Raw genomic sequence first — 57671 nt, forward strand, 5'->3', positions numbered from 1 at the left:
GGCGGCTTGGTTTTTTCAATCGGCGTGATTATGGTCGTGGTGTGCGGTTCCGAATTATTCACCTCTTCAACCATGACCTTAGTGGCGCGCGCCAGTGGACGAATTAATACCTTTCAGATGCTGCGCAATTGGGTCGTTGTGTATTGCGGTAACTTTGTGGGGGCTACGGTAATTGTCCTGCTGGTATGGTTTGCGGGGCAAACGATGGCGGCTGACGGTCAATGGGGACTGACCATTTTGAACACCGCGCAGCACAAAATCCACCATACTTGGCTTGAAGCCTTCTGTTTAGGCATTCTGTGTAATATCATGGTGTGTATCGCTATTTGGATGGCGTATGCGGGCAAGACCTTAACCGATAAAGCCTTTATTATGATTTTGCCGATCGGATTGTTTGTGGCGTCCGGCTTTGAGCATAGCGTGGCGAATATGTTTATGATTCCGATGGGAATATTCACTGCGCATTGCAGTCCGGCGGAATTCTGGCAGGCGATTGACATGGATCCGGCGCAGTTTGCGGATCTGGACGTTTATCATTTTGTTGTAAAAAATCTCATTCCCGTTACCTTGGGCAATATCGTCGGTGGCGGAGTTTGTATCGCATTGTTGCAGTGGTTTACTAATAAACCGCATGCACATTAGTTTAGGGGTAAGAGCGGTTGATTTTTGCGCCGTTTTTACATTGTTGAAATTTATCTACTAGAGAAGGAAGTTATAGCAATGACTCAATTAACAGAAGCTCAACAGAAAGCGTGGGAAGGGTTTGTTCCGGGAGACTGGCAGACCGAAGTAAACGTACGTGATTTTATCCAAAAAAACTATACGCCTTATGAGGGTGATGAATCATTCCTTGCGGACGCCACCGAAGCGACCACCGCATTGTGGAATGATGTTATGGAAAAAATTAAAGTTGAGAACCAAACACACGAACCGTATGACATTGATACCGACACACCATCAACCATTACTTCACACAAACCGGGTTATATCAATAAAGCATTGGAAAAAATCGTCGGTTTGCAGACTGATGCTCCGTTAAAACGCGCAATTATGCCGTTCGGCGGTATTAAAATGGTGAAAGGCTCATGTCAGGTTTATCGTCGCGAGCTGAAACCTGAAATCGAACATATCTTTACCGAATATCGCAAAACTCACAACCAAGGGGTATTTGACGTTTATACACCAGATATTCTGCGCTGCCGTAAATCCGGCGTGATTACCGGTCTTCCTGATGCTTATGGCCGTGGTCGTATTATCGGTGACTATCGTCGTTTGGCGGTATATGGTGTAGATTTCTTAATGAAAGATAAATTCAAACAATTTACTTCATTACAGTCTCGTCTGGAAAGCGGCGAAGATATTCAGGCAACTATTCAGCTGCGTGAAGAAATTGCTGAACAGCATCGTGCATTAGGCAAAATCAAAGAAATGGCAGCGTCTTACGGTTGTGATATTTCCAATCCAGCAACTAACGCGCAGGAAGCGGTACAATGGACTTATTTTGCTTATCTTGCGGCGGTTAAATCGCAAAACGGTGCGGCGATGTCATTCGGTCGTGTATCCAGCTTCTTGGATATTTATATCGAACGTGACTTGAAAGCCGGTAAAATCACTGAACAGCAAGCGCAGGAATTAATCGACCATTTAGTCATGAAATTGCGTATGGTACGTTTCTTGCGTACACCTGAATACGATCAATTATTCTCCGGCGACCCGATGTGGGCAACCGAAACCTTAGCTGGTATGGGCTTAGACGGTCGTACGCTGGTGACTAAAAACAGCTTCCGTATGCTGCACACCCTGTACACAATGGGACCGTCACCTGAACCGAACTTGACTATTCTGTGGTCGGAACAGCTGCCTGAAGCGTTCAAACGTTTCTGTGCCAAAGTTTCTATTGATACCTCATCTGTACAATATGAAAACGATGATTTAATGCGTCCTGATTTCAATAACGACGACTATGCGATTGCTTGCTGCGTAAGCCCGATGGTTGTGGGTAAACAAATGCAGTTCTTCGGCGCCCGTGCAAACTTGGCGAAAACGTTGCTATATGCAATCAACGGCGGTATTGATGAAAAATCCGGCGTGCAAGTTGGTCCGAAAACAGCACCTATCACTGATGAAGTGCTGAATTTCGATACCGTTATGGATCGGATGGATCACTTTATGGATTGGTTGGCAACTCAGTATGTGACCGCACTGAACATCATTCACTTTATGCACGATAAATATGCCTATGAAGCGGCGTTAATGGCGTTCCATGATCGTGATGTATTCCGTACCATGGCTTGTGGTATTGCCGGACTTTCCGTAGCGGCCGACTCACTGGCGGCAATCAAATACGCTAAAGTGAAACCAGTTCGCGGCGATATTAAAGATAAAGACGGTAATGTTGTTGCGTCCAATGTAGCGGTTGACTTTGAAATTGAAGGCGAATATCCGCAATTCGGTAACAACGACAGCCGGGTGGATGATTTAGCGGTTGATTTGGTCGAACGTTTCATGAAGAAAATTCAGACTCACAAAACATACCGCAATGCGACTCCGACACAATCTGTGCTGACAATCACCTCTAACGTGGTGTATGGTAAGAAAACCGGTAATACTCCGGACGGTCGTCGTGCCGGCGCACCATTCGGACCGGGCGCAAACCCAATGCACGGACGTGACCAGAAAGGTGCGGTAGCATCCCTGACCTCTGTGGCCAAACTGCCGTTTGCTTATGCGAAAGATGGTATTTCTTATACCTTCTCTATCGTTCCAAACGCATTAGGTAAAGATATTGATGCGCAAAAACGCAATCTTGCTGGCTTAATGGACGGTTACTTCCATCACGAAGCGACAGTAGAAGGCGGTCAGCACCTGAACGTGAACGTATTAAATCGTGAAACCTTACTGGATGCGATCGATCATCCTGAGAAATATCCTCAGCTGACAATCCGTGTTTCCGGTTATGCTGTGCGTTTCAACTCCTTGACCAGAGAACAACAGCAAGACGTCATTACCCGTACATTTACTCAGTCAATGTAATCGGTTGATGATAAGGTGATGAGTGTTAATTATGTAAGGCGGTTTTATCATAATGACTTGTGCTGAGGCGGTATATTCGGCACTGCTCATCACCGAATAAGATAATTTATTGCTAAGGGAACATATATGAAATATATTGTTCCCTTACATTTATGTAAGTTGTAAACGTTGTATTCAGTTGTCCATTTATTATTCATCACACTAATATCCCACTAATGTAAGGAGACATCGAATGAAAAACATCAAGATTAAATTCACCGTACTGGCTATGGCATCCGCGTTTGCATTAGCCGCCTGTAGCAATAAGATTGAAGGCGATGCGCAATTGCAGGAGCAAGCCGTATTGGGGCTGAACTGGGTCCAGCAGTCCGGTGAATATCAGGCATTGGCGTACCAGGCATTCAATATTGCAAAAGTTGCTTTTGATAATGCCAAAGTCAGCAAAGGAAAGAAAAAAGCGGTTGTCGTCGATCTTGATGAAACCATGGTGGATAACAGCGCTTATGCCGGTTGGCAGGTTAAAAACGGTAAAGCCTTTGACGGCGCAGACTGGACGCGCTGGGTTGAGGCACGTCAAACCGGAGCGATTGCCGGTGCGGTTGAATTCAATAATTATGTTAATGCGCACGGCGGCAAAATGTTCTATGTTTCTAACCGCAAAGATGAAAGCGAAAAAGCCGGCACCGTGGATGATATGAAAAAATTAGGGTTTACCGGCGTGAGTGATGAAACCCTATATCTGAAAAAAGATAAATCCAATAAATCCGTTCGTTTTGCCGAAATCGAACAGCAAGGCTATGAAATCGTCTTATATATCGGTGATAATCTAAACGATTTCGGCGATGCGACTTATCGCAAATCCAATGCAGAACGCCGCGCTTTCGTTGATCAAAACAGTAAAGCGTTCGGGAAAAAATTTATTGTGCTGCCGAACCCGAATTACGGCGACTGGGAAGGTGGGCTGGCGAAAGATTATTATAAAAACGACGCGCAAGGTCGTGTCAAAATTCGCCATGATGCCATTAAAGCGTGGGACGGTAAATAATATCAGCGAGTTTTAGCCCGCATTACCTTGAAAATTCCCCTTTATTCCAACAGAGGGGAATTTTCCCGTATTATGCTATCGATTTTTACTTTATTTTCTACTCAGCTATTTATTAATAAGGAACATTATGTCTGTTGTGGCTCGTTATCATTCTTATGAATCCTGCGGAACCGTTGATGGTCCGGGAATTCGTTTTATCCTGTTTTTACAAGGCTGTCTGATGCGTTGTAAATATTGCCATAATCGCGACACTTGGGATTTACACGGCGGCAAAGAAATTACCGTCGAAGAACTTATGAAAGAAGTGGTGACCTATCGCCATTTTATGAACGCGTCGGGCGGTGGCGTTACCGCCTCCGGTGGCGAGGCGATTTTGCAGGCGGAATTCGTACGCGACTGGTTCAGAGCCTGTAAGGCGAACGGAATTCATACCTGCCTGGATACCAACGGGTTTGTGCGTCATTATGATCATGTCATTGATGAATTACTGGATGTGACCGATCTGGTTTTGCTGGATTTAAAAGAATTAAATGACAAAATTCATCAAAACCTGATTGGCGTACCGAATAAACGCACATTGGAATTTGCCAAATATCTGCAAAAACGCAATCAAAAAGTTTGGATCCGCTATGTTGTGGTACCCGGCTGGACGGACAACGATCACGATGTAAATATGCTGGGGCAGTTTATTCAAGGCATGACAAATATCGAAAAAGTCGAATTGCTGCCGTATCATCGTCTGGGCGCACATAAATGGGAAGCTATGGGCGAAAAATATGAGCTGGAAGATGTCAAACCGCCGACAAAAGAATCCCTTGAGCATATCAAGCAAATTCTGGAAGGTTACGGCCATATTGTAAAATATTAAGTCGGCCCTCGCCGATAGAAGCCGATAGAAAAAGTGCGGTGGATATTGCGCCGGTTTTGTTCAGTTAATGCGGATAGCGGACAAAAACATGATAAAAAACGACCGCACTTTTTTGCTTTTATTTCTTCTGAGCGCAAACTCGCCGCCACCGCTTGTCGGCGCGTTTACTAACCAAGCACTGCGTAGTAAACAAGGTCAGGGAGGGATTGTCGCTTTCGCTTAAACCTGATATTTCGTCTTATCACCAATGTCAAAATGCAGTGGCATGCGCCATTTCTGTATCGCCAGTAGTAAGAATAAAACAGCGCTGATTAAAGCCAGCAGTTGTGCAGCCAAGGTCAACTCAAATAGCGCACAAAACCACAATAATGCCAGAAATACCGGTTGCAGGTTCAGGCAGAATACCTTAAAACAAAAATATTCTTTGTATGCCAGCCCGCCCAGCGTTACGAATGCTGCGCCCAGCGCCAGTTCATGCAAGCCGAATAAGTGGCACAACAGGGCACTCCATGTGGCGAATTGTAACAATAAACGAAAGTGTTTCAGATAAATGTGTAGGGATGAGGCACATAGCATGGCGGCGATTAACAGTCCCGGATAGGCGAATTCGGTGTAATAGGGCAAAAGTGCGGTGCTAATCGCAGCTAAAACGAAGCCGCTGCGGTATAACATCACGGTAAGATAATCCCAGAAATCCATCGGGGATTTAATATGCGGATCTGCCATTATGTTCTCCTTTTTAATTTAATGTTCGTTGATAAAGTGCAAATCGTGCGCGCAAACCTCCAAAACGGAGTTGGTTTCGCCCCAATCGCCCAGTACGATGCGGGTAAAGTGCGGTTCGATTTTATGGATATTTTGCCGGTGCGTATGCCCGTGGATCATTTGGCAGACATTAAACTGTCGGAAAATGTGTAGCACAAAATCCGCGCTGACATCCATAATCTGCTCGGCTTTTTGTTTTTTATCCGCCTGGCTTTTGGCACGAATTTTTTCCGCGATTTTCAACCGCACTTTTAACGGTAGGTGCAAAAACAGCCACTGACGCCATTTTTGCTGCACTTTCTTACGATATTGTTGATAGGCGGTATCTTCCGTACAAAGTGTGTCGCCATGACAAAGCAATGTCGGCGTGCCGTATAAATCAATGAGCTGATAGGTCGGCAGCAGTTGTAAACCGCAGCTGCGGGCAAAGCGTTCGCCGAGCAGAAAATCTCGATTGCCATGAATAAAATAACATGCAACGCCGCTATCCGTCAGTTGTTTGATATGATGTTTGACCAGTTCGATCAGTGTCGATTGTTCGTCATCGCCGATCCAAAAATCAAATAAGTCGCCTAAAATATACAGCTTTTCTGCCTGCGGCGCTTTTTGCTGCATAAAATCGGTAAACAGACGGGTTAAGTGCGGTCGGTTTTCGCTGAGATGTAAATCCGCAATAAAATAGGTTTTTTTCATAAATATCGGTGATCTGATTTTTTTCCGTAGAGTATCATTTTTTCTCCTGATTTCTACACATATTTAGCTATTTTCGCTATACTTGAGCAAATTTTTTTCGAGTGCTGAATTATGCTAAAAATTCTCAGAATTATTGTCATTACTTTTTGTTGTATTTTAATTTGCCTATTAGGTACGGTTTATTCTTTTATCCGCTTTAAAAATCCGAGCAATGTTGGGGTGGTGGCTCGCTGGTTCGGGCGTTTATACCCGTTGTTCGGGCTGGAAGTGGAACATCGTTTCCCGTCGGATGCTGACAATGTCGGTCCCTGCATTTATATCGGTAATCATCAGAATAACTATGATATGGTGACGATTTCCTATATGGTGATGCCGCGCACTGTGAGTGTCGGAAAAAAGAGCCTGATTTGGGTGCCGTTTTTCGGCATTTTATATTGGGCGACCGGCAATATTTTTCTGGATCGCGATAACCGCGCCAAAGCGCACAGTACAATGACCGAACTGGCACGTCGCATTCATGCCGACAATTTATCCATTTGGATGTTTCCGGAAGGCACCCGTAGCCGCGGGCGCGGATTACTGCCGTTTAAAACCGGCGCCTTTTATGCCGCTATCGCCGCCGGCGTGCCGATTGTGCCGGTCGTGTGTTCCACTACCCATAATCAGGTGGATCTTAACCGTCTGCATAACGGCAAAGTGATTTGTGAGATTTTAGCGCCGGTTGATACCTCAGGTTATACCAAAGAAAATGTGCGCGAGTTGGCGGAACATTGTTATCAGATTATGCAGCGTCGTATCGCCGAGCTGGATGCGGAACTGGCGCAGTCCAAGCCGCAGGTTTAATTCTCACAGGTGTAGCGCATGATGCATTATTCCCGTCGTCAGCTTTTGAAAACCGCACTGCTAGCCGGCGCATTCTCTGCGATTCCGGCACCGTTGCTGGCGGCTGAACGCCGACCTTTGCCTATTCCGGGATTAATTGAAATCCGCCGCGGCAAACCCCTGTTTCTCGGCATGGAAAGCACACAAACCCAGCTTATTCCCGGAAAATATACCGAAGTGTGGGGATTTAACGGCGCTTATCTGGGACCAACGGTAAAGATTCGTCGCGGTGATTTTGCCAAATTAAATTATCGTAATAATCTAGCGCAGATCGTAGCGCTCAATATTCAGGGATTGCAAGCAAGTGCCGAGTTATTCGGCGGGGTGGCGCGCGCCTTTAAACCGAATGAAATCTGGGCGCCGATTGTGCCGATAAACCAACCCGCCGCAACCTGCTGGTATCATGCCTGTACGCTGGCTAGTTCGGCTTATCAGACTTATCGCGGATTAGCAGGGCTTTGGATTATTGAAGATGAAGACAGTCGCAAGCTGTCTTTGCCGCACAAATACGGGATAGACGATATTCCGCTGATTTTGCAGGATATGCGGCTTAACGCGGAAGGTATTCAATTATTTCATCAAAATCAACCGCACTTTTTCGGCGAGCGCCTGTTTGTAAACGGACAGGAAGCACCTTATATGACGGTGACGCGCGGCTGGATTCGTTTGCGTTTGGTGAATGCCTCCTTATCAAGACGCTATGATTTACGTTTTGATGATGAACGGGACTTTCAGATTATCGCGCAGGATCAGGGTTTTCTGCCGCAGGCTAAAACCGTGAATGCGGTAATGCTGGCGCCGGGCGAACGTATTGAGTTACTGGTAGATTTGAACGAGGGCGGCAACGCCACGCTGATTACCGGCAAAAAACGAAATTTTATCAATAAAATCAGTCAGTTTTTTAGCACTGATGACGAATTGATTGATAATACGGTACTTGAACTGCGACCGGAAGGGCTGGCTGCCGCCTTTAACGGCAAACCGGTTGCACAATTTACTACCGATGCACCGGCATTGCTGAATCAGCACATCGCCGATGAACGGACATTTCATATTGATGCCGCAAATGCCTTGCTTAATCAACAGCGTTTTGACCCCCGCAGAGTGGATGTCAACGCCGTGCTGGGTTCCACTGAGCGCTGGACGCTGACGGCGTCGTCGCCTGTGGGATTTAAAGTGCAGGGCGCTAAATTCATTATTGAAAGTATTGACGGACAGCCGCTGGCACAGCATGAAATCGGCTGGAAAGATACTGTTCTAGTTGAAGGAAAAGTGCAGATCTTGATTAAATTTGACAATCTATCGTCGAATAATTATCCGTTTATTTTCGGCGCATCAGATTTAATGCTGGCAGACAAAGGCTGCCTCGGCGTAATCGTGGTACAGTAACATATCGCTATATTGGCATGCTCCTTTCTTCATTAGATAAAAACGAAATGATATAAAGTGCGGTAAGAAGCACTTTATTTTGATCTTGAAACTGACTGATAGCCAGCCGAATGAAACATACGATAATAAATACAAAAAATAAAATAATTTTAAGATTATTTGAAAGTGAACTTCAGCAAAGTAACAGAATTGTTTATAAAATGAATGGCGGTGAGAAGGGGATTCGAACCCCTGATGCACTTTCGCACATACACGCTTTCCAGGCGTGCTCCTTCAACCACTCGGACATCTCACCGGTTCCGGACAGGGCGAAAATATAAAGATTTCGTGACCTTTCGTCAAGTATTTTTTGTTTTTATTGCGCTAAAACATCATTTTTTGATTAATTTTAAGCTAAAATATGCACTCTTTTTTTCTGCTCAGGCTGTTAGGATAGTTATGTTAAAAAAATGGTTTTTAACAAAAAATGTGTTTCTTGCAGTAAAACCCTTCAGTGCGCTACAAGATAGTTTTCGCGCCGGTTACGGCAAACAATATTTAATCAGAGACATTATCGCCGGGTTAACCGTCGGTGTAATAGCCATTCCGTTATCTATGGCGTTGGCGATTGCCAGTGGGGTACCGCCGCAGCACGGTTTGTACACTGCGATTATTGCCGGAGCGCTAATTGCGTTAACTGGCGGCTCGCGTTTTAATATTTCCGGTCCGACGGCAGCTTTTGTAGTGATCCTATATCCGATCACACAGCAGTTTGGCTTAAGCGGGTTGCTAATGGCGACGTTGCTGTCGGGCGTTATTTTGGTACTGATGGCGCTATTTCGTCTGGGGCGTTTGATCGAATATATTCCTCTGCCGGTAACGCTCGGTTTCACGTGCGGTATCGGTATTGTTATTGCCACACTGCAAATTAAAGATTTCTTTGGTTTGACGATCGCCGACATGCCGGCACATTATATCGGTAAAGTGCAGACAATTTTTGCTGCGCTGCCGAGTATTCAGTGGGCGGATACCTTGGTCGGCGTGGTAACCTTATTGACGCTGACGCAATGGCATAAATTGCGTTTACCGGTGCCGGGGCATCTGCCGGCGGTGATTATCGGCACATTGCTTGCGCTGCTTCTACTGCATTTTGATGTTCATATCACCACGATCGGTTCAGCGTTTACTTATACTTTATCCGACGGCACGACCGGATACGGTATTCCCAACGTGCTGCCGGAACTGGTGTTGCCGTGGAATATTCCTAATGCGCAGGGCGAGCTGCTCAACTGGAATTTCGAAACGTTGCAGGCATTATTGCCCGCCGCGTTTTCCATGGCGGTGTTGGGCGCGATTGAATCCTTGCTGTGTGCGGTAGTGCTGGATAATATGACCGGCACTAAACATCATTCCAACAATGAACTGCTAGCACAAGGGCTGGGCAATATCGCGTCACCGTTTTTGGGCGGGATTACAGCAACTGCGGCAATCGCCCGTTCCGCCGCCAATGTTAAGGCCGGCGCAGTGTCGCCGATAGCCGCCATTGTGCATGCGTTATTGGTATTGTTCGCCCTGTTATTTTTTGCCAAGGCCTTGTCCTATCTGCCGTTGTCCTCAATGGCGGCGTTATTGCTGGTGGTGGCTTGGAATATGGCGAACGTATCGCAGATTATTCAACTGGTGCGCCGTTCCGGACGCAATGAAATCGCCGTATTACTGACCTGTTTAATCTTAACCGTTATTTTCGACATGGTGATTGCCATTACCGTTGGCGTCTTACTGGCAAGTCTGCTGTTTATCCGCACCGTGGCGGAGATGACGAAATCGGTGGAAATGGCGCATCCGGAGGATCTGGACGATATTCTGGTTTATCGTATCAGCGGTCCGTTATTCTTCGCTGCGGCGGATAATTTATTTGCCGATTTGCATGACAAAACCGTGCATACGGATCACGAAATCAAACATATTGTTTTGCAATGCGACGCCGTGACCGTGCTGGATGCGGGGGGGATCCATGCGCTGACCCGTTTCGTGCAGAATATGCTGCCGCATCAGCAACTTTATATGTGCAATATGCAGTTTCAGCCACTGCGTATGATTGTCAAATCTACCGGTGTGAAAGAAATCAAAAAAATTATTTTTAGTGCCAATCTGGATGTGACTTACCGCAAGATCCGCGCATTCGAAGCACAATAGCGAATGACAACAAATCGAAATACCTGTGTATAAAAACAGGTATTTCTTTGCAAGTTTTTTAATTTCCGTTACACTATCACTCATTTGAATTTGCAGCAATGCTGAAAAAAACGACCGCACTTTTATGACGTATTTTAATCTTGATATTCCGACTCGCCCCAATGATCACAAAATTCTTGCCAACGTTCTTGCCGACAGCGACGCCCTTGCGATTGCCCAAATTGCGCAGCAGTATAACGGCATGACCGTGGTGGTTACGCCGGATACCCGAAGTGCGGTGCGTTTGGCGAAAATTTTGCGTGAACTCAGTGCGCAACAGGTCACTTTTTTCCCTGACTGGGAAACCTTGCCGTATGACAATTTTTCACCGCATCAGGAAATTATTTCCGCCCGCTTAAGCGCCTTGTTCCACTTGCAGAACAGTAAACGAGGCATCTTTATTCTGCCGGTCGCAACGCTGATGCAGCGGTTGTGTCCGCCGGAGTTTTTACATCACAACGTGCTGTTGATTAAAAAAGGCGACCGATTGGTGATCGATCATCTGCGCCTACAGTTGGAAAATGCGGGCTATCGTGCGGTGGAACAGGTGCTGGAACACGGTGAATATGCGGTGCGCGGCGCCTTATTGGATTTATTTCCAATGGGAAGTGCGGTGCCGTTTCGGCTGGATTTTTTTGATGATGAAATCGACAGTATCCGTACATTTGATGTCGATACTCAACGTACCGCACAGGAAATTGACGCGGTGAATTTATTGCCGGCGCAGGAATTCCCGAGCGACAGCCGGGGCATTGAATTTTTTCGCAGCCGTTTTCGCGAAACTTTCGGCGAAATCCGGCGTGATCCCGAACATATTTATCAACAAGTCAGCAAAGGCACCATGGTGTCAGGTATTGAATACTGGCAGCCGCTGTTTTTCAGCGCCATGGCGACATTATTTGATTATGTGCCGGCTGACTGCTTATTTGTGGAGATGGCGCATAATCAGGCGCAAGCGGAACGTTTCTATCAGGATATTCAAAGCCGTTATGAAAGCCGTCGGGTTGATCCTATGCGTCCGTTGTTGCCGCCGGCGCAGCTATGGATGCCGACTGATGAAATCAACCGACGAATTAGATCCTATCCGCGCATCAGCCTGAACAGCGATAAAGTCGCTCACGCATCGGTCAGACAGAAAAATCTGCCGATACGGGCGTTGCCGCCGCTTACCATTCAAGCGCAACAAAAAGAACCGTTGCAGGCGTTGCGCCGGTTTACCGAACAGTTTAGCGGACAGATTATTTTTGCGGTAGAAAGCGAGGGGCGACGGGAAACGCTGCTGGATTTGCTTGCGCCGCTGAAGTTGAGACCGCAGCAAATCAAGCACTTGGATGCGCATAAAAGCGCACAAAGCCTGTTGATCAGCAGTTTGCAACACGGCTTTATTGTTCAGTGTGAACAGGGCGAACTGGCGATTATCTGCGAGGCAGATTTGCTTGGCGAACGGGTACAGCAGCGCAGTCGCGACAAACGAAAATCCGTTAATCCGGATGCATTAATCCGTAATCTGGCGGAGCTGAAAATCGGGCAGCCGGTGGTGCATCTGGAACACGGTGTCGGGCGCTATACCGGGCTGGTCACGTTGGAAAACGGCGGCATTAAGGCGGAATTTTTATTATTGGAATACGCCGGCGAGTCCAAACTTTATGTGCCGGTCACGTCGCTGCATTTAATCAGCCGTTATGTGGGCGGCAGCGATGAAACTGCGCCGCTACATAAACTGGGCGGTGAGGCGTGGGCGCGTGCGCGTCAAAAGGCGGCGGAGAAAATCCGTGATGTGGCGGCGGAATTGCTGGATGTTTATGCCCGGCGTGAAGCGCAGAAAGGCTTTGCTTTTCGTTATGATCGCGACGAATTTATGCAGTTTGCCGCCACCTTCCCTTTTGAGGAAACCTTTGATCAGAAAACTGCGATTAACGCGGTGATTGCCGATATGTGCCAAGCAAAAGCTATGGACCGCTTGGTATGCGGCGATGTGGGCTTCGGTAAAACCGAAGTGGCGATGCGCGCGGCATTTCTGGCGGTGATGAATCACAAGCAGGTTGCCGTATTGGTGCCGACCACCTTGCTGGCGCAGCAGCATTATGACAATTTTAAGGATCGTTTTGCCAATCTGCCGGTTAATGTGGAAATGCTGTCGCGTTTCCGCACGGCGAAAGAACAAAAGCAGATTTTGGACAATCTGGCGCAGGGCAAGGTGGATATTCTGATCGGCACGCATAAACTGATTCAGTCCGAAGTGAAATTTCATGATCTGGGATTATTGATTATTGACGAAGAACACCGTTTCGGCGTGCGCCAGAAAGAGAAAATTAAGCGATTACGCGCCAATGTGGATATTTTGACGCTGACGGCGACACCGATTCCGCGCACCTTGAATATGGCGATGAACGGCATTCGTGATCTGTCGATTATTTCGACTCCGCCGGCGCGCCGCTTGAGTATTCGCACCTTTGTACGTCAGGCGGATGATACAATTATCCGCGAAGCGATTCTGCGTGAAATTTTGCGCGGCGGGCAGGTTTATTACCTGCATAACGATGTGGCGAGCATTGAAAATTGTGCGCAAAAACTGACCGCACTTGTGCCGGAGGCACGGATTGTGATCGGGCACGGACAAATGCGTGAGCGCGAATTGGAACGAGTGATGTCAGATTTTTACCATCAGCGTTTCAATGTACTGGTCTGTTCTACCATTATCGAAACCGGCATTGATGTGCCGACGGCAAATACTATTATTATTGAACGGGCGGATCATTTCGGCTTGGCGCAGCTGCATCAGCTACGCGGGCGGGTTGGGCGTTCTCATCATCAGGCGTATGCGTATTTGCTGACGCCGCATCCGAAAATGATGACTAAAGACGCGGTAAAACGTCTGGAAGCGCTGGAAAGTCTGGATAATCTTGGTGCCGGTTTTGTACTGGCGACGCACGATTTGGAAATTCGCGGCGCCGGTGAATTGCTGGGCGATGAACAAAGCGGACAAATTGAAAGTATCGGTTTTTCGTTATATATGGAATTGCTGGAAAGTGCGGTAAACGCGTTAAAAGAAGGACGCGAACCATCGCTGGACGAACTGACTCAGCAACAGGTGGATATTGATTTGCGCCTGCCGGCGCTGTTGCCGGAGGACTACCTCGGCGATGTGAATATGCGCCTGTCGTTTTATAAGCGCATTGCCGGTGCGCACAACATACAAGAGCTTGACGAGCTGAAAGTCGAGCTGATTGATCGTTTCGGTCTGCTGCCCGAGGCGACCAAAAACCTGCTGCGCATCGCGGTATTACGCCAACAGGCAAAAGCGCTGAAAATCAGCCGCATTGATGCGGCATCACAGGGCGGCTTTATTGAATTTTTCCCGACGGCAGACATTGATCCAGTCAAATTCTTAACGCTGATTAAAGCGCAACCGACGGTTTATCGCTTTGACGGACCGACTCGATTTCGGTTCACTGCGGATCTGAGCGACAACAAAGTGCGGTTAACATTTTTGACGGATCTGGTGCAATCTTTAATGGCTTAAGCAAGCGGAATAGTTTAGAATTATTCGCATTTCCAATCTGAAAAAAGTGATATTAAGGAGACAAACAATGTACTTAGAACAAATTAAAGCCGAACTGGAGGAAGCGCGCGATGTGCTGGATCAGTTTATTGCGGACGAAAACAATGTTCGACTGATAAAACAAGCCGCGTTATTGATTGCGGACAGTTTTAAACAAGGCGGTAAAGTGCTTTCCTGCGGTAACGGCGGTTCGCATTGCGATGCGATGCACTTTGCCGAAGAGTTGACCGGTCGTTACCGTGAAAACCGCCCGGGTTATCCGGCCATCGCCATTTCCGATGTCAGTCATTTAAGTTGTGTGAGCAATGACTTCGGCTATGAGTATGTGTTTTCTCGCTATGTTGAAGCGGTCGGCAAACAAGGCGACGTGCTGTTTGGCTTATCCACCTCGGGAAATTCGAAAAACGTGCTGAATGCGATCAAAGCGGCAAAAGAAAAAGGCATGAAAGTCATCGCCATGACCGGCAAAGACGGCGGACAAATGGCAGGGTTAGCAGATGTGGAAATTCGTGTACCGCATTTCCGTTATGCCGACCGCATTCAGGAAATTCATATTAAGGTTATTCATATTTTAATGATGATTATTGAATTTGAAATGGCGCAAGCTGAATAATTCTTTTCTTGTCAGACATTCTCTTTATCTCGAAAGTGCGGTGGAAAAAAGAAAATTTCCACCGCACTTTTTTGTTGTCGGATAAAATCTTATTGCATATTTATGCAAAAAACATTAATATTCTTTCAGTTTTGCAAAAGACAGAGATAGCTTATTAAAGATGACAATCAGTGTTAAGAATTTGAACTTTTTCTATGGTGCTTCGCAGGCGTTATTCAATATTAATTTGACCGCCGAAGACGGTGATACCGTGGTATTGTTAGGTCCCAGCGGGGCGGGCAAAAGCACGTTGATCCGCACCTTAAATTTACTGGAAGTGCCGAAATCGGGCGAATTGAGTATCGCTAACAATAAATTTGATTTATCCGCCGCGACGGCAAATCCGAAGCAAATGCGCCATTTGCGGCAGGATGTGGGCATGGTGTTTCAGCAGTATAATCTGTGGCCGCATTTAAGCGTAATAGAAAATCTGATCGAGGCGCCGGTTAAGGTATTGGGGCTGGACAAAGAAACGGCGCAACAACAGGCGATGGAATTGCTGCGACGTTTGCGTTTGGACGAATTCGGCGCGCGCTTCCCCCTGCATTTATCTGGCGGACAGCAGCAGCGCGTGGCAATTGCCCGTGCCTTGATGATGAAACCACAGGTCTTGCTGTTTGATGAACCCACCGCCGCGCTGGATCCGGAAATTACGGCACAGATCGTGTCGATTATCCGGGAATTGCAGGAAACGGGCATTACACAGGTTATTGTCACTCACGAGGTGGCGGTGGCAAGAAAGGTAGCCACTAAAGTGGTTTATATGGAACGCGGTCATATTGTAGAAATCGGCGATGCCGGTTGTTTTGATCATCCGCAAACAGAACGGTTTAAACAGTATTTGTCTCATTCAAATTAAGGAATTGATTATGAAGAAATTATTATTAGCAGCCATATTAGCCGGCTCAGCGTTGAGCGCCAGCGCCCAGAACATTACTTTTGCGATGGAACCCAGCTATCCGCCGTTTGAGTCAACAGATGAAAAAGGCGACATTGTCGGCTTTGATGTGGATATTGCCAATGCAATTTGCCAAGCCATTGAAGCGAATTGTCAGTTTAAAGCGCAAGCTTTTGACGCTTTGATTCCAAGCCTTATCAAAGGACGCGGTTTTGATGCAGCGATTTCCGCCATCGACATTACCGAAGCGCGCGCCAAACAAGTGGCGTTTTCTGATCCTTATTATGAAAGTTCCGCCAGCTTTATTGCGGTAAAAGGCAAGGGCGATTTAGCCAGTGCGAAAATCGTTGGCGTACAGAACGGAACGACCTATCAGCAATATGTGAATGCTCAAGCCAAACAATATAATACAAAATCTTATGCCAGCGTGCAGGATGCTATTCTCGACTTGAAAAACGGACGTATTGATCTGCTGTTCGGCGATACCGACGTATTAAGAGATATGCTTGATAAAAATGCGGAACTGGGTTTTGTCGGCGAACGGGTAACGGATAAACGCTATTTCAATAACGGCTTGGGTATTGCGGTCAACAAATCCAATACTGCACTGCTGGAGAGCCTGAATAAAGGCATTTCCGCCATTAAAGCCAGCGGCGAATATCAAAAAATTTATGATAAATGGATGACGAAATAATCAGTATGTTTTTTGATTATCTGCCTTTAATGTACACCGCAACCCTGATGACGCTAGGGTTAGCGGTGTGTTCGTTATTATTGGGACTGCTGCTGTCGGTACTGTTTGTGGTACTGGAAACCGGTAAATGGGCGTGTGTGCGTAAGCCGACATCTGTACTGGTGACCTTATTGCGCGGACTGCCGGAAATTCTCGTGGTCTTTTTAATTTATTTCGGGGCGCCGGAAGTGGTCGAGCTTATTACCGGCAGCTATGTGGAATTCGGCGCCTTCGGCTGTGGGGTGGTGGCATTATCGATTATCTTTGCCGCCTATGCGTCACAAACCTTGCGTGGCGCGATTCAGGCAATTCCGCTGGGACAGTGGGAATCCGGCGCAGCATTAGGGCTTAGCCGCGGTTATACTTTCGTCAATATCATCATGCCGCAGGTATGGCGCCATGCCTTGCCCGGTTTGAGCAATCAATGGCTGGTGCTTCTGAAAGATACGGCGTTGGTTTCACTAATTGGCGTGCAGGATTTAATGCGTCAGGCGGAATTAATCAATACCAACACGCACCAACCCTTTACTTGGTACGGTTTTACCGCATTGATTTATTTAGCGGTCACGCTGGTCAGCCAATTTATCATCCGCAAGCTGGAATTGCGGTTTACCCGTTTTGAGCGAGGATAAACAATGATTCACGATTATTTTGTTACCATCGCACAAGGGATTCCGACCAGTTTATTGTTAACTGTGGTGGCACTGGCGATTGCGTTTGTACTGGCGGTCGGCCTGACATTTTTGCTGTCCATGGAAAACCGCGTGGTGAAAAGTGCGGTCAATATTTATCTGACTTTATTTACTGGTACACCGTTATTGGTGCAGTTTTTTCTGATTTATTACGGTCCGGGGCAGTTTCAGTGGATTGTTGCCAGTCCGTTCTGGTCTTTGTTATCTAACGCTTGGTTTTGCGCTATGCTGACGCTGGCATTAAACAGTGCGGCCTATTCAGCACAATTATTTCACGGCGCGGTGAAAGCCATCGCCAAAGGGCAGTGGGAAAGCTGTGCGGCATTGGGATTAAGCCGCTGGCAAACCCTGAAAATTCTCATTCCTTATGCCTTAAAACGTGCGTTGCCTTCATACAGCAATGAAATCATTCTGGTATTTAAGGGCACGTCGCTGGCATCGACCATTACTATTTTGGATATTATGGGCTATGCCAGACAACTATACGGAACGGAATACGATGCGTTGACCATTTATGGTATCGCCGGTGCGATTTACTTACTGATTACCGGCATTGCGACGTTGTTGCTGCGTAAGTTAGAGCGCCGTGTATTAGCGTTTGAACGGCTGGAAGTGGATAAAAATTAAGCGTTTACCTGTGCCAAGTAACGAAAAGATTTCCTCTGATTTTAGTGGAAATCTTTTTTTATGCCTCAAAATATTATTGCTGATTTCAGAACTTTTATTCCGTTTATTCGTCTAAGCCGGTGCCTAATAACAATTATACAGGACACCTTCATGCATTCGTTTAAAAAATCTTTCGGACCGCTGTATCCGATTCTTGTTTTTTTCTTCTTTAATCTGATTATTCTTTCTTTCAGCCGGCTTGCTTTATCGCTCTGGCAGTCAGCTCGAGTTGATGCAGTAAACGGCTGGGGACAGTTGTTTTTACAGGGCGTGCGGATTGATGTCGCCGGTTTGTGCTGGCTGTTCTCGGTCGCAATTATTGTTGCTTGCCTGTTTTCTGGGACGGGGAAAACCGGGCGCATCGCCACCTTTTTCCTCCGTTTCTGGCTGACCTTATGCAGCGTGTTTATTCTATTTATGGAACTTTCCACGCCGGCGTTTATCGACACTTACGACTTCCGCCCGAACCGATTGTTCGTAGAATATCTGGTTAGCCCGAAAGAAGTGTTCACTATGTTGGCGAATGGTCATCCGACCGCATTAATTTTAACCCCGATTCTGACCGCACTTTTTGCGCTGCTGTGCTGGAAATTGTCAGGCAAAGTCACTCAAAATCTGGTTTATCCGAAATGGCGCTGGCGTCCGCTGTTATTTGTTGTGGCGGCGGCATTGACTTTTATCGGTGCGCGTTCAAGTTTTCAACATCGCGGTATTAACCCTGCCATGGTGGCGTTTTCTTCTGATCCACTGGTGAATTCGCTGGTGTTGAATTCCGGTTATTCAGTGATTTTTGCGCTTCAGCAAATGAAAGACGAAGATAAATCATCGGAAATTTATGGCAAAATGGCGCTGTCCGAGGTGGTGGATACCTTAAAACAGGCGCGCGGACGCCCGCAAAGCGATTATCTTTCCGATACGTTGCCGACCTTAACCCGAAATGAGGCGACTTATCAGGGCAAACCGAAAAATTTGGTCATTATTCTGGAAGAAAGTCTGGGCGCGCAGTTCGTCGGCACGCTGGGCGGTTTACCGTTATCGCCTAATTTCGATCAACTGGCGCAACAGGGCTGGTTGTTTGAAAACCTGTATGCCACCGGCACTCGTTCAGTGCGCGGTATTGAAGCGGTCACCGCCGGTTTCACGCCTACCCCGGCACGCTCTGTGGTGAAATTGTCCGGCAGTCAGAACGGCTTTTTTACCATTGCCGATTTATTGACAAAACGCGGTTATCATACTTCGTTTATTTACGGCGGTGAAAAACATTTCGATAATATGGCGAGTTTTTTCTACGGCAACGGCTTTCAGCAGATTATTGATGAAAAAGATTATACGAACCCGAAATTCGTCGCGACTTGGGGCGTAAGCGATGAAGATCTGTTTGATAAAGCCGATGCGACTTTTCACCGATTGTATCAGGAGGGAAAGCCGTTTTTCAGTTTAGTATTTACCTCCAGCAATCACGATCCGTTTGAATTTCCCGAGGGCAAAATCAAGCTGTACGAACAGCCGAAAGCCACTCGCAATAATGCGGCGAAATATGCGGATTATGCGTTAGGTTATTTTTTCAATTTGGCTAAACAGGCCAATTATTGGAAGGATACCGTCTTTTTAGTGATCGCCGACCATGATTCGCGGGTTTACGGCAACAGCCTTGTACCGATTTCACATTTTCATATCCCGGCGCTGATTTTAGGCGAGGGCATTGAGGCAAAACGCGATCCGCGCTTGGTCAGCCAAATTGATATGCCGACCACGCTGCTGTCTTTAATCGGCATCAGCGCTGATTACCCGATGATCGGCTATGATCTCACCCGAGCCGCCGATCCGAACCGCGCGTTAATGCAGTTTGATAAAACCTTAGCTTACATGCGCGGCAATCAAGTTGCAATTTTACAGCAGGAACAACCAGCGCAAGGCTTTACTTACGATAACCGCAGCGGTGAATTGAGCAGCGCGAATATTTCTGCACAAATCAAGAAAGAAGCCTTAGCCTATGCGTTATGGGGCAGTTACGCCTATAAACAGAAACTGCATAAAACGGAAGATATGCAAAAATAAGGCATATAAAAGTGCGGTGAAAAATCGTTAAAATTTTACCGCACTTAGTGTTTTTCAGTTCTGCCACCAGGCGGCTATGCCGATGACCAGTGAGAAAATAATCAGCCAGAAAAGCTGGAGTTTTACGCTTTTGCGGTTGATTTCTTGATTATGTAGGCGGCGCTGTTCTAATTTTTGGCGGTAAAGCGCTAAGTCCTCTTCTTTAAATGAAAAACCACAGTGCGGGCAGAGGACGGCGCTTTCGCTGATTTTTCGGCGGCATTCGGGGCAGCACTGTAAAGCCATAAATTTCCCTTAAATATGAAATGATTGTGAGAATGATAGATCTTCTTTCTTACCATTGGTGATGGTCAGTTGAAAAGAGCATTTATCGGCGCGAGTGATGGTATCGGTAAACTCCATAATGGTGCCGTCTTCCAAATGGTAGGTAAGCTGGATGTTAAACCCCGCTGCGCCTTTTTTAGATTCCAAAAGTTTAGCGGTTTGTGGATGATCGATTAAAATGGCGTTAATGCTGGAATTGGCATATTTCGGTGTCAATTGATAGATCTTTTCCTGTACATTGAATAAAGAGCGGTGCTCAAAATTAATTTTTTCAATACCTTGACAGAGATAATAAGGCATGTAGGCAATGTCCAGCGACACCGGGATATTATCGGCTTTTCTGACCCGTGTGAGCTTGAACACCTTTTGCGTGTGATCGCTCAATTTCAGTTTATCCATAATCTCTTCCGTCGGTTCGATAACCTCACAGCCGATAACCGCAGAAGACGGTTCTAAACCCAGTGCCATAATACTTGGGGTAAAATAGAACAAGTTATTGATATTAAATTGAATTTTTTCTTTTGCTACAAATGTGCCTTTGCCCCGAATGCGTACAATCACACCTTTTTCGTATAATCCGTTCATTGCCTGACGCACCGTAGTCCGGCTGATGTCGAATAGCTGACAAATCTCATTTTCGGAAATCATTTTGTCGCCTTCTTTAAAAGTGCCGATTCTGATCTGCGCCACAATGTAATTTTCAAGCTGTTTATACAGCGGTACGTCGCTCGTATAGTTCAGAATAAAATGATGTTTAAAATGTTGATAAATATCTGCCATGGTTTATTTTTTGCGTTCAGGATGTTGAAAGATATCAGTTATTCTATCCCGTTATCCCAAATAAATCATCCGCAATGCTTAAAATAAATAGCTTATTTGTTTATAGTTTTGCACGCTGATCGCATTTTTTGGCGGCAGCAGATCGTTATTTTTATCGATCACAATCAATGCCGTTGGTTTTTTAAAGTGCGGTTCGTCTATTGTGAAGTGATAAGTAAACAAATAACGATTGGCTGCATAGGAATGGTTGATATAGTGTTCAAGATCGCGATCTGTATGCAATACCGCGATTTTGTCGCTGATATTCAATTCGGCCAGGCGGGCTTCAATGGCAGGCAGTTGTGCAATATTACTCGGCGGTACAAGTATTTTGATGTTGTCACGCCCGATTTTAGCCAGAAATTCTGGAAAGCCGATAACGAATGGATTAGTTGTACTGTTGATGTCGTTATGCTGGATAATGGCATTGATGTCAAATAGATATAATGTGTTAGTTTTCATAGTAGCCTCTTTATGATATGGGTTGTTTAAGTTGTATCATACAATTAAAATAATATCGTTCTAAAATAAAAATGCAAGTGAAAAATAAAAAATTTTTATCCACCGTGGTAATAGCGGTGTTTGACAAGAAGATAATGGGTTTGTTGATAATTTAATTTATTGAAATAAAATGGATTTTAACGATGTGAATGAAGAAAAGGTCGAACAGCTTGGCTCAACCTATAGATACAAGACTTATGCAATATAAAGTGCGGTCGTTTTTTCGTCAGTTTTTAACAATACAAATACAACGCCTGATAAGGCTTTAAGGTGATTGTCCTGTTGAACTGACCTTGGTCGTCGTAATTATTCATTAGCGTTTGCCAGTTTTCCTGGCGCAAATTTTCAGGCAAGGTAAAAGCGTTTTGCTGTGCGCTTAAGTTTGCCAATACCAATAATTTATGCCCTTTTGTCTGCCGCAAATAACACCAGCGGGACGGGTGGGCCGGATCCAGATCCTGATAATCGCCGTCGGTGAAAATAGCGTATTCTTTACGTAGACGAATGAGTTTTTGATAGCAATAGAAAATGGAATCGGGATCGTTTAAGGCGTTTTCGGCATTAATGTGCAGGTAATTTTCCGCTACATTGATCCACGGTGTTGTCGTGCTGAAACCGGCTTGAGCTGCGGCCGACCATTGCATCGGGGTGCGGCTGTTATCGCGCGATTTCTGCGCCAGAATGTTCAAAATATCGGCTTCATCAAAGCCTTTTTCCTTTAATTCATGGTAAGCATTCAGACTTTCTACATCGCGGTATTGCTCGATAGCCGTAAAGTTCGGATTAGTCATGCCGATTTCTTCACCCTGATAAATATAAGGCGTGCCTTGCATACCGTGCAACAGCATCGCCAGCATTTTAGCGGACGGATTGCGCAGCGCGCCTTCATCGCCAAAGCGGGAAACAATACGCGGTTGATCGTGGTTGCACCAAAACAGCGCATTCCAGGCGCGGTTGTGCATGCCTTGCTGCCAATAATTGAAAATGGCTTTTAGTTGTATGTAATCGGGTTTGGCGTACGTCCATTTTTCTCCGTTCGGGTAATCCACTTTCAGGTGATGAAAATTAAAGGTCATGGACAGTTCCGTGCCTGCCAAATTGGCATATTGCTGGCAGTGCGCCAGTTTGGTCGAGGACATTTCACCTACCGACATTAAGCCATAAGGTTTCAGTGCGTTTTTATTCAGTTCCTGCAAATATTGATGAATATTTGGACCGTCCGTATAAAAACGGCGACCGTCGCCGTCGTAATCATCTTCATACACCGCCGGCTTGGAAATAAGATTGATGACATCCAAGCGCAAACCGTCCACGCCTTTTTGCGCCCAGAAATGGCAAATGTCATACAGTTCCTGACGTAGTTTCGGATTTTCCCAGTTGAGATCTGCCTGTTCCGGGGCAAATAAATGCAGATAATATTGTTGAGCTTTGTCTGACCATTGCCAAGCGCTGCCGCCGAACTTAGAGTTCCAGTTTGTAGGCTGTTCGCGCCAGAGATAATAATCATGATATTCGCTGTGCGGGTCTTCGCCCTGCTTAAACCACTGATGTGAGGTTGAACTGTGATTAAACACCATATCCATGATGATGCGAATATTGCGTTGGTGGGCGGCGGCAATAAGCTGTTCAAAATCCGTCATGCTGCCGTAACTCGGGTCAATATTGCGGTAATCGGCAATGTCATAGCCGTTATCAATTTGCGGGGAAACATACATCGGTGTCAGCCAGATGCCGTCAACGCCGAGCTGTTGCAGATAATCCAGACGCCGAATGATACCCTGAATATCGCCGGTTCCGGTGCCGTTGCTGTCTTGAAAAGATTTCGGATAAATCTGATAGATGACCCCGTTTTTCCACCAGTTTGTGTGCATATTGTGTTCCTTAAAAAGTTGATGGTCAGTAAAAAGTGCGGTGCTTTTTTCTCGCGTTTTTGCACCGCACTTGGCGGAAATACGCCGCTTATTCGATTTCGCCTTTCACCGCTTTACGTTTATATACCGTCATAGTCAGAATCAGCGGAACAATAATGGCGATCAGCATTGCTATAGCGAAAACGCTCCAGTATTGATGCTGGATAGACAGAATGCCCGGTAATCCACCGACACCGATACTACCAGCCAGAACGCCCGCCAACCCGCACACCAGCGCCGCGCAGGCAGAACCTGTCATCGCACACAGCATCGGAAAACGGTATTTTAAGTTAATTCCATACATCGCCGGTTCGGTTACGCCCAAATATGCCGACAGCGCGGCTGGCAAGGCGATTTCGCGCACGCTGGCTTTTTTTGTCATAATCAGCACCGCAACAACGGCTGAAGCTTGCGCGATATTGGACAGCGCGATTAGCGGCCAGACCGGTGTGCCGCCCATATTCTGAATCATCTGCATATCAATGGCCAAAGAGGTTTGATGTACGCCGGTGACGACTAACGGCGCATACAGAAAACCAAATAAGGCGGCGCCGATCGGCGCAAAGCTGCCGGTCATTGCGTGTCGCACCACAAAAGCAACGCCGTTCCCGATTTCACGACCGATTGGACCGATAAGCGTATGCGCCAGAAATACCGCAAGAATAATAGACACTACCGGTACAATAATCAGATTTAGGAAATCCGGTATGATTTTATTCATAAAACGTTCAATGTAAGACAGCGCCAAGCCCGCCATAATTGCCGGGATCACTTGCGCCTGATAGCCGACTTTCTCAATGGCGAACCAGCCAAAGTTCCAGCTTTCTGGCAGCTGCAAGCCCAAGGCATAAGAATTCATTAATTGCGGTGAAACCAGCGTAATACCCAGTACGATACCGAGAATCGGCGAAGTGCCCATTTTGCGCGCGATAGACCAGCAAATGCCTACCGGCAAAAAGTGAAAAATGGCCTCGCCGATAAGCCACAGAAAACTGTGCATACTGGCCCAGAACGGACTGACTTCAGTCAGCGTTTTGCCGTCGATCAGCGCAATATCACCGATAACATTGCGAAAGCCTAAAATCAGACCGCCGCTAATCAGCGCCGGTAACAGCGGAATAAAAATATCCGCCATGTGAGAAATCAGACTTTCATACCATTTTTGATTACGACGAGCCGCGGCTTTAACCTGCTCTTTATCAACACTGGCTAAACCGGTCTTTTCCAGCAGAATGTTGTAGTAATCGCCCACTTCCTGACCGATAACCACCTGATATTGTCCGCCGGTGGAAAAATTCGCTTTTACCATCGGCAAGGTTTCGATTGCCTTGCTATTGATTTTGCTTTCGTCATTGAGCACAAAGCGTAAACGAGTGATGCAATGAGTGACCGTTGCAATATTTTCGCGTCCGCCGATATATTCAATAAGTTTATCCACGTTCTGCGGATTGATTGGTTGTTTCGCCATGGAGGAGCCTCGGTGCTGGGTGATAAAAATTAGTCAAATTATAAAAGGTTCTGATTTTTTATCAATGGGAACGTTCCCAAAATATCATTATTTAATGTGATGGTGATCACATTTCTTTGAAATAATTTGAACTGTAAAGCGAATAACATGGTGAAATGCACGCTGCAGTGGGTCAAGTATGGTCGTTTTCACCCAGTTTAATGATTGTTTAATCGTGTCGGTTTGGTTAGACTGAGTTCCGATTAATCACAAAGGAAGGAATATGAATATCAGTCAGGCAGCGGAGAGAACCGGTTTATCGGCAAAACAGATCCGCGATTATGAAAAAGCGGGCTTATTGCCGAACACCCGGCGCACGGCAACGGGCTATCGCGCTTACTCGGAACAGGATCTCGCGCGGTTATCCTTTATCAGCAATGCGCGTAAGGTCGGTTTTTCCTTAAATCAAATCGCGCAATTGTTGAAACTTAACGATGATCCGCACCGCACTAGCCGCGAAGTAAAAGCACTCACCGAACAACATATTCTTGAACTTAAAGAAAAAATTGCCGATTTACAGGGTATGCTCGCATTATTGCAACGCTGGCATTGCTCCTGCAAAGGCAACGACAGTCCGGATTGTTCCATTTTAATGGGACTGGGCGAGCACGCGGCGGAATAAAAACGGGGATTTCTTGCAAAAATAGCTTTCGCATGTATTGGCAAATTAGAAAATCCCCGTTTTGCATTGTTCTATGAGGTGGTTGATTGGAATTATGTTATTGGCATAACTCCAGAGCCTGTTTAACAATATCTTCTGCGCGGAGTTCATACTCTTTCATCAGAAAATCCAGCGTTCCCACTTGACCGTAGCGCTCTTTGATACCGATTCGGCGCATTGGTCGCGGGCAATGTTCAACCAGCACTTCTGCAACGGCAGAACCCAAGCCGTTATGGATACTGTGGTTTTCGCAGGTAATGATTTTTCCCGTTTGGTGCGCGCATTCGATAATGCAGTCTTTATCAAGCGGTTTAAGGGTGAACATATCTACAACGGTAGCTTGAATACCTTGTAAATTCAGAAGTTCTGCCGCTTTCAGCGCTTCGGCAACCATAATGCCGTTGGCGATCAAGGTGATATCCTTACCTTTACGCAGAATTTTTGCTTTGCCGATAGTAAAGGTTTCATTGTCGGGATAGATCTTTACTGCTTTTTTGCGAATCGTTCTGACCCAATAAAATCCTTTTAACGCAACCAGTTGTGTAATGATATTTTTCATCATTGTACCGTCGGTTATTTCCAAAACATTGGCATTCGCCAGTCCGCGGATGATTCCCATATCTTCAAACGACATGTGAGTCCCGCCGTTGTGTACGGCGGTAATACCGGCATCCGAGGCGATCACTTTTACGTTATTTCCCTGATAATCAATGGACATGAAGAGTTGATCAAGGCAGCGGCGACTGGCAAAAGCCGTAAAGGTATGAAAAAAGGGAATGTGTCCGGCAATAGATAAACCTGCCGCCATTCCGGCAACATTCGCTTCCATGATGCCACAGTTAATCACCTGATTGGGCAATTCCCGTTGCACTTTATCCATTGTCATACAGCTCATTAAATCGGCGTCCAGCTCAATAATAAGCGGGTTTTTCCGCATACATTCTGCTAATGTGTCGGCATAAATTTTTCGCATTTCCAGTGTATCTTGTTGCAGCATTTAATTTGCCTCCAATTTCGCGATAGCCTGTTCGATGGCTGTTTTGCTATCAGCGTTCAAGCGTATATGATGACAATTCGGCAGGCTTTCAATGTAAGGCACGCCTTTGCCTTTTATGCTGTCTAGAATGATAACCGGAGGTTTATCATACTTGGCATTAAAGGCTTGATATAAACCGGCGATATCATCCCCTTTGACGGTTTGCACCGCGAATCCGAAGCTGTCGAATTTAGTCTCTAAGTTAAACGGATTAATGATATCGGTGAGTTTGCCGTCGAGCTGTTGTTTGTTGTAATCGATCACGATATATAGATTCGTCAGTTTCCGGTGTGCGATAAACTGAAAGGCTTCCCAGCATTGTCCTTCATTTAACTCGCCGTCACCCATAAGACAAAAAGTGCGGTTGGAAACATGCCGTAATTGGTGGGATAAGGCGATGCCTGCGGCAATGGAGATACCTTGTCCCAGCGAGCCGGTAGTGGCATCAACACCGGGCGTTTTCAGTCGATCCGGATGGCTGGGTAGTCTGGTTCCGTTCATATTTAAGGTGAATAATTGCGACAAAGGGAAGAAGCCTTTTAGTGCCAATGTGGCATACAGCGCCGGGCCGGCATGTCCTTTGGACAGCACAAAATAATCCCGTTCAGCCCAGAGCGGATTGTTCGGATCTATTTTCATAACCCCGCCATATAATACGGCGAGGGTTTCAATAACGGATAGGCTGCCGCCGAAATGTCCAAATCCTAAATTGACCAGCGATTTTAAGGTCTGGATTCTGATTGTGTCGGCGAATTTCTGGATTTCAGCAATAGTCATATTATTCACCTTTGGACAGCGGTCTTTTCGCTATATAGTTATATGCCACCAGTGCCGCAAAAATAGCGAAGATAACAAGCATAATCATATTCGGCGATAAGTGTTTCGCCATATATCCCAACACCAATCCGACACCCCCGAAATCCGCATCGGAGAATGTGGTATTGGCAAAGCCAAGCGAGCCTAACACAGGTAGCAGAAAGACCGGTAAGAATGTGATTAACAGACCATGAGCGAATGCGCCTAAAATCGCACCGCGTCGACCGCCGGTGGCGTTACCGAATACACCGGCGGTGGCGCCACAGAAAAAGTGCGGTACGACGCCGGGCAGAATCAATACCCAATTTAATTGTCCCAATAGAATTAAACCGACGATTCCGCCGACGAAGCTGGATAAAAACCCGAGTAATACTGCATTAGGGGCATAAGGAAAAACAATCGGGCAGTCCAGCGCGGGCTTGGCGTCCGGAACCAGTTTTTCGGAAAAACCGGTAAACGCAGGTACGATTTCGGCTAAGATTAAACGCACACCTTGCAGAATAATAAATACGCCGGCGGCAAAAGTAATCGCCTGAATTGCGGCATATACCAAATAATGCTGACCGCCGCTCAGGTTGTTTGTCACATAATCGCTGCCAGAGGCGATGGCGAGGATGAAGTAGATCACCATCATGGTTAATGAGATCGAAATTGAGCTGTCACGCAGAAAACTGAGATTTTTCGGCAAATTCATCTCTTCAGTTGATTTTGAACCTTTGCCTACGGCTTGACCGATAGCGCCGGATAACACGTAACCCAATGTGCCGAAATGTCCGAAGCCGACATCATTGCTGCCGGTGATTTTTTTCATATAAAAGTGAGCCAGTGCCGGGAAAAACGCCATGACCAAGCCCAGTGTTAAGGAACCGACTAAAATAAGTTGTACACCTTCAAAACCGATGACAGTCAAAATGATACCGATCATACAGGCCATATAGAATGTATGATGACCGGTCAGAAAGATAAATTTCAAACGGGTAAAGCGAGCAACAATAATATTGGCAACCATACCGAATGCCATAATCAACGCCGTTGCCGTGCCGTATTTTTCCACTGCCATGGAGACGATTGCTTCATTGTTCGGAATGATACCTTGGACATTAAACGCATGTTCAAACATCCCGCCGAGCGGTTGTAATGAGCTGACTAATACCGTCGCACCGCCGCCTAATACAATGAAACCTAAAATGGTTTTAATTGTTCCTTTTATCACATCGGGGAATGCTTTTTTCTGCGTAATTAAACCGACTAATGCAATCAGACCGACTAATACAGAGGGAACTTTTAAAATATCCAGAATAAAGAAAAGCAAGCCGTCCATAATGTATCTCCTAGCGGTTAAAATACGCGCTCAGTTTTTCTTCGAACTCAGCGACACTAACGATATTTTTAACCACAATAATTCGCTCTGCCGGAATTCCGCTGCTGTCGGCGATATCACTTGCCATCACGAAGAGATCCGCGTCGTTTAAGGTGACGGAAGCCAGATCGGTATGATTGACTTCCGCGTCTTTACCTAGATTTTTCAATGCTTTTTTGATGTTCATTTCCATCATAAAGCTGCTGCCTAACCCGGAACCGCATACTGCCATAATTTTCATCATTGTGTTCTCCTTATTGTGAAGGTGGATTAATAACGATATATGATGTCTGCAATATCCGATATTGCAGATGTCTGAATGAGTTTTTCAACGCTTTCGTCATCGGATAACAGTGCTGCAATCTGAGCGAGCATGTCCAAATGAGAGTGGTTATCTTTAGCCGCCAGCATCAAGATAGGATTTAAGCATAAAAATTTTTCCCGTAAGGTTATTCAGCGCTAGTCTAAGTGAGAAATGATAGCGCTATCAATTAGGTTTTACCGGAAATGTGAGCGAGCTAACACTTTTTATAAAGAGCTATCTAAACCGTACTTTTTTTGGTATAACGTAATGCAGTTTGATTATTGAGGGGTAATGCCATGGAGTGCTATGCGGGTTCGTCGTTCTACAGGTAAAACCACATTGGCCGATGTGGCTAAAATGGCTGGTGTCGGACAAATGACGATTTCCCGCGCTATTCGCACACCGCACTTGGTGTCGGAACCGTTACGTGAAAAAATTCAGCAAGCTATTCGACAATTAGGTTATGTACCAAATGTTGCGGCCCGTCATTTAGCCTCGGTGTCTGCCGGGAATATTGTGATTGTTACCTCATCAATCGTTTCAACAGAAAACGCGCTTATCCTGTCTGCGTTGCAAAAAGAATTACAATGTTTGGATATGCAACTGATTATTCTGCTAGCCTCGCATAAGGATTGGCTGAAAGAATTGATTAATCACTCGCCGGCAGCCATTATTTTATTGAATTTCAACTGTCCGCCATCAGAAGCGGAGTGGATCAGACACAGCGGAATTGTTTGTGTTGAAATCGGTGCTAAACAAAACAAGCCGCTTGGCATAAACGTGTGTGTAAACAGTAAAAGTGCGGTGCAAAATATGCTGCGTTTTTTAATTCAGCGCGGGCATCGAGAAATCGGGTTGTTATGTGCCAATCAGGAATTGGCTATTTTTCAACAATATCTCGAAAGTTGGCATACTACGTTGCTGGCGCATTATATGGATCCGCATTTGATTTTGCATCACGCTGAGCCTATTTCTTTTTCAACCGGTGCGAAATTATTAAATGATGCGTTGCTGATGTGGGGAAAGGTAGACGCGCTGGTTTTTTTATCTGACGAGCTGGCATGCGGTGCTTTGTTTGAAGCCATACGCAAGCATTTATCCGTGCCGAATGATGTGTCTATTGTCGGGCTGGGCGGTTTGGATGTTAGTGCGGTATCTTATCCCCGTTTGACGACAATCGCGATTCCTTACGAAAAATTGGGAACTGTCGCTGGTCAAAAACTGGTCGAGCTATTACAACATGATGTCAACGAAACAGGGGCGGTAATTGAGTTGCCGACAGTGTTGATCGACAGAGACAGTGTGTAAAACTTACAAAAAATATACCGCACTTTAAGCGTGCGGTATGTTTAGCGTTGGTAAGATAGGTTTTAAATTATTTCAATACCTTCCATGCTCTGTAGCCGTAGGCGGCGATGACGACGAAACAGATTAGCGGGAGAATGAAAGAGAAGTTCACCGCTGGCATGCCCAGTACTTCGCCTTGATCAATGATGATGCCTTGTAGCGGCGGCATTAAGGCGCCGCCGACAATCGCCATCACCAATCCCGCCGCGCCTAGCGTGGATTCTTCTTTTAAGCCGTACAGCGCAATGCCGTAAATGGTCGGGAACATCAGTGACATAAAGCCGGAAGTTAAAATCAGGCAATATAATCCGCCGATACCGTCGATAAAAATAACGCCCAGAATACTGCAAAAACCGCCCAATGCGAATAAATAAAGCATCAGTTCCGCTTTGAGGAATTTCATGATGCTGGTGCTGATAAAACGGCTGACGATGAAAATCGCCATGGCGATGATATTGTAATTTTGCGCCTCCGCTTTGGTAAAGCCCAGTCGTTCCGCATACTGAATAATAAATGTCCAGCACATAATCTGCACACCTACATAAAATACCTGCGCAATGACGCCTTCACGATATTTAGCATTAGCGTATAAGCGGCGGAAAGATTCTTTAAAAGCCAGTGGCGCACTTTCTTCCACTTTAGTTTTCGGCATTTTATATAAAGCGATGATCAGCATGACGAGCAGCACCACGACACCGGCGACCAGATAAGGATTGCGGATGATTTCCAGATCGTGGGTACGCACAACAGCTTTTTCCGCTGCGGATAGGGTGGTGAAGATCAAATTGCCTGCTGCGTCGCGTTTGTCGGATTCCAGACTGGTCAGCACAATTTGAGAGGCGACAAACATCCCGGTGATCGAACCGAGCGGGTTAAATGATTGTGCCAGATTCAGGCGGCGGGTAGCGGTTTGCGGATCGCCCATGGAAAGAATATACGGATTGGCGGTAGTTTCCAGAAAAGCCAATCCGAAAGTCAGGATATATAAAGAAAGCAGAAAATAGGTGAATTCTTCATATAGTGCGGCGGGGTAAAATAAAAACGCGCCTACCGCATACAACGCAAGACCGAGCAGCACGCCCGATTTATAACTGTAACGGCTGACAAAAAGTGCGGCGGGAATTGCCATGGTTCCGTATCCGCCGTAGAACGCAAACTGAACGAGTGCGGCTTCGGAGGCGGGAATTTCCATAACAGTCTGAAACACCGCAACCATTGGGTTGGTGATATCGTTTGCAAATCCCCACAGGGCGAACAAACTGGTAATTAAAATAAAAGGGATGACAAACTTCTTTTCAAGCACTTTGACGGTCATAAAATGTTCCTTCTTAAATAAAGTGATCGGAAATCATGTTTAGCATGACATTATTTTTCCTCAATTCTCAGTCCGTAGGACTTAAATTTTTCCAGCACCACCTGCATTTCTTCCGTTGACAGCAAAGGAATCGGCTGGTTGGTGGAAAGCAGTTTGATATACCACGCCGCCAGCACCTCCACTTCATGTGCCAGCCATAAGGCTTTATCCAGATTTTTTTCTGCCGCGATTAGGCCGTGATGCGCCAGTAAAATGGCTTTGCTTTGTTTAATCCCTTCTTTCACATATTCCGCTAATTTGTGGGTGCCGAAGGTGGCATAGGGCACGCAAGGAATGTGATCGGTGCCGCCGACGGCGATCATGTAATGAATCGGCGGAATCGGTTTTTCCAGAATAGAGACGGCGGCGCAGTTGATGGAGTGATTATGCACCACAGCCTGAGCATCTGCGCGAGCTTCATACACCGCTAAATGAAAATGCCATTCGCTCGACGGCAACTTGCCGGCTTCGTGCTGACCGTTTTTATCCACATATACGATGCTGTCTTCAGTCATGAGTTCATAGGGCGTGCCGGTCGGTGTGATCAGCATGCCGTCTTGATAACGTACGCTGACGTTGCCGGCAGTGCCCTGATTTAATCCCAGTCTTGTCATCTCTAGACAGGTATCAATAATTTTGCGGGAAAGTGCTTTTTTATTCATATTTAAACCTCTTATTATTTTATTTGAGCTAACCATTGCCGATAGTCGGCAGCTTGCGGCGACGGATAAATCCGCTGTGTGCGCGGTCGCATTGCGCACTGTGCCTGTTCGGCTGAAGCATAAACGCCGATGCCTGCGAAGGTGAACATCGCCGCACCCAGTACGGTGCTTTCCGCGACATCGACAATATCCAGCGGAAGATTGAGCACATCGGCGCGGATTTGATTCCACAAGCGGTTTTTCGAACCGCCGCCGACGCAAATCAAGCTGTCTGCATTGAAGTGACTGACTTGCTGTAACACGTTTAATCCGTTTTTCAGTTGTAGCGCCATATATTCCAGTGCAGCACGATAGATCTGGGCGCGACTGTGGTGCATTGACAGACCAATAATCCGTCCGTTGCCGAGCAAATCCTCTGCGGCGGCGAAATTGCCCTGTAAACGTATGCCGTCAGCGCCGGGCGGCACCTGTTCGCCTGCTGCGATCATGGTCGGATAATACTGCGCCGTTCCCGCCACATCGGCGAACAACAATTTGCCGATCCATTCCATAACACCAGAACCGACCCATTGCACAGCGGGATTAAACCGATTCGGCGCGGCGTCAAATTCTGTGGTCAGTCCCTGCGCCACAAATGCCATATCGGGCTGAGCCCGTTCGGTACGCGCCATCAGTATTTCCTAGGTGCCTGAGCTGAGCACCGGCTGATGTAAGCCGGCACCCGAACCGAAAACGGCAAATTGCGTATCATGCCCGCAAGATATGACCGGAATCGGATTTAAGCCGAGCTGTGCCGCCAGTGTTTCCGACAGCAAACCGATGCGCTCGCCGGCATTGATCAGCGGCGGGAAGTGCGCTGTCGTCAGCCCCAACATCGATAGCACCTGTTCATCCCAATCGCCGCTGGTAAGAGCGGTCATCATAGAGGTGCCCGCCATGGTGCGGTCGGTGGTGAAAATACCGGTCAGTCGCTGGCTTAACATGGAAGAAATAAACACCCATTTATCCATACGCCGATAAATCTCGGGTTGGTGATTTTTCAGCCACAACAGCTTAAATAAGGTATTAAAGCTGTATTGACCGATACCGTTGCGCCGATACAGCGCCTCGACATCAAGATAATCCGACAAATTCGCCATCATCGGCAAAGTACGCGGACATTTCCACGAGATAATCGGGTAAAGCTGTTTTCCCTGTTTGTCAAAGGGCGCGCCGTCTACACCGAATGTGGTGACGCCGATACCGACGATTTGTGCGGTATCAATACGTTTGGTTTTCAATTCGGCGAGGGTTTGTTGGGCGCAACGCATCAGTTTTTGCCAGATTTCCTCAAAATCCCAAATATGAAAAGCAGGATTATCCGCATCCGGTCGGGTATTGTTGGCGAGATGATGAGCGGCTAGAATATCGCCTTTCTCATTTATTGCAATGGTGCGTAAATTGGTGGCACCGCAGTCAAAAATCAGTGCAATAGCCATAAAATCCCTCTAAAAGTGCGGTCAAAATAACCGCACTTTTTTAAAAATAATCAAAAGAAAAAAGATGGATACAATCGCTTGATGAACGATTACGGTCGCATTATTTGTACAGCGGACCGAAATTAGCGCATGCGCGGTAATCCTGTCCCTCTTTGTCCTGACCGAAACCGTTCCACGCGCTTGGACGGAATACGTCCTGTTCCGCCACATTGTGCATGCAAACCGGAATACGCAGCATTGATGCCAACGTAATTAAATCCGCGCCGATATGACCGTAAGTGGCGACGCAGTGGTTAGCGCCCCAGTTCGCCATCACCGAATAAACGTCGGTGAAAGCGCCGTTGCCGGTTAAGCGCGGCACAAACCAAGTACAAGGCCAAGTTTCATTGGTCCGTTTCATTAAGGTGTCGTGCACGCTTTGCGGTAATTCAATCGACCAACCTTCGGCAATTTGCAGAACCGGACCGAGTCCTTTAATCAGATTCAGACGGTGCATGGTAAACGGCATACCGCCGCGGGTAAGATACTGTGAGGAATAACCGCCGCCACGGAAATATTCATGTACCGCCGCACACCAGCGGGTATTTTCCAGACAGCGTTTGCCGTCTTCTTCACTGACTTCCCACACTGGCTTAATGACTGGGTTGCCGTCTTTATCCTGATGCTGACCGGTGCCGTCCAATGCCGCTGAACCGGAGTTGATCAAGTGAATGAATCCGCTTTGCGGACGGAAACCGGTGACTCGTTCGACGGCATCTTCGCTCCAATAAGTCCGCACGTCGGCAAAAATTTGTGCCTGACCGGTCAGTTGATGACCGAATAGCATATTGACTCCGTTCAGTGAGTCGTTTTCCGTGGCGAGAATATATGGCGGGCGCACACCGTTCCAGTCGTAGGTGGAGTTTAGTATCGCTTCCATAAAATCACCGTTCGGTAAATGATCGGTCCAATGGCGCTGTCCTTGGAAGCCCGCGGCAATGGCGTGGTGACCCAGCGCTTCTTCGCCGTAGTTCAGCGCGGCAAGTTTCGGATTGCCCACCATTAAATCCCGGCTGATGATTGCCATCTTCACTACGGTTTCCCACACCTGCGCGCGTCCTGCGGCATCGCGTTGGTGTTCCGGACTATTAACGTCCACGCCCTCTTTGCAATATTGTTTGACCCAAGATAAGGCGAGTTCCACTTCTTCCTGATCATAAATTCCACGATCCAAACGGCGTTTGATTTCACTCATATCCACGTATTCGTTGCGCATGCCCAGATATTCTTGGAAGAACGGTTGATTGACAATAGACCCTGCAATGCCCATGGATACCGAACCGATGGACAAATAGGCTTTGCCGCGAATTGTGGCGACGACCAGACCGGCGCGGGCGAAACGCAGCAGTTTTTCCTGTACGTCTTGTGGAATGGAGTTGTCGTCCGCTTCCTGTACTTCGGTGCCGTAAATGGAAAATGCCGGCAAACCCATTTGCGAATGTCCTGCCAGTGCCGCCGCCAGATAAACTGCGCCCGGACGTTCGGTACCGTTAAAGCCCCAAATGGCTTTCGGCATATGCGGATCCATGTCGATGGTTTCCGAACCGTAGCACCAGCATGGCGTGACCGTAATGGTTAAGCCGACATTATTTAATTTGAATTTTTCCGCACAAGCCGCCGCTTCCGCCACGCCGCCAATACAGCTGTCGGCGATAACGCATTCGACAAAGCTGCCGTCGGTATGTCTTAATTGACTTTCCAACAAACGGGCGACAGACTGCGCCATATTCATGGTTTGAGTTTCAAGGGATTCACGTACACCCAGACGACGGCCGTCAATGGTTGGACGAATACCGATTTTGACCGGATTTGCTTTGCATTGAGTCATGTTATCTCCTCTTTAATTGGTAGTGAAATGATGCGCTACAGACAAAATTATTCTTGACGAAAAGAAAGAGGCAAAACAGTCTTTTTTAGAATTTGTGTGTTTTTTGTGAAATGGCTCACAAAAAATAAGCAAATTTTATCCGAAAAATGCCCGGTTTTAGGGATTTATTTTATAAAACGGTCATTTCGGGCGATTGAATGGCATATGATTGATGGGTCGAAATAGTCAGCAACACGGATGAAAGAATGATTGCGATTCATTGACTTAATCGATTTTGCAGTAAGAAGAGAGTAGGCTGATATTTATTCCGTTTGGAGTTAATCGGTCAAATCGGGCATTGTAGTGCGGTGGTTTTTCGGTTAGAATTTTATTGGCGGGGAGAGGCGGATGTCAGTACATGACATCCGGAGATTGTGCGGCGAATTCCGCTGGCAACGGCTGATCCGACACCACCAAATCAAATTGTTTCAGCTCGCCGATATATGCTTGCCGCACTTTATGCAGCTTGGAGTGGTCGAACACCAAAATCGCCTGCTGCGTTTTTGCCATGGCATGAGTTTTAATGCGCGCTTCATCAAAATTAAAGCAGGTTACGCCTTGTCGGACATCCACGCCGGCGGCAGAAATAAAGGCTTTGCCGCTACAAACCGACTCCAGCTCGGCAGACAAACGCACCGGCGCAAAACAGGAATTATGACGCGTATAATGCCCGCCACACAAAATCACCTCACAATTCGGCTTATCCTGCAACGCCATAAACACATTCAGTGAATAGCAAAGTGCGGTGAATTTTATCCCGTTATCTATTTGCGAAGCGATGAACGGAATGGTGGAGCCGCAATCGAAAAAAACCACATCGCCTTCCTGCACCAGCGGAGCCGCCAGTGAGCCAATGTGCATTTTGGGCGCGATATTGCGGGTTTGCTGTTCGGCGATAAAATACCGTTTATCGGTATTCTGGCTGGGATTGGCGACAATATACCCGCCCAACAGCACCACCGGTCCCGTATTATGGGTTAAATCGCGTCGGATGGTCATTTCTGACACATTCAGAATTTCCGCCGCGTCACGCAGATGAATTTTATCCATTTGTTTCAGCAAAAACGCCAGTTTCTGTACGCGCGGGCTGAGTGTGTTATCCATACGGGTAAGCCCTTGAATTGATTAATATTGGCTGTCAGTATCGCCTAATCCGTGGATAATCGCAATCCCTGCGCTGGCGCCGATGCGGGTAGCGCCGGCTTTAATCATCGCCAGCGCGGTTTGGGTATCGCGGATACCGCCGGAGGCTTTAACGCCAATATCACCAACGGTTTGTTTCATCAACGCGACATCTTCAACCGTCGCACCACCCTTATTGAAGCCGGTGGAGGTCTTGACGAACGCTACATTTAACCCTTTGCAGATTTCGCAGGCTTGCACGATTTCCGCCTTGGTTAGCAAACAGGTTTCCAAAATCACTTTTAACGGCGTGCCAGCACAGGCGTTCAGCACCGCTTGAATATCTTCTTTAACTGCCTGCCACTGATTGGATTTTATCAATCCTACATTAATCACCATGTCAATTTCATTCGCCCCGGCGTGAATTGCCTCTTTCGCTTCAAAGGCTTTGACAGAACTCAAATTCGCGCCCAGCGGAAAACCGACCACTGTGCAGATTTTCACATTCGTATTAGCAAGCTGGCATTTTGCCAACGGAATATAAGCCGAATTAATACACACCGAGAAAAAACCGTGTTCAATGGCTTCATTACAGAGCCGAATAATGTCCTGCTGTGTTTTTTCAGCGGTAAGTGCGGTGTGATCGATGTATTTTGCAATGTCATGTGCGTGCATGTTGATAACCTCTTGTTAGGGTGGAAAAGAAAATAAGCTCTTTTTTTATCATACCGGAAAAAAAGATAAAAACTGTGATCGATGTAACTTTTTTCACATTTTTATTATTATAAACTATTAAAAAATAAATTTGTTAATTTTATAACGAATGATGTTAAGGAGATGCACTATGTTTATTTTTAAGCAAGCAGAAGATCTTCCGGTGACAAAAAGCAAGGAAGAAATTGATCGTACCTATCGCTACTGGCGCTTACATTTAATGATTGTCAGTTATATCGGCTATGCGGTATTTTATTTTACCCGCAAAGGGTTTAACTTTGTTATGCCGGAGATGCTGGCGGATCTGGGGTTGCAGAAAGCCGATATCGGTATCATGGGCACGGCGTTTTATCTAACTTATGGCGTATCTAAATTTTTGTCTGGCGTTATCGGCGACCGTTCCAATCCGCGCTATTTTATGGGACTGGGTTTAATGGCGACCGGTGTTGTGAATATCGTATTCGGCATGAGTTCGTCGATTTTTATGTTTGTAACGCTGTGGATGATCAACGCCTTTTTTCAGGGCTGGGGCTGGCCGCCTTGTTCAAAGATTTTAAATACGTGGTATTCGCGCAACGAAAGGGGATTGTGGTGGGCGATTTGGAATACCTCGCATAATCTCGGCGGCGCGCTTATTCCGCTTATCGCCGGGGCGGTGGCGCTGGCTTGGGGATGGCGTTACGGCATGATCATTCCCGGTGTGATCGCCGTGCTGATCGGTATCGGTTTATGTGTACTGTTGCGCGATCGCCCGAGTTCAATGGGGCTGCCGACTGTCGGCGAATGGCGCAATGACATTGCCGAGCAGAAACATGAGAGTGAAGGCGTCGGTTTATCTACGTGGGAAATTTTAACCCAATATGTTTTTAAAAATAACATTATTTGGGCGTTGGCGGTTTCGTATGGGCTAGTTTATATCGTCCGCACCGGAATTAATGACTGGGGAAATTTGTATTTAACCGAAACCCACGGTTATAACCTGCTACAGGCCAATACGGTGATCGCCTTTTTTGAAGTGGGCGGTTTTCTCGGCGCGTTATTTGCCGGTTGGGGCTCGGATAAATTTTTCCATGGTAACCGCACTCAAATGAATATTATTTATGTGGTCGGGATCATTGCCGTTGCGCTGGGGTTATGGTTTATTCCGAGCGATAACAGCGTGATTATGTCGGCGCTGTTTTTCCTCATGGGATTTTTTATTTTCGGACCACAATTCTTAATTGCCATGGCGGCAGCGGAAAATTCGCATAAATATGCGTCTGGCGCTTCAACCGGTTTTGTCAGCCTGTTCGCTTATATCGGCGCGGCGATTGCCGGTTTGCCGCTTTCGTTGATCATTGAACAGTTCAAATGGAACGGGTTTTTCGGCACCTTATTTATGATTTCACTGATCTGCGCGTTGTTGTTAGTATTAGTCTTTGTGTTACAGAAAAAACGCAACCGCTTAAGCGCATAATCGTACAACACGCCCCGCAACGGCTTGGCGCGCGGTCTGTTGCGGGGTGGATTAGTTTCCGTCAGAAAAGTGTGGTGCTTTTTTGCCAGGTTTTTTCACTGATTGCCGTTTCGCTTATTTATACGCTTATTCGGCAAGTGTGCAATCCACGCAATAATGTTGAATGGGCTTGCCTTCCAATAATGCTAATAATTGGGTAACGGCGATTTCGCCGGCTTGCGTAAAGCCCAGTTCCGCCATTAGGATATTCGGAAACAGAAACTGCAACAGGGGATTGTTGCCGACACTGCATACCTGAATCTGTTGCAGGCGGTTTTCTTGTAAATATTTTATCGCGCCGAGTGCCTGACTGTCGGTGGCGCAGACTAAGGCAGAAATTTGCGGCGAAATGACCGCACCGGTGTGTTGATATGCCCAGAGATAACCGAGTTCGCCTTGCACTGAATGTGGCGTAAGCTGATGAGTTTGGCAGAATTGCTGGTAGCTTTGATGACGGCGATAGCCGGTTGTCAGATCGCAGTCTTGTACGCCGAGGTAGGCGATATGTCGATGACCTTGCGCATAAAGGTGCTGCATCAGTAAACCAATGGCTTTTTCATCATCGTAATAAACGCTGGAAAGCGTAGGATAATGGCGGGCGATAACTACCATTTTCTCTTTCCAGCCGGTTAAGCTGTCTTCATTCAGTTCGCTGAAGGCAAATAAAATGACACCGTCAACGGCGCGCTGCGTGAAAAAATTCAAATGCTCCTGCACCATAGCGGGGTTAAAGCGACTTTCAACGATAATCGGTTCGCACTGATTGGCATACAACAGCGGCAGCATAGCGGCAAGCGCCTGATTCTCCGAAGCGGAAGACAAACGAGAAACGATAATGCCGATAGTGCGGCTGTTGACGCCGCGCATGGAGCGAGCGGATTTTGAGGGATGGAACTGATATTGCCGAATGATTTGTTCCACCCGTTGACGAGTTTGTGCGCTGACGTTCGGATCATGATTCAGCACGCGGGAAACGGTGGATTTGCCGACGCCGCAGAGGCGGGCAATATCCTTAATCGTCAGTTTTGCCATGCTTATTGCAGATTCTTATAGGTTAAAAAATAATAAAAGCTGACGGCGATCAGCGAGCAAATCGTCATGGTCAGCAACATTGGTGTGGCGGTTTTCATTTCCATTAGGGCGACCAACGAACCGATTGTCGCGCCGGTGCCGAAACGAACGCTGCCCACCATGGAATTCGCGGTGCCGGCCATGGACGGGAATTTTTCCAGAATGGATGCCATGGCATTGGACCCGATAACGGAATTCTGTCCGACGAAAAATGCGACGCCGATAGCCATCGGCCAGAAGCCGAGATCAAACAGCACCACCAGCAATAACCACAACCCGGCAACAAATTGCACGGTGAGTCCCGCCTGTAGCATTTTTTCAGCCCCAATTTTGGTTACCAGTCGTCCGTTCAGAAAGGAGCCAAGAGTCATTATGCCGATATTCAGCATAAAGAAATAACCGAAATGCTGGACCGCGACGCCGTAAATGCCGATATAAACAATGGAACCGGCAGTGATAAAGGCAAATAAACCGCCAAATCCGAATGCGCCGGTAAACATATAGCCGAGCACTTCTTTTTTCTTCCATAAATTGACAAAGTTGCGCGCGATAATGCTTAAGCGTAGCGGCATTCGGTTTTCTTTTTTATGGGTTTCCGGCACGATAAAATAAACCAGCAGCACACTTAACCATCCCATTGCGGAAATTACATAAAAAATGGAATGCCAATGGAAGTAAGAAACCAGATAGCCGCCGATAATCGGAGCAACCAACGGCGCCATCATAAACACCAGCGTAATGGTGGACATGGTACGGGACAATTCGTTTTTGCTGAACAGATCGCGCAGCAGCGCACCGGCCAGCACCACCGGCGCGGCGCCGAAAAAGCCTTGAATAAAGCGCAGCAGGGTAAAACTACCGATATATTCCACGCGCGTCAGGGTTAATGCGGTTAGCGCGCTGACAACCACACCGAGCAGAATAATCGGCTTGCGCCCGAAACTGTCGCCTACCGGTCCCCAGAACAGTTGTCCTGCCGCCAAGCCGTAAGCAAAAAAAGTCAGCGTATGCTGCACCTGTTCGGGGCTGACCTGAAGATCGCGGGCGATATTCAAAAACGCCGGCAGGTACATATCTACGCCCAGGGGCGGCAGCATTGACAGAATACCCAGCGTAAGAATAAAAATAAAGCCGGCTTTGTACGGTTTGTCGTGATGCAAAACTTATCCTTTTGTTAACAGTGCGATTTCTTCAGCGTTCAAGGGACGGTGTTCGCCCGCTTGTAAGCGCGCATCCAATATTACCTCACCGATTTTCCAGCGGTGTAAGGCGACCACTTTATTTCCCAGCGCGGCAAACATGCGTTTGACCTGATGATAACGTCCTTCGCTGAGAGTCAGATTGACATGATAATCATCAACGATTTCCAGCTGCGCCGGTTTGGTTGGCGACTTTTCACCGCGCAGCATGATGCCTTGAGCGCAGCTGTGCTGATAATGATTTTCCACCGGATCGGCAAGCCTAACCGAATAGGTTTTAGGGCAATGGTGTTTTGGTGATGTAATGCGATGCGACCACTGACCGTCATCCGTCAGCAGCACTAAGCCGGTGGTATCGGCATCCAAACGCCCGACGCTGTGCAGCTTTCCTGCCAGCGGATAATCAAATAACGAATAGATGTTCGGGTAAGCGCCGTCATCATCATGAGTGCAGATATAATCCTGCGGTTTGTACAGCATAATATATTGACCACTTTCCACCCAGCGCAATAATTCGCCGTCGAAGCGGACTTCATCTTGCGGCCCGATTTTGGCGGCGCCGTTTTTTTCGATTTTACTGTTAATTGTGACCGCACTTTGGCGTAGCGCTTTGCCTGCTTGTGAGCGGGTAAGTCCGGTATGTTCGGCAATAAATTTATCTAATCGCATTATTTGACCATGTATTAAACTGAACTGTCGAATATTCTACTACATATTCGCCGAAACCTCTAAACCCTGTGGTAAACGAAATGGTGCCGCTAAAGTGCGGTGGTTTTTCACGGAGAATAATAAAATGTGTTTTGAGTCACAGATTTTCTGATTTTTTTGCCTATAATAAGCAGGCTGTGTTCAGCTTATTTTTAGATGTCATGTTAATTTTAGAAGGATCGTTTTATGGATGCACAACTACGTCAAGCCGCATTGGATTTTCACGAATTTCCGCAACCGGGTAAAATTGAAGTCACGCCGACCAAATCGCTAGCGACTCAGCGCGATTTGGCGTTGGCCTATTCACCGGGTGTGGCAATGCCTTGTCTGGAAATTCAGGCGGATCCGGCAACGGCTTATCGTTATACTTCGCGCGGTAATCTTGTGGCGGTTATCTCAAACGGTACGGCGGTGCTCGGTTTGGGCAATATCGGCGCGCTGGCCGGCAAACCGGTGATGGAAGGCAAGGGCGTATTATTTAAAAAATTCGCCGGTGTGGATGTGTTTGACATTGAAATTGATGAAAAAGATCCGGAAAAGCTGGTGGAGATCATTGCTGCTCTTGAACCGACTTTCGGGGGAATTAACCTTGAAGATATTAAAGCGCCGGAATGTTTTTATATTGAACAAAAATTGCGCGAGCGCATGAAGATTCCGGTCTTCCACGATGATCAGCACGGTACGGCGATTATTTCCGCCGCGGCGGTGATTAACGGGCTGCGCATTGTCAATAAGAATATTGAAGAGGTCAGATTGGTGGCTTCCGGTGCGGGAGCGGCGTCGATCGCTTGTTTGAATCTGCTGGTTTCACTGGGGATGAAGCGGGAGAATATTACGGTCTGTGATTCCAAAGGGGTGATTTACAAAGGTCGCGATGCCCGCATGGACGAGACCAAAAAACAATATGCGATTGAGGATAACGGCAGCAGAACGCTGGCAGACGCCATTCCCGATGCAGATATTTTCCTCGGTTGTTCCGCCGCCGGCGCATTGACGCAAGAAATGGTGAAAACCATGGGACCAAGCCCGCTGATTTTGGCATTGGCGAATCCGGAACCGGAAATTCTACCGCCGCTGGCAAAAGCAGTGCGCCCTGATGCGATTGTGTGCACCGGTCGTTCCGATTATCCGAATCAAGTTAACAACGTACTGTGTTTCCCGTTTATTTTCCGCGGCGCGTTGGATGTCAGCGCCACTACGATTAACGAAGAAATGAAGCTGGCGGCAGTGTATGCCATTGCCGATCTTGCGTTGGCAGAACAAAGCGATGTCGTGACTTCCGCTTATGGCGACAGCGAAGTGTCGTTCGGACCTGATTATCTTATTCCGAAACCTTTTGATCCGCGCTTAATTGTTAAAATCGCACCAGCGGTGGCGAAAGCCGCCATGGATAGTGGCGTGGCAACTCGCCCGATTACGGATTTTGATGCCTATATTGAGAAGCTGACTCAATTTGTGTATAAAACCAATCTGTTTATGAAGCCGGTGTTTGCACAGGCAAAACAGGACAAAAAACGGGTGTTGCTGACCGACGGCGAAGAGCCTCGGGTACTGCATGCGGTACAGGAAATCGCCACATTAGGCATTGCGGCGCCGATTTTGTTGGGACGTACCGCAGTAATTGAACAGACGATCAAAAAACTGGGCTTGCACCTTGAGCAGGGGCGTGATTTTGCCATTATTGATATTGAAAACAACCCCTATTATGAAGAATGCTGGACTGCCTATTACAATAAACTGAAACGTCATGGCATGGCGCCGGCAGGGGCAAAACGAAAAATGCTGCATAATCCGACCGCACTTGGTACCATGTTGCTGGAATTAGGCAAGGCGGATGCCATGCTGTGCGGTTTGGTGGGACCTTATGCGTCTCATTTAAGTGCGATTAAAGATATTATCGGCGTGAAAGCCGGCACGATTCCCGCGACGGTAAACGGCTTGGTACTGCCAACTGGCAACCTGTTTATTGCCGATACGTTTGTGAATCGCAATCCGACAGCGGAAGAACTGGCGGAAATCACCCTGATGTCGGCTGCCGAAGTTCGCCGGTTCGGTATTGAACCGCAGGTAGCGCTAGTTTCCCATTCCAATTACGGTAGTTTTGATGACCCAAGTGCGGTGAAAATGCGGGAAGTTTTGCGCTTAGTCAAGGCGCGTGTGCCGGAATTGATTATTGATGGTGAAATGCACTGTGATGTGGCGTTATCGGAAACGCTGCGCAAAGACATTATGCCGGACAGTCCGCTTAAAGGTGCGGCGAATTTATTGATCATGCCGAATATGGAGGCTGCGCGTATTAGTCTGAATCTGTTACAGGGAACGGCAACTCCGATTACGATTGGACCGATTTTAATGGGTATGGACAAAACTGCGCATATTTTAACCTCTGCCTCATCTGTGCGCCGTATTATTAATATGGTTGCGGTGGCTGCGGTAAAAGCACAGCAAGATTAAACGGTTAGCGTGATTAGATAGCTAGGGCGAGGTTGTGGTCGCCCTATTTTTTTAACAAAAATTTAAACTTTTAATGATCTTAATCAATTTTTTTGTTAAGATTTTATCGGCTTTATTACTCACGATTATTTTATAGAAGGAAACTCATATGTCTTATACCCTACCTGAATTAGGCTATGCCTATGATGCCTTAGAACCGCATTTTGACGCTCAAACCATGGAAATTCACCATTCTAAACATCATCAAACTTATGTGAATAACGCCAATGCGGTATTGGAAACCTTGCCTGAATTCGCTGATTTATGTCCGGGCGAGCTGAGTGCCAAATTGGCGACGGTACCGGCGGATAAACGTACCGCGGTGCGCAACAATGTTGGCGGCCACGCCAATCACAGCTTGTTCTGGAAAGGTCTGAAAAAAGGTACGACCTTACAAGGCGCATTAAAAGAAGCGATTATCCGCGATTTTGGTTCTGTAGAAGCGTTTCAGGCGGAATTTGAAAAAGCGGCGGCGACCCGTTTCGGTTCCGGCTGGGCGTGGTTGGTGTTAAATCAGGGCAAATTGGAAGTGGTTTCTACGGCGAATCAGGACAGCCCGTTAATGGGGAAAGACATCGCCGGCTGCGAAGGTTTTCCGATTATCGCCTTAGATGTTTGGGAACACGCCTATTACCTGAAATTCCAAAACCGTCGTCCTGATTACATTAAAGAATTCTGGAATGTCGTTAACTGGGATTACGCGGCAGAACGTTTTGAGAAAAAATCTGCCGATTGCCAGAGCGCGTAATCATAACGGATTCGTATTCTATCAATGCTTCACTACAGCCCGGTTATGCCGGGCTTTTTTATTGGTTTTAACCCATTTTAGGTAATACAAAAGCCGAATGGCAATATTCGGCTTTTGGCTGGAGCAAACGCATTAATCCGGTAGCAGATCTACCGTCATATTTCCTTTCAGCTGGCAGCTACACGCCAGCACATAGCCGCGTTTGATTTCATCTTCCGTCAGTGGGCCCTGCGTGGATACCTCATAGTCGCCGCTGCGCACCAAGGTTTTGCAGGAACCGCAGATCCCGGAACGACAAGCAGCAATTACTGGCATTTGGTGTTCTTCCAGCGCCGCCAGTAGGCTCATGCCCACCGGCACTGAAAAGGTTTGCGGCTGCGGATTGGTAATCGTTAAGCTCACTTGTTTGCTGTTATCCACCAGACAGTTTTCTGCCGCGGCGTGGAATTGTTCCAAAAAGAACCGCTGCGGTGGAACGCCGAGCGCTGCAGTCATCGCCTGCAAATCGTTCATATAACTTTGCGGACCGCAGGTTAGCACGCTGTAATCGGCGATATTTGGCACCAGTTGTGCCAGCATCTCGCGGTTGACCCGACCGCTCAGAAAACCTTCTTCAGCATCCACTGAAGCGTTGATAAACAATTTCAGTTGCGGAAATTGCTGGCGCAGTTGCTCCCATTCGCGTTTGAAGATCACATCTTTTGGGGCGTGTACGCTGTACAGCACCGTGATATTCACTTCAGGACGATTGTTCAGCAGCCAGCGAGTCATTGACATAATCGGCGTTATGCCGCAACCACCGGCAGCCAACAAGTAATGGTTACTGATGATTTTCGTGCAGGTAAATTCGCCCATCGGATCGGACAACCAAATTTGATCGCCGGGTTTGACCTCTGAGGTCAGCCAGTTGGAACCAACGCCGTTCTCAATGCGGCGCACGGTCAGAGTGATAAAGCGGCTCAATCCCGGTGAAGAGGATAGGGTGTAGGCGCGGGCGATATCGGGTGTATTTTTGATACTGACCAGCGCATACTGACCGGGCTGATATGGATAAAAATCCTGCGCGATCAGTTCAAGCGTATAAACATCATCGGTTTCTTTCAGCACCGAATGAACTTGCATTTGGTTGTAGCATAACGGGTTTTGATTTTCCGACATAACAATTTCCTGTACAAAGCGCGGTGGTTTTTTCGACAGTTTTAACGGAGTGCAATCCGTAAAACACGATAAAAAACCACCGCACTTATTGATTATTTCGCCAATGCCTCAGCCATATCCTGTTCCGGCGTGGTTAAACCGCGTAAACCGAATTTTTGATTTAGCAGCGCCATTAGGTTGTCGTTTAAAAATGCTGGCGCGGTCGGACCGGTATAAATATTTTTCACACCGAGCGCCAGCAGAGTCAGCAAGATAACAATAGCTTTTTGCTCAAACCAAGAAAGTACTAAGGTCAACGGCAACTCATTCACCCCGATATTCAGTTTTTGTGCCAGATTTACCGCGAGCATAATGGCAGAATAGGCGTCGTTGCATTGACCTACATCCAACAGGCGCGGTAGACCGTCGATGGTGCCGAAATCCAGCTTATTGAAGCGGTATTTGCCGCAACCGAGGGTAAGAATAGCGCAATCCTGCGGCACCTGACGGGCAAAATCGGTATAGTAGCTGCGTTCGCCTTTGCTGCCGTCGCAGCCACCGACTAAAAACACGTGACGCAATTTTTTCTCCGCCACCATGTTAATTACGCTGTCCGCCGCATCTAGCAGCGTTTGGCGCCCAAAACCGACCGTGATTTGATGTTCCAATTCGCTGTAAGGAAAGCCGGGCATCGCCTCGGCTTTGGCGATAACCTGAGCGAAATTGCGATCTTCAAGATGCGTAACACCCGGCCAACCGACGATACTGCGGGTAAAAATGCGGTCTGCATAATGGCCCACGTTCGGATCAATAATGCAGTTTGAGGTCATGATAATTGGCCCCGGGAATTTGGCGAATTCTTTTTGTTGATTCTGCCAGCCGCTACCGTAATTGCCCGCTAAATGCGAATATTTTTTCAGCTCCGGATAACCGTGTGCTGGCAGCATTTCGCCGTGGGTATAAATGTTAATGCCGGTGCCTTCGGTTTGTTCAAGCAGGGCTTTTAAATCTTTCAGATCATGCCCGGAGATCAGAATACATTTACCCGCGACCGGTTTAACGTTAACGCTGGCGGGAAGCGGATTGCCGAACGCCTCAGTTTCCCCTTCATCCAACAGCTGCATAACCCGGAAATTCATGTTACCGATAGCCAACGCTTTTTCCAGCAATTCATTAAGTTCACTCGGCTGAGTACCCAACCAAGCCATAAATTCATGGAACTGGCGATATACTTCGTTATCGGATTTACCTAATACATGCGCATGCTCCATATAGGCCGCCGCCCCTTTCAAGCCGTACAGGCACAGCATACGCACGCCGTGCGCTTCCTCACCGATTTCTGTCCGGTCGCTGTTCAGGGCAAAATCCGCCGCCTGTGCGCTCAGCTGTGCAATGGAATCGCCTTGTAGTTTCAAATGTGCCAGCGGATGATTGACATCAATACTCGGATTAATTGCCCGACAGCGACGGATCAGATCATCGCGGTACTGTTCTGCTTGTTGCGCATATTGAATGATTCGTTGCGAATCAAAGTTAACATTGGTTAAGGTGGCGAAAAAGGCTTGTGCGCTGAAAGCGTCAATTTGATTGTCGATAATGCCTAAATCCCGTCCCTGCAATGCCCAAGCGGACAGACTCTGCAAGACGGCAACCAGCAAATCCTGTAAGTCGGATGTTTCCGCTGTTTTCCCGCACATGCCCTGCGCATAACTACAGCCATTACCAACCGGGGTACGCATGGTTTGTTCACATTGAATGCAATACATAAAAATCACTCCTAACAGATAAATAATTGACCAAAAAAGTAGGCTATTGAAAACGTGAAAATAGTAAAGCTTTTCATCAAGAACACAATTAACATTTTTATTAATTTAACGTTTTTTTGATCTGGATAGAAAAGGTTACTTAGAAAGTGGTAGTGTATAGCCTCTGCATTTTATACGTTGTTGTGCTTTCTATTGTGCAGATTTAGGCTGGAATATCTTTTTGAATGTGATAGAAAAATGCTGAATAACATACATTACTCAGCATTTAAAAAAGCATGTTTTTACAATCGAGCGATTTTACCCTTTAAAATCCGTACCAAGGCAAGGCTGGATTTTGGTGAGGATTTCTTTCAGTAAACGCGGCGGTGCGGCGACGATGTGACCGGCGGTGAGGTAGCTGTGTCCGCCGTGGAAATCACATACTAGGCTGCCGGCTTCGCGTGCAATTAAATCACCGGCGGCAATATCCCACGCTTTCACACCCATTTCAAAATAACCGTCTACCCGACCTGCGGCAACGTAGCATAAATCCAGCGCGGCAGAACCGGTGCGGCGGAAATCGGCGACTTCGCTGATAAGGCTGTTCATCATGGCAAAGTGCAGTGGCATTAATGTTGATTTTTTAAACGGAAAACCGGTGACTAATACGCTACCCTGTAATTCGCGTTTGTTATCAACACGCAGGCGTAATTCATTGAGTTTCGCTCCTTCGCCACGTACTGCGGTGAATAATTCGTTGCGCATCGGATCATAAACCACGCCCACTTCGGTGCGGCCTTTTACGCGGATAGCGATAGAAACAGAAAAGTGCGGTAAACCTTTAATAAAGTTTGTGGTGCCATCCAGTGGGTCGATAATCCATTGTATATCGCTGTCTTTACCTTCCAGTGCGCCGCTTTCTTCGGTAATAATAGTGTGCTCGGGATAGGATTTTTTAATGACTTCAATAATAGCCGTTTCGGAAGCTTTATCAATATTCGTGACAAAGTCGTTTTTGCCTTTGCTCAGGGTTTGGATGTCATCGCGGCGTTCATAACCTTTAGCAATAATATTGCCCGCTCTTCGTGCCGCACGAATGGCGATATTTAACATTGGATTCATAGATTTCCACCAGATTTTAAAGAACAATTGAAAGCGCAGATTATAGTGATTTTTTCACCGAAAAGCGAGAACTTACAGAAAATTTTAAAATTCCTGACTAAATTTAAAGGGTATTGTGATAGAATATCCACAAGTTGAAGTCAGATAATATAATAATTAATTATGCTGGAAAATATCAGGATCGTGCTGGTGGAAACCTCGCACAGCGGTAATATCGGCTCTGCGGCGCGGGCGATGAAAACGATGGGCTTGACGCATTTGTTTTTGGTGGCACCAAAACAGCCCGTCGATGAGCAGGCGCTCGCCTTGGCCGCTGGTGCAGAAGATGTGGTTAATAATGCGGTGAGCGTGCAGCATTTTGACGACGCCATCGCGGATTGCTCTTTAGTGATTGGCACCAGTGCGCGATTGCGTCACGTGCAAAATCCCTTGATTGAACCGCGTGAATGCGCCGACAAAGCGATTTCACATGCGCGGCAAGGAAAAACCGCAATTGTGTTCGGGCGTGAACGAAGCGGGCTGACCAACGACGAGCTGCTGAAATGTCGCTATCACTTGACGATTCCGGCTAATCCCGATTATTCATCGCTGAATCTGGCTATGGCGGTGCAATTGGTTGCCTATGAGCTAAGAATGGCATGGCGCGCCGCTTGCCATTCACCACAGTCAGCCCCACTTTCTGCGATAGAGAATATCTATCCGGATGCGCAGGAGCTGGAATATTTTTTCAGCCATACTGAACAGCTTTACCGTCGATTAGGTTTTATTCAGAATCAAGGTGTTATGCAAAAATTACGGCGTTTGTATCAACGTGCGGAAATTGAAAAAAGCGAGCTGAATATTGTGCATGGTATGCTAAGTGCGGTGGAAAAAAAGCTTAAATAAGGCGGTATAATAGTTGACTAATTTGGTTGGTTATGTAAGATATCGCCATTGATTTATAAGAAGGAAAGCAGAAGATGAAATTAACATCCAAAGGTCGTTATGCCGTAACCGCAATTTTAGATATTGCCTTGAACGCTGAAAACGGTCCTGTCAGTCTGGCCGATATTTCGGAGAGACAGCATATTTCCCTTTCTTATTTGGAACAGCTATTTGCTAAATTGCGTCGTCACGGTTTGGTCAAAAGTGTGCGCGGTCCGGGCGGCGGTTATCAGTTGGGATTGTCCGCCGATGCAATTTCCATCGGCATGATCATCGCAGCGGTTAATGAAAATATTTCAGTGACCCGTTGTTTGGGGCAAGGTGATTGTCAGGGCGGGCAGCAATGTTTGACGCATTCTTTGTGGGATCAGCTCAGTCGTCGCATCGAAGATTTTCTCAACGATATCACCTTGGCGGAGCTGGTGAATCAGCATCATGGTAAGCATGTACAATCGCATCGGGATTTTGACAATTTAGTGATGATTAACGAATAGCCTTATAAAAAGAGCGGTAAAAAAATAAAGCGTTTTTAGGAGTTGATAATGAAATTACCCATTTATTTAGATTATGCGGCGACTTGCCCGGTGGATGAACGTGTGGCAAAAAAAATGATGGATTATTTAACCATTGACGGCACTTTCGGTAACCCGGCGTCGCGCTCGCACAAATTCGGCTGGCAGGCGGAAGAAGCGGTGGATGTGGCGCGTAATCATATTGCCGATCTGATCGGTGCAGACAGCCGGGAAATTGTGTTTACGTCCGGTGCGACGGAAGCGGATAATCTGGCGCTGAAAGGCGCGGCGCACTTTTACCAAACCAAGGGTAAACATATCATTACCTGCAAAACTGAACACAAAGCGGTGCTGGATACCTGTCGTCAGTTGGAGCGCGAAGGCTTTGAAGTGACCTATTTAAGCCCGCAGTCAGACGGTTTGATTGATTTGGACGAATTAAGTGCGGCGATTCGTGACGACACTATTTTAGTTTCCATTATGCACGTGAATAATGAAATTGGCGTAATTCAGGATATTGAACGTATCGGCGAAATCTGTCGTGAACGGCGCGTGGTTTTTCATGTGGATGCCACTCAGAGCGTAGGGAAATTGCCGATTAATTTAGCGCAGCTGAAAGTGGATTTAATGTCCATGTCCAGCCATAAACTGTATGGACCGAAAGGAATCGGCGCCTTATATGTGCGTCGCAAACCGCGTATCCGTCTGGAAGCGATTATCCACGGCGGCGGTCATGAACGCGGTATGCGTTCCGGCACTTTACCGGTGCATCAAATTGTCGGTATGGGCGAGGCTTATCGTATCTGTAAGGAAGAAATGGCGACCGAAATGCCGCGCCTGAAAGCGTTGCGTGACCGTTTATATCAAGGATTGAAAGACATTGAAGAAACCTATGTGAACGGTTCAATGGAACATCGAGTAGACAATAATCTGAACATCAGTTTTAACTATGTGGAAGGCGAAAGTCTGATGATGGCGCTGCGCGATATTGCCGTTTCTTCCGGTTCGGCCTGTACCTCGGCAAGTCTGGAACCTTCTTATGTGCTACGTGCGCTCGGGCTGAACGACGAACTAGCACACAGTTCGATCCGCTTTACGCTTGGGCGTTATACCACGCAGGAAGAAATTGATTACACCATTAATCTAGTGAAAAGTGCGGTGCAAAAATTACGTGAATTATCACCGTTGTGGGATATGTATAAAGAAGGCGTCGATTTAAGCTCAATCGAGTGGACGCACCATTAGTATTTTGTCCTCCCATGCCGCCTTATATTCGCGGCATGCGAGCATTGTTACTCGGCTTATTGTTTTTGATAAACAGACAACTATTTTAAATGTAGGAAAGGAAGAAAATATGGCATACAGTGATAAAGTGATCGACCATTATGAAAATCCGCGTAATGTCGGTTCGTTTGATAAAAAAGCGGCGGATATCGGCACCGGTATGGTCGGCGCGCCGGCCTGTGGAGATGTCATGCAGTTACAGATTAAAGTGAATGACAGCGGCATTATTGAAGACGCGAAATTCAAAACCTACGGCTGCGGTTCTGCCATCGCCTCCAGTTCCCTAATCACCGAATGGGTGAAAGGCAAATCACTGGATGAGGCGCAAGGCATTAAAAACAGCCAGATTGCAGAAGAACTGGAATTACCGCCGGTTAAAATTCACTGTTCTATTTTAGCGGAAGACGCCATTAAAGCGGCAATCGCAGACTATAAAGCGAAAAAAGGCGAGTAATTGATTATTCTGATACGCGCGCATCAGGGCGCGCGTCATCATTTTTACCTTCTATTTGGAGAATATTATGGCGATCACATTAACCGACAGTGCGGCGAATCGGGTAAAAACCTTTTTGACTAATCGCGGCAAGGGTATCGGATTGCGTTTAGGCATCAAAACTTCCGGTTGTTCAGGGCTGGCGTATGTGCTGGAGTTCGTCGATAGTCTGAATGAGGACGATCACGTGTTTGACAATAACGGTGTTAAAGTGATTGTAGATAGCAAAAGTCTGGTGTATCTGGACGGCACCCAGCTTGATTTTGTGAAAGAAGGGCTGAATGAAGGATTTAAGTTCACCAATCCGAATGTAAAAGATCAATGTGGTTGTGGCGAAAGTTTTAACGTATAGGCAGGTGAAAGGCATGAGCAATCCATTCGCATTATTTGATCTGCCAGTTGATTTTGAACTTGACCGCAATCTCCTTACGCAGCGTTATCTGGCGCTGCAAAAATCGCTGCATCCGGATAATTTCGCTAACCGCAGCACGCAGGAACAGCGTCTAGCAATGCAGAAATCAGCGGAAGTCAATGATGCGCTACAGGTTTTGAAAGACCCCGTTTCGCGCGCCGACAGCATGATTGCCCTGGCACTTGGCGAAGTGCAAAACGAGCAGCAGACCAATCACGATATGGCGTTTCTGCTACAGCAAATGGAATGGCGCGAACAGCTGGAAAGCATCGAGCAGCAACAGGATAGTGCGCAGCTGGCGGTGTTTTCACAACAGATCGCACAGGCAGAAGATGCCATTTTAAGCGAACTTTCCGGCGCACTTACTGCAAAAGACTGGCAACAGGGGCGCTTATTGACCGACCGGTTGCGTTTTATTCGGAAGCTGACGGCGGAAATTGAGCGGATCGAAGAAAAATTGCTGGAAGACGCGGCGTTCTGATGCCTTAACGGCAAAAATCATTATAATACGCAGACTAACACGGATTAATACATAAGAATTATATAGAGAAACTACTCATGGCACTACTGCAAATCGCCGAACCCGGCCAGAGCGCGGCTCCGCATCAACAAAAGCGCGCGGTCGGCATTGATTTAGGCACGACCAATTCACTGGTCGCAACAGTACGTAACGGAATGACGGAAATTTTAGCCGATGAACAAGAACGCCCGCTGACTCCCTCAATCGTCAATTTTCAACCGAATCAAACCGTCAGCGTGGGGTATGATGCCGCCGCGTTGGCAAGTCAAGACCCGCGCAATACGATTATTTCGGTCAAACGCTTAATGGGGCGTTCTCTGGCGGATGTGCAACAGCGTTATCCGAACCTGCCTTATACATTCGCGCAGACGGAAAACGGATTACCGCTGTTTCACACTTCGCAGGGATTGATTAGTCCGGTTGAAGTTTCGGCAGAAATTCTAAAAAAACTGACCGCACTTGCCGAACAGCGGTTGGGTGGCGAATTAGCCGGCGCGGTAATTACCGTGCCCGCCTATTTTGATGACGCGCAGCGGCAAAGCACCAAAGATGCGGCAAAGTTAGCCGGATTAAATGTCCTACGTTTGCTGAACGAACCGACGGCGGCAGCGATTGCCTATGGGCTGGACAGCGGGCAGGAAGGCGTGATTGCGGTTTACGATTTGGGTGGCGGCACCTTTGATATTTCCGTGTTGCGTTTGTCTAAGGGCGTATTTGAAGTGTTGGCGACCGGCGGAGATACAGCTTTAGGCGGTGATGATTTTGATCACCTTATTGCCGATTGGATCGTGCAACAATCCGGCGTCGGCATTGACGATGCACAGCAGCAGCGTCAGTTAATCGAAACGGCAAGTCAGGCTAAAGTGCGGTTAAGTTCGGCACAGAAAACGATGATTCGATTTAAAGATTGGTCGGAGGAACTGTCCGTCACGCAATTTAATCAACTGATTGAGCCGCTGGTTAAACGTTCTTTAATGGCTTGTCGCCGAGCCTTAAAAGATGCCGGTGTCAGCGCGACAGAAGTACGTGAAGTGGTGATGGTCGGCGGCTCGACCCGCGTGCCTTATGTGCGTGAGCAAGTGCAGGCATTTTTCCAACGCCCGCCCCTAACTACCATTGACCCCGATAAAGTGGTGGCGCTCGGTGCCGCGATTCAAGCGGATATCCTGGTCGGCAATAAGCCGGAGGCGGAAATGCTGTTGCTGGATGTGATTCCACTGTCGCTGGGAATTGAAACCATGGGCGGGCTGGTGGAGAAAATTATTCCGCGCAATACCACCATTCCTGTTGCCCGTGCCCAGGAATTTACCACTTTTAAAGACGGTCAAACCGCAATGTCGGTGCATATCGTGCAGGGCGAGCGCGAGATGGTGGACGATTGCCGTTCGCTGGCGCGTTTTACCCTACGCGGTATTCCGCCGATGGCAGCGGGCGCAGCGCATATTCGGGTAACCTATCAGGTAGATGCGGACGGTTTATTGAGCGTGACGGCAATGGAAAAATCCACTGGCGTGCAATCCTCCATTCAGGTGAAACCCTCTTACGGTTTAACCGATGATGAAATTACCGATATGCTGAAAACCTCAATGGAAAATGCCAAACAGGATATTCAGGCGCGCCAGCTAGCAGAACAGCGGGTGGAAGCGGCGCGGGTTATCGAAAGTGTGTATGCGGCGTTGCGCCAAGATGAAGATTTACTCAACGATGAGGAATTAAGTGCGGTTAAAAATGCGCTAGTTTCGTTGCAGCAATTGCAGCGGCAGGATGACAGTTTGGCGATCAAACAAGGTATTAAAGCCTTGGATCTGGCGACGCAAGAGTTCGCCGCGCGTCGTATGGATAAATCAATTCGTGCCGCCTTATCCGGTCATTCGATTGATGATATTGAGAAATTGAAGGAATAAACTATGGTTAAAGTTGTATTTTTACCCCATGAAACTCTGTGTCCGGACGGTATGGTCGTGGATGCAGCGGAAGGGGATAACTTGCTGGATGTGGCGCTGGACGCCGGCGTTGAAATTGAACATGCCTGCGATAAATCTTGTGCTTGTACTACCTGCCATGTAATTATCCGCGAAGGATTCGACAGTTTAAACGAAAGCAGTGATCAGGAAGATGATATGCTGGATAAAGCATGGGGGCTGGAAGTGGACAGCCGTTTAAGCTGCCAATGTAAAATCGGCACAGAAGATTTAGTGGTCGAAATTCCAAAATACAGCATTAATCACGCCCGGGAAGAGCACTAATTGCCCGTCATGCAGTCGTCAGCATTGATATGTATTGACGACTTGTCTTTTCATGAATTACCCCGAATAATAGACGGGCATTCCCTTTATGATGAGTATTAAAAGGATACTTATGAACATTCAACAAGCAATTAAGCAGCACCACCTCGGCTTATTATTTCAGCAGGGTTCGTTCGGCATAGAAAAAGAAAGTCAGCGTGTACACAGCGACGGTTCGATTGTCACCAGCGCGCACCCAAAAGTGTTCGGTAACCGTTCCTATCATCCTTATATTCAAACCGATTTCGCCGAAAGTCAGCTTGAATTGATAACCCCGCCGAATAACAATATTGAGGACAGTTTACGCTGGCTGTCCGCCATTCATGAAGTGGTGTTGCGTTCCTTGCCGGAAGATGAATATATTTTTCCGTTCAGTATGCCGGCAGGCTTGCCGCCGGCGGATCAAATTAAAGTGGCACAGCTGGATAATGCTGAAGATGTGGCGTATCGGGAGCATTTGGTGCAATCTTACGGCAAAAATAAACAAATGGTCAGCGGCATTCATTATAATTTTCAGCTTTCGCCCGAACTGATCAACACCTTGTTTGCACTGCAACATCGCTATCAAAGTGCGGTGGATTTTCAGAACGATTTATATCTAAAAATGGCGAAGAATTTTCTGCGCTATCAATGGGTACTGCTTTATTTGCTGTCCGCCACGCCGACGGTAGACGCCGATTATTTTAAACAGGGTTCGCCGCTACAGCCAGGACAATATGTGCGTAGCCTGCGTTCCAGCCGTTACGGTTATGTGAATGCGCCGGAGATCGTCGTTTCGTTTGACAGCGTGGAAAAATATGTCGAAACCTTAGAGCATTGGGTGAAAAGCGGAAAACTGATTGCCGAAAAAGAATTTTATTCCAATGTGCGTTTGCGTGGTGCGAAGAAAGCCCGCGATTTGCTGCAAAACGGCATTCAGTATCTGGAATTCCGCCTGTTTGATCTGAATCCTTTCGAACCTTACGGCATCGGTCTGCGTGATGCACAATTTATTCATTATTTTGTGCTGCTGATGATCTGGCTGGATGACACCGCAGATCAAGCCGGGGTGGAATTAGGCAAAGCACGTTTGGCGCAAGTCGCTTGGGAAAACCCGCTGTCTGAAACCGCCTACCGTGAAGAAGGCGAAGCGCTGCTCGAGCGCTTAATCACCATGTTGAACGATATCGGTGCAGAGCAAAGTGCGGTCGAAATCGTGCAAGCAAAATTGGCACAGTTTGCCGCACCGGATAAAACCTTGTGCGGGCGCGTGGTACAGGCGCTGGAACAAAACGGGGGCTATCAACAGCTCGGTGCGGCGTTGGCACAACGCTATAAAGCCGCGGCGTTTGAGCGGTTTTATGCACTTTCCGCCTTTGACAATATGGAATTATCCACGCAGGCATTGTTGTTTGATTTGATTCAAAAAGGGATCAAAACCGAGATTTTGGACGAGCATGATCAATTCCTTTGCCTACAATTCGGCGATCATATCGAGTATGTGAAAAACGGCAATATGACCTCTCATGACAGCTATATCTCGCCGCTGATTATGGAAAATAAAGTCGTCACC

The 57671-nt window shown here is 47.0% G+C and carries 52 protein-coding genes, 1 tRNA gene and 1 pseudogene (2 of these 54 only partly in view); 29 read left to right on the forward strand and 25 right to left on the reverse strand.

Annotated features, from left to right (window positions below):
- From focA to BN3349_RS12275, 5 genes are all read left to right on the forward strand, one after another.
- Positions 1-642, forward strand: partial view of a formate transporter FocA gene (gene focA, locus BN3349_RS01450; protein WP_040975512.1) — the 3' portion only. Its footprint begins 213 nt before the window's first position; the window shows 642 of its 855 coding nt (coding positions 214-855); its start codon lies beyond the left edge, outside the window; its stop codon occupies positions 640-642.
- 78 nt (positions 643-720) lie between these two features.
- The gene (gene pflB / locus BN3349_RS01455) at positions 721-3033 is read left to right on the forward strand and encodes a formate C-acetyltransferase (protein ID WP_040975513.1); all 2313 of its coding nucleotides are present in this window, start codon (positions 721-723) and stop codon (positions 3031-3033) included.
- A 232-nt stretch (positions 3034-3265) separates the two neighbouring features.
- Positions 3266-4078 carry a 5'-nucleotidase, lipoprotein e(P4) family gene (locus BN3349_RS01460; protein WP_040975514.1) on the forward strand — a complete coding sequence of 271 codons (813 nt, stop codon included), beginning with the start codon at positions 3266-3268 and terminating at the stop codon, positions 4076-4078.
- Positions 4079-4205: 127 nt separating this feature from the next.
- Positions 4206-4946: a pyruvate formate lyase 1-activating protein gene (gene pflA, locus BN3349_RS01465; RefSeq protein ID WP_040975515.1), complete on the forward strand. Its 741-nt coding sequence runs from the start codon at positions 4206-4208 to the stop codon at positions 4944-4946.
- Positions 4947-5034: 88 nt separating this feature from the next.
- The gene (locus BN3349_RS12275) at positions 5035-5169 is read left to right on the forward strand and encodes a hypothetical protein (protein WP_281256004.1); all 135 of its coding nucleotides are present in this window, start codon (positions 5035-5037) and stop codon (positions 5167-5169) included.
- Here BN3349_RS12275 and BN3349_RS01470 read toward each other — a convergent pair.
- Together BN3349_RS01470 and lpxH are read right to left on the reverse strand one after the other, a co-directional pair.
- A complete protein-coding gene (locus BN3349_RS01470; RefSeq protein ID WP_040975516.1) occupies positions 5166-5672 on the reverse strand; it encodes a DUF2301 domain-containing membrane protein in 507 nt (168 codons plus the stop codon). The two genes, BN3349_RS12275 and BN3349_RS01470, sit on opposite strands and share 4 nt — an antisense overlap.
- Positions 5673-5690: 18 nt before the next feature.
- A complete protein-coding gene (gene lpxH / locus BN3349_RS01475; RefSeq protein ID WP_040975517.1) occupies positions 5691-6404 on the reverse strand; it encodes a UDP-2,3-diacylglucosamine diphosphatase in 714 nt (237 codons plus the stop codon).
- 111 nt (positions 6405-6515) lie between these two features.
- On the opposite strand from lpxH, the gene BN3349_RS01480 reads away from it, so the two are divergent.
- Complete coding sequence (locus BN3349_RS01480) at positions 6516-7247, forward strand: 1-acylglycerol-3-phosphate O-acyltransferase (RefSeq protein ID WP_040975518.1); 732 nt, start codon at positions 6516-6518, stop codon at positions 7245-7247.
- Positions 7248-7265: 18 nt separating this feature from the next.
- The gene (locus BN3349_RS01485; RefSeq protein ID WP_040975519.1) at positions 7266-8675 is read left to right on the forward strand and encodes a multicopper oxidase domain-containing protein; all 1410 of its coding nucleotides are present in this window, start codon (positions 7266-7268) and stop codon (positions 8673-8675) included.
- 205 nt (positions 8676-8880) lie between these two features.
- Here the strand turns inward: BN3349_RS01485 and BN3349_RS01490 are convergent.
- Positions 8881-8970 (reverse strand) — tRNA-Ser (locus BN3349_RS01490).
- A gap of 143 nt (positions 8971-9113) precedes the next feature.
- On the opposite strand from BN3349_RS01490, the gene dauA reads away from it, so the two are divergent.
- From dauA to BN3349_RS01530, 8 genes are all read left to right on the forward strand, one after another.
- Positions 9114-10850: a C4-dicarboxylic acid transporter DauA gene (gene dauA / locus BN3349_RS01495; protein ID WP_040975520.1), complete on the forward strand. Its 1737-nt coding sequence runs from the start codon at positions 9114-9116 to the stop codon at positions 10848-10850.
- A 124-nt stretch (positions 10851-10974) separates the two neighbouring features.
- Complete coding sequence (gene mfd / locus BN3349_RS01500) at positions 10975-14412, forward strand: transcription-repair coupling factor (RefSeq protein ID WP_040975521.1); 3438 nt, start codon at positions 10975-10977, stop codon at positions 14410-14412.
- A gap of 67 nt (positions 14413-14479) precedes the next feature.
- Positions 14480-15064, forward strand: coding sequence for a D-sedoheptulose 7-phosphate isomerase (gene lpcA / locus BN3349_RS01505; protein ID WP_040975522.1), 585 nt, complete (start codon positions 14480-14482; stop codon positions 15062-15064).
- 160 nt (positions 15065-15224) lie between these two features.
- The gene (gene artP, locus BN3349_RS01510; RefSeq protein WP_040975523.1) at positions 15225-15962 is read left to right on the forward strand and encodes an arginine ABC transporter ATP-binding protein ArtP; all 738 of its coding nucleotides are present in this window, start codon (positions 15225-15227) and stop codon (positions 15960-15962) included.
- Between the two features lie 10 nt (positions 15963-15972).
- Positions 15973-16695, forward strand: a complete 723-nt coding sequence (locus BN3349_RS01515) for a transporter substrate-binding domain-containing protein (protein WP_040975524.1) — start codon at positions 15973-15975, stop codon at positions 16693-16695.
- A gap of 5 nt (positions 16696-16700) precedes the next feature.
- Entirely contained in the window at positions 16701-17366 is a 666-nt protein-coding gene (gene artQ / locus BN3349_RS01520) for an arginine ABC transporter permease ArtQ (protein WP_040975632.1), read from the forward strand.
- 3 nt (positions 17367-17369) lie between these two features.
- Positions 17370-18053 (forward strand): arginine ABC transporter permease ArtM, encoded by a 684-nt coding sequence (gene artM / locus BN3349_RS01525; protein WP_040975525.1) that lies wholly within the window; start codon positions 17370-17372, stop codon positions 18051-18053.
- Positions 18054-18203: 150 nt separating this feature from the next.
- Positions 18204-20150, forward strand: coding sequence for an LTA synthase family protein (locus BN3349_RS01530; protein ID WP_040975526.1), 1947 nt, complete (start codon positions 18204-18206; stop codon positions 20148-20150).
- Between the two features lie 54 nt (positions 20151-20204).
- Here the strand turns inward: BN3349_RS01530 and BN3349_RS01535 are convergent, their stop codons facing one another.
- From BN3349_RS01535 to treB, 5 genes are all read right to left on the reverse strand, one after another.
- A complete protein-coding gene (locus BN3349_RS01535; RefSeq protein WP_040975527.1) occupies positions 20205-20435 on the reverse strand; it encodes a zinc ribbon domain-containing protein in 231 nt (76 codons plus the stop codon).
- A 9-nt stretch (positions 20436-20444) separates the two neighbouring features.
- The gene (locus tag BN3349_RS01540) at positions 20445-21254 is read right to left on the reverse strand and encodes a GntR family transcriptional regulator (protein WP_048736633.1); all 810 of its coding nucleotides are present in this window, start codon (positions 21252-21254) and stop codon (positions 20445-20447) included.
- A gap of 78 nt (positions 21255-21332) precedes the next feature.
- Positions 21333-21755 carry a hypothetical protein gene (locus BN3349_RS01545; RefSeq protein ID WP_040975528.1) on the reverse strand — a complete coding sequence of 141 codons (423 nt, stop codon included), beginning with the start codon at positions 21753-21755 and terminating at the stop codon, positions 21333-21335.
- 272 nt (positions 21756-22027) lie between these two features.
- Positions 22028-23665, reverse strand: coding sequence for an alpha,alpha-phosphotrehalase (gene treC, locus BN3349_RS01550; RefSeq protein WP_040975529.1), 1638 nt, complete (start codon positions 23663-23665; stop codon positions 22028-22030).
- Between the two features lie 88 nt (positions 23666-23753).
- Positions 23754-25172, reverse strand: coding sequence for a PTS trehalose transporter subunit IIBC (gene treB, locus BN3349_RS01555; RefSeq protein ID WP_040975530.1), 1419 nt, complete (start codon positions 25170-25172; stop codon positions 23754-23756).
- A 262-nt stretch (positions 25173-25434) separates the two neighbouring features.
- Between treB and BN3349_RS01560 the strand changes: the two genes are divergently transcribed.
- Entirely contained in the window at positions 25435-25833 is a 399-nt protein-coding gene (locus BN3349_RS01560) for a Cu(I)-responsive transcriptional regulator (protein ID WP_040975531.1), read from the forward strand.
- A 97-nt stretch (positions 25834-25930) separates the two neighbouring features.
- Here BN3349_RS01560 and BN3349_RS01565 read toward each other — a convergent pair whose 3' ends face one another.
- Genes BN3349_RS01565 through BN3349_RS12310 form a run of 5 tightly spaced genes read right to left on the reverse strand, consistent with a single transcriptional unit; the run spans position 25931 to position 29495 of the window.
- On the reverse strand, positions 25931-26869 hold the full coding sequence (locus BN3349_RS01565; RefSeq protein WP_040975532.1) for a transketolase family protein: 939 nt from the start codon (positions 26867-26869) through the stop codon (positions 25931-25933).
- Positions 26870-27685: a transketolase gene (locus BN3349_RS01570; RefSeq protein ID WP_040975533.1), complete on the reverse strand. Its 816-nt coding sequence runs from the start codon at positions 27683-27685 to the stop codon at positions 26870-26872.
- Between the two features lies 1 nt (position 27686).
- Positions 27687-29045, reverse strand: a complete 1359-nt coding sequence (ulaA, locus tag BN3349_RS01575; RefSeq protein ID WP_040975534.1) for a PTS ascorbate transporter subunit IIC — start codon at positions 29043-29045, stop codon at positions 27687-27689.
- A 10-nt stretch (positions 29046-29055) separates the two neighbouring features.
- Complete coding sequence (locus BN3349_RS01580) at positions 29056-29325, reverse strand: PTS sugar transporter subunit IIB (RefSeq protein WP_040975634.1); 270 nt, start codon at positions 29323-29325, stop codon at positions 29056-29058.
- A gap of 29 nt (positions 29326-29354) precedes the next feature.
- Entirely contained in the window at positions 29355-29495 is a 141-nt protein-coding gene (locus BN3349_RS12310; protein WP_082024865.1) for a PTS sugar transporter subunit IIA, read from the reverse strand.
- Positions 29496-29694: 199 nt separating this feature from the next.
- On the opposite strand from BN3349_RS12310, the gene BN3349_RS01590 reads away from it, so the two are divergent.
- Positions 29695-30696 carry a LacI family DNA-binding transcriptional regulator gene (locus BN3349_RS01590; protein WP_245853701.1) on the forward strand — a complete coding sequence of 334 codons (1002 nt, stop codon included), beginning with the start codon at positions 29695-29697 and terminating at the stop codon, positions 30694-30696.
- Positions 30697-30763: 67 nt separating this feature from the next.
- Here the strand turns inward: BN3349_RS01590 and fucP are convergent, their stop codons facing one another.
- The 6 genes and pseudogenes from fucP to deoC all read right to left on the reverse strand — a co-directional run bounded on the left by fucP (position 30764) and on the right by deoC (position 37932).
- Positions 30764-32050: an L-fucose:H+ symporter permease gene (gene fucP / locus BN3349_RS01595; protein ID WP_040975536.1), complete on the reverse strand. Its 1287-nt coding sequence runs from the start codon at positions 32048-32050 to the stop codon at positions 30764-30766.
- A 50-nt stretch (positions 32051-32100) separates the two neighbouring features.
- Positions 32101-32751 (reverse strand): L-fuculose-phosphate aldolase, encoded by a 651-nt coding sequence (gene fucA / locus BN3349_RS01600; RefSeq protein ID WP_032108563.1) that lies wholly within the window; start codon positions 32749-32751, stop codon positions 32101-32103.
- 14 nt (positions 32752-32765) lie between these two features.
- Positions 32766-34229: pseudogene (gene fucK / locus BN3349_RS01605) on the reverse strand (L-fuculokinase).
- Between the two features lie 100 nt (positions 34230-34329).
- Positions 34330-36096 carry an L-fucose isomerase gene (gene fucI / locus BN3349_RS01610; RefSeq protein WP_040975537.1) on the reverse strand — a complete coding sequence of 589 codons (1767 nt, stop codon included), beginning with the start codon at positions 36094-36096 and terminating at the stop codon, positions 34330-34332.
- A 390-nt stretch (positions 36097-36486) separates the two neighbouring features.
- Positions 36487-37239: a DNA-binding transcriptional repressor DeoR gene (deoR, locus tag BN3349_RS01615; RefSeq protein WP_040975538.1), complete on the reverse strand. Its 753-nt coding sequence runs from the start codon at positions 37237-37239 to the stop codon at positions 36487-36489.
- Between the two features lie 21 nt (positions 37240-37260).
- Positions 37261-37932 carry a deoxyribose-phosphate aldolase gene (gene deoC, locus BN3349_RS01620; protein WP_040975539.1) on the reverse strand — a complete coding sequence of 224 codons (672 nt, stop codon included), beginning with the start codon at positions 37930-37932 and terminating at the stop codon, positions 37261-37263.
- Between the two features lie 169 nt (positions 37933-38101).
- Between deoC and uhpC the strand changes: the two genes are divergently transcribed.
- Positions 38102-39427 carry an MFS transporter family glucose-6-phosphate receptor UhpC gene (gene uhpC, locus BN3349_RS01625; protein WP_040975540.1) on the forward strand — a complete coding sequence of 442 codons (1326 nt, stop codon included), beginning with the start codon at positions 38102-38104 and terminating at the stop codon, positions 39425-39427.
- Positions 39428-39553: 126 nt separating this feature from the next.
- Here uhpC and treR read toward each other — a convergent pair whose 3' ends face one another.
- Genes treR through rsuA form a run of 3 tightly spaced genes read right to left on the reverse strand, consistent with a single transcriptional unit; the run spans position 39554 to position 42405 of the window.
- Positions 39554-40498 (reverse strand): trehalose operon repressor TreR, encoded by a 945-nt coding sequence (treR, locus tag BN3349_RS01630; protein ID WP_040975541.1) that lies wholly within the window; start codon positions 40496-40498, stop codon positions 39554-39556.
- A 2-nt stretch (positions 40499-40500) separates the two neighbouring features.
- Entirely contained in the window at positions 40501-41697 is a 1197-nt protein-coding gene (locus BN3349_RS01635) for a Bcr/CflA family multidrug efflux MFS transporter (protein ID WP_040975542.1), read from the reverse strand.
- A 3-nt stretch (positions 41698-41700) separates the two neighbouring features.
- Complete coding sequence (rsuA, locus tag BN3349_RS01640; RefSeq protein ID WP_040975543.1) at positions 41701-42405, reverse strand: 16S rRNA pseudouridine(516) synthase RsuA; 705 nt, start codon at positions 42403-42405, stop codon at positions 41701-41703.
- 225 nt (positions 42406-42630) lie between these two features.
- Here rsuA and BN3349_RS01645 point away from each other — a divergent pair, with 225 nt between their 5' ends.
- Both BN3349_RS01645 and sodA read left to right on the forward strand, forming a co-directional pair.
- Positions 42631-44898 (forward strand): NADP-dependent malic enzyme, encoded by a 2268-nt coding sequence (locus tag BN3349_RS01645; protein ID WP_040975544.1) that lies wholly within the window; start codon positions 42631-42633, stop codon positions 44896-44898.
- 148 nt (positions 44899-45046) lie between these two features.
- The gene (gene sodA, locus BN3349_RS01650) at positions 45047-45685 is read left to right on the forward strand and encodes a superoxide dismutase [Mn] (RefSeq protein WP_040975545.1); all 639 of its coding nucleotides are present in this window, start codon (positions 45047-45049) and stop codon (positions 45683-45685) included.
- A 132-nt stretch (positions 45686-45817) separates the two neighbouring features.
- Here sodA and hcr read toward each other — a convergent pair whose 3' ends face one another.
- The 3 genes from hcr to suhB all read right to left on the reverse strand — a co-directional run bounded on the left by hcr (position 45818) and on the right by suhB (position 49689).
- Positions 45818-46843: an NADH oxidoreductase gene (hcr, locus tag BN3349_RS01655; RefSeq protein ID WP_040975546.1), complete on the reverse strand. Its 1026-nt coding sequence runs from the start codon at positions 46841-46843 to the stop codon at positions 45818-45820.
- Between the two features lie 92 nt (positions 46844-46935).
- Complete coding sequence (hcp, locus tag BN3349_RS01660; protein WP_040975547.1) at positions 46936-48588, reverse strand: hydroxylamine reductase; 1653 nt, start codon at positions 48586-48588, stop codon at positions 46936-46938.
- Between the two features lie 297 nt (positions 48589-48885).
- On the reverse strand, positions 48886-49689 hold the full coding sequence (gene suhB / locus BN3349_RS01665; RefSeq protein ID WP_040975548.1) for an inositol-1-monophosphatase: 804 nt from the start codon (positions 49687-49689) through the stop codon (positions 48886-48888).
- Positions 49690-49851: 162 nt separating this feature from the next.
- Here suhB and trmJ point away from each other — a divergent pair, with 162 nt between their 5' ends.
- From trmJ to gshAB, 9 genes are all read left to right on the forward strand, one after another.
- Entirely contained in the window at positions 49852-50574 is a 723-nt protein-coding gene (gene trmJ, locus BN3349_RS01670) for a tRNA (cytosine(32)/uridine(32)-2'-O)-methyltransferase TrmJ (RefSeq protein ID WP_040975549.1), read from the forward strand.
- A 74-nt stretch (positions 50575-50648) separates the two neighbouring features.
- A complete protein-coding gene (gene iscR / locus BN3349_RS01675; protein ID WP_040975550.1) occupies positions 50649-51107 on the forward strand; it encodes a Fe-S cluster assembly transcriptional regulator IscR in 459 nt (152 codons plus the stop codon).
- Positions 51108-51155: 48 nt separating this feature from the next.
- Positions 51156-52370, forward strand: coding sequence for an IscS subfamily cysteine desulfurase (locus BN3349_RS01680; protein WP_040975551.1), 1215 nt, complete (start codon positions 51156-51158; stop codon positions 52368-52370).
- Between the two features lie 109 nt (positions 52371-52479).
- Positions 52480-52863 (forward strand): Fe-S cluster assembly scaffold IscU, encoded by a 384-nt coding sequence (gene iscU, locus BN3349_RS01685; RefSeq protein WP_032091856.1) that lies wholly within the window; start codon positions 52480-52482, stop codon positions 52861-52863.
- Between the two features lie 67 nt (positions 52864-52930).
- Positions 52931-53254 carry an iron-sulfur cluster assembly protein IscA gene (gene iscA / locus BN3349_RS01690; RefSeq protein WP_040975552.1) on the forward strand — a complete coding sequence of 108 codons (324 nt, stop codon included), beginning with the start codon at positions 52931-52933 and terminating at the stop codon, positions 53252-53254.
- A gap of 13 nt (positions 53255-53267) precedes the next feature.
- Positions 53268-53795, forward strand: coding sequence for a Fe-S protein assembly co-chaperone HscB (gene hscB, locus BN3349_RS01695; RefSeq protein WP_040975553.1), 528 nt, complete (start codon positions 53268-53270; stop codon positions 53793-53795).
- A 77-nt stretch (positions 53796-53872) separates the two neighbouring features.
- Positions 53873-55738: a Fe-S protein assembly chaperone HscA gene (gene hscA / locus BN3349_RS01700; RefSeq protein WP_040975554.1), complete on the forward strand. Its 1866-nt coding sequence runs from the start codon at positions 53873-53875 to the stop codon at positions 55736-55738.
- A 3-nt stretch (positions 55739-55741) separates the two neighbouring features.
- Positions 55742-56080 carry an ISC system 2Fe-2S type ferredoxin gene (gene fdx / locus BN3349_RS01705; RefSeq protein ID WP_040975555.1) on the forward strand — a complete coding sequence of 113 codons (339 nt, stop codon included), beginning with the start codon at positions 55742-55744 and terminating at the stop codon, positions 56078-56080.
- A gap of 112 nt (positions 56081-56192) precedes the next feature.
- A protein-coding gene (gshAB, locus tag BN3349_RS01710; protein ID WP_040975556.1) for a bifunctional glutamate--cysteine ligase GshA/glutathione synthetase GshB crosses the window boundary here: on the forward strand, positions 56193-57671 show its 5' portion. Its footprint extends 795 nt past the window's final position; only the first 1479 of its 2274 coding nucleotides appear in the window; the start codon lies at positions 56193-56195; the stop codon falls past the right edge of the window.

It is taken from the genome of Necropsobacter massiliensis (assembly GCF_000827595.2).
Taxonomy (GTDB): Bacteria; Pseudomonadota; Gammaproteobacteria; order Enterobacterales; family Pasteurellaceae; genus Necropsobacter; species Necropsobacter massiliensis.

Bases quoted from the DNA above. Each gene is read 5' to 3' on its own strand.
- suhB (WP_040975548.1), bottom strand. From the start codon at position 49,689: ATGAATCCAATGTTAAATATCGCCATTCGTGCGGCACGAAGAGCGGGC.
- BN3349_RS12310 (WP_082024865.1), bottom strand. From the start codon at position 29,495: ATGCTGGCGGCTAAAGATAACCACTCTCATTTGGACATGCTCGCTCAG.
- iscR (WP_040975550.1), top strand. From the start codon at position 50,649: ATGAAATTAACATCCAAAGGTCGTTATGCCGTAACCGCAATTTTAGAT.
- trmJ (WP_040975549.1), top strand. From the start codon at position 49,852: ATGCTGGAAAATATCAGGATCGTGCTGGTGGAAACCTCGCACAGCGGT.
- artQ (WP_040975632.1), top strand. From the start codon at position 16,701: ATGTTTTTTGATTATCTGCCTTTAATGTACACCGCAACCCTGATGACG.
- fucP (WP_040975536.1), bottom strand. From the start codon at position 32,050: ATGACCGTCAAAGTGCTTGAAAAGAAGTTTGTCATCCCTTTTATTTTA.
- iscA (WP_040975552.1), top strand. From the start codon at position 52,931: ATGGCGATCACATTAACCGACAGTGCGGCGAATCGGGTAAAAACCTTT.
- fucA (WP_032108563.1), bottom strand. From the start codon at position 32,751: ATGAATAAAAAAGCACTTTCCCGCAAAATTATTGATACCTGTCTAGAG.
- hcr (WP_040975546.1), bottom strand. From the start codon at position 46,843: ATGTCGGAAAATCAAAACCCGTTATGCTACAACCAAATGCAAGTTCAT.
- BN3349_RS01515 (WP_040975524.1), top strand. From the start codon at position 15,973: ATGAAGAAATTATTATTAGCAGCCATATTAGCCGGCTCAGCGTTGAGC.
- artP (WP_040975523.1), top strand. From the start codon at position 15,225: ATGACAATCAGTGTTAAGAATTTGAACTTTTTCTATGGTGCTTCGCAG.
- uhpC (WP_040975540.1), top strand. From the start codon at position 38,102: ATGTTTATTTTTAAGCAAGCAGAAGATCTTCCGGTGACAAAAAGCAAG.
- pflB (WP_040975513.1), top strand. From the start codon at position 721: ATGACTCAATTAACAGAAGCTCAACAGAAAGCGTGGGAAGGGTTTGTT.
- BN3349_RS01545 (WP_040975528.1), bottom strand. From the start codon at position 21,755: ATGAAAACTAACACATTATATCTATTTGACATCAATGCCATTATCCAG.
- BN3349_RS01645 (WP_040975544.1), top strand. From the start codon at position 42,631: ATGGATGCACAACTACGTCAAGCCGCATTGGATTTTCACGAATTTCCG.
- BN3349_RS01460 (WP_040975514.1), top strand. From the start codon at position 3,266: ATGAAAAACATCAAGATTAAATTCACCGTACTGGCTATGGCATCCGCG.
- dauA (WP_040975520.1), top strand. From the start codon at position 9,114: ATGTTAAAAAAATGGTTTTTAACAAAAAATGTGTTTCTTGCAGTAAAA.
- hcp (WP_040975547.1), bottom strand. From the start codon at position 48,588: ATGTATTGCATTCAATGTGAACAAACCATGCGTACCCCGGTTGGTAAT.
- hscA (WP_040975554.1), top strand. From the start codon at position 53,873: ATGGCACTACTGCAAATCGCCGAACCCGGCCAGAGCGCGGCTCCGCAT.
- fdx (WP_040975555.1), top strand. From the start codon at position 55,742: ATGGTTAAAGTTGTATTTTTACCCCATGAAACTCTGTGTCCGGACGGT.
- rsuA (WP_040975543.1), bottom strand. From the start codon at position 42,405: ATGCGATTAGATAAATTTATTGCCGAACATACCGGACTTACCCGCTCA.
- lpcA (WP_040975522.1), top strand. From the start codon at position 14,480: ATGTACTTAGAACAAATTAAAGCCGAACTGGAGGAAGCGCGCGATGTG.
- BN3349_RS01580 (WP_040975634.1), bottom strand. From the start codon at position 29,325: ATGAAAATTATGGCAGTATGCGGTTCCGGGTTAGGCAGCAGCTTTATG.
- sodA (WP_040975545.1), top strand. From the start codon at position 45,047: ATGTCTTATACCCTACCTGAATTAGGCTATGCCTATGATGCCTTAGAA.
- deoC (WP_040975539.1), bottom strand. From the start codon at position 37,932: ATGCACGCACATGACATTGCAAAATACATCGATCACACCGCACTTACC.
- pflA (WP_040975515.1), top strand. From the start codon at position 4,206: ATGTCTGTTGTGGCTCGTTATCATTCTTATGAATCCTGCGGAACCGTT.
- treR (WP_040975541.1), bottom strand. From the start codon at position 40,498: ATGGCAAAACTGACGATTAAGGATATTGCCCGCCTCTGCGGCGTCGGC.
- fucI (WP_040975537.1), bottom strand. From the start codon at position 36,096: ATGACTCAATGCAAAGCAAATCCGGTCAAAATCGGTATTCGTCCAACC.
- BN3349_RS01570 (WP_040975533.1), bottom strand. From the start codon at position 27,685: ATGACTATTGCTGAAATCCAGAAATTCGCCGACACAATCAGAATCCAG.
- treB (WP_040975530.1), bottom strand. From the start codon at position 25,172: ATGGCGAAACAACCAATCAATCCGCAGAACGTGGATAAACTTATTGAA.
- BN3349_RS01540 (WP_048736633.1), bottom strand. From the start codon at position 21,254: ATGGCAGATATTTATCAACATTTTAAACATCATTTTATTCTGAACTAT.
- treC (WP_040975529.1), bottom strand. From the start codon at position 23,665: ATGCACACAAACTGGTGGAAAAACGGGGTCATCTATCAGATTTATCCG.
- BN3349_RS01485 (WP_040975519.1), top strand. From the start codon at position 7,266: ATGATGCATTATTCCCGTCGTCAGCTTTTGAAAACCGCACTGCTAGCC.
- BN3349_RS01535 (WP_040975527.1), bottom strand. From the start codon at position 20,435: ATGGCTTTACAGTGCTGCCCCGAATGCCGCCGAAAAATCAGCGAAAGC.
- BN3349_RS01470 (WP_040975516.1), bottom strand. From the start codon at position 5,672: ATGGCAGATCCGCATATTAAATCCCCGATGGATTTCTGGGATTATCTT.
- BN3349_RS01530 (WP_040975526.1), top strand. From the start codon at position 18,204: ATGCATTCGTTTAAAAAATCTTTCGGACCGCTGTATCCGATTCTTGTT.
- BN3349_RS01480 (WP_040975518.1), top strand. From the start codon at position 6,516: ATGCTAAAAATTCTCAGAATTATTGTCATTACTTTTTGTTGTATTTTA.
- ulaA (WP_040975534.1), bottom strand. From the start codon at position 29,045: ATGGACGGCTTGCTTTTCTTTATTCTGGATATTTTAAAAGTTCCCTCT.
- hscB (WP_040975553.1), top strand. From the start codon at position 53,268: ATGAGCAATCCATTCGCATTATTTGATCTGCCAGTTGATTTTGAACTT.
- BN3349_RS01590 (WP_245853701.1), top strand. From the start codon at position 29,695: ATGCGGGTTCGTCGTTCTACAGGTAAAACCACATTGGCCGATGTGGCT.
- lpxH (WP_040975517.1), bottom strand. From the start codon at position 6,404: ATGAAAAAAACCTATTTTATTGCGGATTTACATCTCAGCGAAAACCGA.
- artM (WP_040975525.1), top strand. From the start codon at position 17,370: ATGATTCACGATTATTTTGTTACCATCGCACAAGGGATTCCGACCAGT.
- deoR (WP_040975538.1), bottom strand. From the start codon at position 37,239: ATGGATAACACACTCAGCCCGCGCGTACAGAAACTGGCGTTTTTGCTG.
- mfd (WP_040975521.1), top strand. From the start codon at position 10,975: ATGACGTATTTTAATCTTGATATTCCGACTCGCCCCAATGATCACAAA.
- BN3349_RS12275 (WP_281256004.1), top strand. From the start codon at position 5,035: ATGATAAAAAACGACCGCACTTTTTTGCTTTTATTTCTTCTGAGCGCA.
- BN3349_RS01680 (WP_040975551.1), top strand. From the start codon at position 51,156: ATGAAATTACCCATTTATTTAGATTATGCGGCGACTTGCCCGGTGGAT.
- iscU (WP_032091856.1), top strand. From the start codon at position 52,480: ATGGCATACAGTGATAAAGTGATCGACCATTATGAAAATCCGCGTAAT.
- BN3349_RS01560 (WP_040975531.1), top strand. From the start codon at position 25,435: ATGAATATCAGTCAGGCAGCGGAGAGAACCGGTTTATCGGCAAAACAG.
- BN3349_RS01565 (WP_040975532.1), bottom strand. From the start codon at position 26,869: ATGCTGCAACAAGATACACTGGAAATGCGAAAAATTTATGCCGACACA.